General features: G+C 68.4%; 54 protein-coding genes (2 of these 54 only partly in view). 25 read left to right on the top strand and 29 right to left on the bottom strand.

What is annotated here, in order from left to right:
• Positions 1–155: the 5' portion of a hypothetical protein gene (locus AC07Q9_RS16115; RefSeq protein ID WP_495310699.1), read on the bottom strand. It extends 205 nt beyond the left edge of the window; the window shows 155 of its 360 coding nt (coding positions 1–155); its start codon is at positions 153–155; the stop codon falls past the left edge of the window.
• Between the two features lie 108 nt (positions 156–263).
• On the opposite strand from AC07Q9_RS16115, the gene AC07Q9_RS16120 reads away from it, so the two are divergent.
• The 6 genes from AC07Q9_RS16120 (at position 264) to AC07Q9_RS16145 (ending at position 4788) form a co-directional block, all read left to right on the top strand.
• Positions 264–1388, top strand: coding sequence for a sterol desaturase family protein (locus AC07Q9_RS16120; RefSeq protein ID WP_159276074.1), 1125 nt, complete (start codon positions 264–266; stop codon positions 1386–1388).
• Positions 1389–1390: 2 nt separating this feature from the next.
• The gene (locus AC07Q9_RS16125) at positions 1391–2176 is read left to right on the top strand and encodes a YaeF family permuted papain-like enzyme (RefSeq protein WP_495310701.1); all 786 of its coding nucleotides are present in this window, start codon (positions 1391–1393) and stop codon (positions 2174–2176) included.
• Entirely contained in the window at positions 2173–3399 is a 1227-nt protein-coding gene (locus tag AC07Q9_RS16130; RefSeq protein WP_495310702.1) for a BaiN/RdsA family NAD(P)/FAD-dependent oxidoreductase, read from the top strand. The genes AC07Q9_RS16125 and AC07Q9_RS16130 overlap by 4 nt, the downstream gene beginning before the upstream one ends.
• A 110-nt stretch (positions 3400–3509) precedes the next feature.
• On the top strand, positions 3510–3722 hold the full coding sequence (gene rpsU / locus AC07Q9_RS16135; protein ID WP_007833691.1) for a 30S ribosomal protein S21: 213 nt from the start codon (positions 3510–3512) through the stop codon (positions 3720–3722).
• A 111-nt stretch (positions 3723–3833) separates the two neighbouring features.
• Positions 3834–4283 (top strand): GatB/YqeY domain-containing protein, encoded by a 450-nt coding sequence (locus AC07Q9_RS16140; RefSeq protein WP_489058778.1) that lies wholly within the window; start codon positions 3834–3836, stop codon positions 4281–4283.
• 13 nt (positions 4284–4296) lie between these two features.
• Positions 4297–4788, top strand: coding sequence for an NUDIX domain-containing protein (locus AC07Q9_RS16145; protein WP_495310703.1), 492 nt, complete (start codon positions 4297–4299; stop codon positions 4786–4788).
• 12 nt (positions 4789–4800) lie between these two features.
• On the opposite strand, the gene AC07Q9_RS16150 is transcribed toward AC07Q9_RS16145, so the two are convergent.
• Entirely contained in the window at positions 4801–5562 is a 762-nt protein-coding gene (locus tag AC07Q9_RS16150; RefSeq protein ID WP_495310704.1) for a sulfite exporter TauE/SafE family protein, read from the bottom strand.
• 101 nt (positions 5563–5663) lie between these two features.
• Here AC07Q9_RS16150 and AC07Q9_RS16155 point away from each other — a divergent pair, with 101 nt between their 5' ends.
• Positions 5664–6575, top strand: a complete 912-nt coding sequence (locus tag AC07Q9_RS16155) for a LysR family transcriptional regulator (RefSeq protein ID WP_489058780.1) — start codon at positions 5664–5666, stop codon at positions 6573–6575.
• On the opposite strand, the gene AC07Q9_RS16160 is transcribed toward AC07Q9_RS16155, so the two are convergent.
• The 11 genes from AC07Q9_RS16160 to pmbA form a co-directional block, all read right to left on the bottom strand.
• A complete protein-coding gene (locus AC07Q9_RS16160) occupies positions 6562–7560 on the bottom strand; it encodes an SDR family oxidoreductase (RefSeq protein WP_495310705.1) in 999 nt (332 codons plus the stop codon). The genes AC07Q9_RS16155 and AC07Q9_RS16160 overlap by 14 nt on opposite strands.
• Positions 7557–8459 (bottom strand): bile acid:sodium symporter family protein, encoded by a 903-nt coding sequence (locus tag AC07Q9_RS16165; RefSeq protein WP_095949103.1) that lies wholly within the window; start codon positions 8457–8459, stop codon positions 7557–7559. The genes AC07Q9_RS16160 and AC07Q9_RS16165 overlap by 4 nt, the downstream gene beginning before the upstream one ends.
• A gap of 26 nt (positions 8460–8485) precedes the next feature.
• On the bottom strand, positions 8486–9817 hold the full coding sequence (locus AC07Q9_RS16170) for a flavin-containing monooxygenase (RefSeq protein WP_495310706.1): 1332 nt from the start codon (positions 9815–9817) through the stop codon (positions 8486–8488).
• On the bottom strand, positions 9814–10641 hold the full coding sequence (locus AC07Q9_RS16175) for an SDR family oxidoreductase (RefSeq protein ID WP_489058784.1): 828 nt from the start codon (positions 10639–10641) through the stop codon (positions 9814–9816). Before AC07Q9_RS16175 ends, AC07Q9_RS16170 begins: the two co-directional genes overlap by 4 nt.
• Positions 10642–10749: 108 nt before the next feature.
• Positions 10750–11799 (bottom strand): NAD(P)-dependent alcohol dehydrogenase, encoded by a 1050-nt coding sequence (locus AC07Q9_RS16180; protein WP_495310707.1) that lies wholly within the window; start codon positions 11797–11799, stop codon positions 10750–10752.
• A gap of 37 nt (positions 11800–11836) precedes the next feature.
• Positions 11837–12943, bottom strand: a complete 1107-nt coding sequence (locus AC07Q9_RS16185; protein ID WP_495310708.1) for an ABC transporter ATP-binding protein — start codon at positions 12941–12943, stop codon at positions 11837–11839.
• A 35-nt stretch (positions 12944–12978) separates the two neighbouring features.
• Positions 12979–13791, bottom strand: a complete 813-nt coding sequence (locus tag AC07Q9_RS16190) for a carbohydrate ABC transporter permease (protein ID WP_492682893.1) — start codon at positions 13789–13791, stop codon at positions 12979–12981.
• An 11-nt stretch (positions 13792–13802) separates the two neighbouring features.
• Positions 13803–14678, bottom strand: a complete 876-nt coding sequence (locus tag AC07Q9_RS16195; protein ID WP_495310709.1) for a carbohydrate ABC transporter permease — start codon at positions 14676–14678, stop codon at positions 13803–13805.
• Positions 14675–15946 carry an ABC transporter substrate-binding protein gene (locus AC07Q9_RS16200; RefSeq protein ID WP_495310710.1) on the bottom strand — a complete coding sequence of 424 codons (1272 nt, stop codon included), beginning with the start codon at positions 15944–15946 and terminating at the stop codon, positions 14675–14677. The genes AC07Q9_RS16195 and AC07Q9_RS16200 overlap by 4 nt, the downstream gene beginning before the upstream one ends.
• A 174-nt stretch (positions 15947–16120) precedes the next feature.
• On the bottom strand, positions 16121–17065 hold the full coding sequence (locus AC07Q9_RS16205) for a cupin domain-containing protein (RefSeq protein ID WP_489058789.1): 945 nt from the start codon (positions 17063–17065) through the stop codon (positions 16121–16123).
• Between the two features lie 65 nt (positions 17066–17130).
• Positions 17131–18501 carry a metalloprotease PmbA gene (gene pmbA / locus AC07Q9_RS16210; RefSeq protein ID WP_489058790.1) on the bottom strand — a complete coding sequence of 457 codons (1371 nt, stop codon included), beginning with the start codon at positions 18499–18501 and terminating at the stop codon, positions 17131–17133.
• Positions 18502–18599: 98 nt separating this feature from the next.
• Here pmbA and yjgA point away from each other — a divergent pair, with 98 nt between their 5' ends.
• From yjgA to AC07Q9_RS16230, 4 genes are all read left to right on the top strand, one after another.
• Positions 18600–19259: a ribosome biogenesis factor YjgA gene (yjgA, locus tag AC07Q9_RS16215; RefSeq protein WP_062476481.1), complete on the top strand. Its 660-nt coding sequence runs from the start codon at positions 18600–18602 to the stop codon at positions 19257–19259.
• Positions 19260–19388: 129 nt separating this feature from the next.
• Entirely contained in the window at positions 19389–19979 is a 591-nt protein-coding gene (gene mog, locus AC07Q9_RS16220) for a molybdopterin adenylyltransferase (RefSeq protein WP_495310713.1), read from the top strand.
• A gap of 255 nt (positions 19980–20234) precedes the next feature.
• Positions 20235–22502: an Ig-like domain-containing protein gene (locus AC07Q9_RS16225; RefSeq protein ID WP_495310715.1), complete on the top strand. Its 2268-nt coding sequence runs from the start codon at positions 20235–20237 to the stop codon at positions 22500–22502.
• Positions 22456–22902 carry a hypothetical protein gene (locus AC07Q9_RS16230; RefSeq protein WP_495310717.1) on the top strand — a complete coding sequence of 149 codons (447 nt, stop codon included), beginning with the start codon at positions 22456–22458 and terminating at the stop codon, positions 22900–22902. The genes AC07Q9_RS16225 and AC07Q9_RS16230 overlap by 47 nt, the downstream gene beginning before the upstream one ends.
• A 98-nt stretch (positions 22903–23000) precedes the next feature.
• Here the strand turns inward: AC07Q9_RS16230 and AC07Q9_RS16235 are convergent, their stop codons facing one another.
• The 5 genes from AC07Q9_RS16235 to AC07Q9_RS16255 form a co-directional block, all read right to left on the bottom strand.
• A complete protein-coding gene (locus AC07Q9_RS16235) occupies positions 23001–23918 on the bottom strand; it encodes a cation diffusion facilitator family transporter (RefSeq protein WP_495310809.1) in 918 nt (305 codons plus the stop codon).
• Positions 23908–27126, bottom strand: coding sequence for a CusA/CzcA family heavy metal efflux RND transporter (locus AC07Q9_RS16240; protein WP_495310718.1), 3219 nt, complete (start codon positions 27124–27126; stop codon positions 23908–23910). Before AC07Q9_RS16240 ends, AC07Q9_RS16235 begins: the two co-directional genes overlap by 11 nt.
• Positions 27127–27136: 10 nt before the next feature.
• Positions 27137–28519: an efflux RND transporter periplasmic adaptor subunit gene (locus AC07Q9_RS16245; protein WP_495310720.1), complete on the bottom strand. Its 1383-nt coding sequence runs from the start codon at positions 28517–28519 to the stop codon at positions 27137–27139.
• A 26-nt stretch (positions 28520–28545) separates the two neighbouring features.
• Entirely contained in the window at positions 28546–29901 is a 1356-nt protein-coding gene (locus tag AC07Q9_RS16250; RefSeq protein ID WP_495310721.1) for a TolC family protein, read from the bottom strand.
• Between the two features lie 104 nt (positions 29902–30005).
• Positions 30006–30380 (bottom strand): hypothetical protein, encoded by a 375-nt coding sequence (locus AC07Q9_RS16255; RefSeq protein ID WP_159276051.1) that lies wholly within the window; start codon positions 30378–30380, stop codon positions 30006–30008.
• A gap of 162 nt (positions 30381–30542) precedes the next feature.
• On the opposite strand from AC07Q9_RS16255, the gene AC07Q9_RS16260 reads away from it, so the two are divergent.
• Complete coding sequence (locus AC07Q9_RS16260; RefSeq protein WP_489058799.1) at positions 30543–31220, top strand: heavy metal response regulator transcription factor; 678 nt, start codon at positions 30543–30545, stop codon at positions 31218–31220.
• Positions 31217–32545 carry a heavy metal sensor histidine kinase gene (locus AC07Q9_RS16265; RefSeq protein ID WP_495300904.1) on the top strand — a complete coding sequence of 443 codons (1329 nt, stop codon included), beginning with the start codon at positions 31217–31219 and terminating at the stop codon, positions 32543–32545. The genes AC07Q9_RS16260 and AC07Q9_RS16265 overlap by 4 nt, the downstream gene beginning before the upstream one ends.
• Positions 32546–32554: 9 nt before the next feature.
• On the opposite strand, the gene AC07Q9_RS16270 is transcribed toward AC07Q9_RS16265, so the two are convergent.
• Together AC07Q9_RS16270 and AC07Q9_RS16275 are read right to left on the bottom strand one after the other, a co-directional pair.
• Positions 32555–33805: a cation:proton antiporter gene (locus AC07Q9_RS16270; protein WP_489058801.1), complete on the bottom strand. Its 1251-nt coding sequence runs from the start codon at positions 33803–33805 to the stop codon at positions 32555–32557.
• Positions 33806–33904: 99 nt separating this feature from the next.
• On the bottom strand, positions 33905–36229 hold the full coding sequence (locus AC07Q9_RS16275) for a heavy metal translocating P-type ATPase (RefSeq protein WP_495310722.1): 2325 nt from the start codon (positions 36227–36229) through the stop codon (positions 33905–33907).
• 70 nt (positions 36230–36299) lie between these two features.
• Here AC07Q9_RS16275 and cadR point away from each other — a divergent pair, with 70 nt between their 5' ends.
• The 3 genes from cadR to AC07Q9_RS16290 all read left to right on the top strand — a co-directional run bounded on the left by cadR (position 36300) and on the right by AC07Q9_RS16290 (position 39312).
• Positions 36300–36770: a Cd(II)/Pb(II)-responsive transcriptional regulator gene (cadR, locus tag AC07Q9_RS16280; RefSeq protein WP_489058803.1), complete on the top strand. Its 471-nt coding sequence runs from the start codon at positions 36300–36302 to the stop codon at positions 36768–36770.
• Positions 36771–37051: 281 nt separating this feature from the next.
• A complete protein-coding gene (locus AC07Q9_RS16285) occupies positions 37052–38299 on the top strand; it encodes an acyl-CoA dehydrogenase family protein (protein ID WP_495310723.1) in 1248 nt (415 codons plus the stop codon).
• Between the two features lie 134 nt (positions 38300–38433).
• Positions 38434–39312 carry a LuxR C-terminal-related transcriptional regulator gene (locus AC07Q9_RS16290; protein WP_495310724.1) on the top strand — a complete coding sequence of 293 codons (879 nt, stop codon included), beginning with the start codon at positions 38434–38436 and terminating at the stop codon, positions 39310–39312.
• Positions 39313–39373: 61 nt separating this feature from the next.
• On the opposite strand, the gene AC07Q9_RS16295 is transcribed toward AC07Q9_RS16290, so the two are convergent.
• Both AC07Q9_RS16295 and AC07Q9_RS16300 read right to left on the bottom strand, forming a co-directional pair.
• Complete coding sequence (locus tag AC07Q9_RS16295; RefSeq protein ID WP_495310726.1) at positions 39374–39871, bottom strand: RidA family protein; 498 nt, start codon at positions 39869–39871, stop codon at positions 39374–39376.
• A gap of 13 nt (positions 39872–39884) precedes the next feature.
• Positions 39885–40919 carry a quinone oxidoreductase family protein gene (locus AC07Q9_RS16300; RefSeq protein ID WP_495310727.1) on the bottom strand — a complete coding sequence of 345 codons (1035 nt, stop codon included), beginning with the start codon at positions 40917–40919 and terminating at the stop codon, positions 39885–39887.
• Positions 40920–41039: 120 nt separating this feature from the next.
• On the opposite strand from AC07Q9_RS16300, the gene AC07Q9_RS16305 reads away from it, so the two are divergent.
• Entirely contained in the window at positions 41040–41465 is a 426-nt protein-coding gene (locus AC07Q9_RS16305; RefSeq protein WP_495310810.1) for a winged helix-turn-helix transcriptional regulator, read from the top strand.
• A gap of 28 nt (positions 41466–41493) precedes the next feature.
• Here AC07Q9_RS16305 and cysE read toward each other — a convergent pair whose 3' ends face one another.
• Both cysE and AC07Q9_RS16315 read right to left on the bottom strand, forming a co-directional pair.
• Entirely contained in the window at positions 41494–42381 is an 888-nt protein-coding gene (cysE, locus tag AC07Q9_RS16310; protein WP_495310728.1) for a serine O-acetyltransferase, read from the bottom strand.
• Positions 42353–43084, bottom strand: a complete 732-nt coding sequence (locus AC07Q9_RS16315) for an RNA methyltransferase (RefSeq protein WP_095949130.1) — start codon at positions 43082–43084, stop codon at positions 42353–42355. The genes cysE and AC07Q9_RS16315 overlap by 29 nt, the downstream gene beginning before the upstream one ends.
• Before the next feature lie 132 nt (positions 43085–43216).
• Here AC07Q9_RS16315 and AC07Q9_RS16320 point away from each other — a divergent pair, with 132 nt between their 5' ends.
• The 6 genes from AC07Q9_RS16320 to AC07Q9_RS16345 all read left to right on the top strand — a co-directional run bounded on the left by AC07Q9_RS16320 (position 43217) and on the right by AC07Q9_RS16345 (position 49802).
• Entirely contained in the window at positions 43217–44269 is a 1053-nt protein-coding gene (locus AC07Q9_RS16320) for an inositol monophosphatase family protein (RefSeq protein ID WP_495310729.1), read from the top strand.
• Positions 44269–46509 (top strand): FUSC family protein, encoded by a 2241-nt coding sequence (locus tag AC07Q9_RS16325; protein ID WP_495310730.1) that lies wholly within the window; start codon positions 44269–44271, stop codon positions 46507–46509. The genes AC07Q9_RS16320 and AC07Q9_RS16325 overlap by 1 nt, the downstream gene beginning before the upstream one ends.
• Positions 46509–47594 (top strand): mechanosensitive ion channel family protein, encoded by a 1086-nt coding sequence (locus tag AC07Q9_RS16330; protein ID WP_495267605.1) that lies wholly within the window; start codon positions 46509–46511, stop codon positions 47592–47594. The genes AC07Q9_RS16325 and AC07Q9_RS16330 overlap by 1 nt, the downstream gene beginning before the upstream one ends.
• A 200-nt stretch (positions 47595–47794) precedes the next feature.
• Positions 47795–49006 (top strand): DUF6402 family protein, encoded by a 1212-nt coding sequence (locus AC07Q9_RS16335; RefSeq protein ID WP_495310732.1) that lies wholly within the window; start codon positions 47795–47797, stop codon positions 49004–49006.
• Positions 49006–49404 (top strand): hypothetical protein, encoded by a 399-nt coding sequence (locus tag AC07Q9_RS16340; RefSeq protein WP_495310733.1) that lies wholly within the window; start codon positions 49006–49008, stop codon positions 49402–49404. Before AC07Q9_RS16335 ends, AC07Q9_RS16340 begins: the two co-directional genes overlap by 1 nt.
• A gap of 14 nt (positions 49405–49418) precedes the next feature.
• Complete coding sequence (locus tag AC07Q9_RS16345; RefSeq protein WP_495310734.1) at positions 49419–49802, top strand: hypothetical protein; 384 nt, start codon at positions 49419–49421, stop codon at positions 49800–49802.
• 89 nt (positions 49803–49891) lie between these two features.
• Here the strand turns inward: AC07Q9_RS16345 and AC07Q9_RS16350 are convergent, their stop codons facing one another.
• Positions 49892–50278, bottom strand: coding sequence for a hypothetical protein (locus AC07Q9_RS16350; RefSeq protein WP_070063166.1), 387 nt, complete (start codon positions 50276–50278; stop codon positions 49892–49894).
• 382 nt (positions 50279–50660) lie between these two features.
• Here AC07Q9_RS16350 and AC07Q9_RS16355 point away from each other — a divergent pair, with 382 nt between their 5' ends.
• Positions 50661–51917 (top strand): porin, encoded by a 1257-nt coding sequence (locus AC07Q9_RS16355; RefSeq protein ID WP_495310735.1) that lies wholly within the window; start codon positions 50661–50663, stop codon positions 51915–51917.
• 162 nt (positions 51918–52079) lie between these two features.
• Here AC07Q9_RS16355 and AC07Q9_RS16360 read toward each other — a convergent pair whose 3' ends face one another.
• Both AC07Q9_RS16360 and AC07Q9_RS16365 read right to left on the bottom strand, forming a co-directional pair.
• Positions 52080–52793: a carbonic anhydrase family protein gene (locus tag AC07Q9_RS16360; RefSeq protein WP_495310736.1), complete on the bottom strand. Its 714-nt coding sequence runs from the start codon at positions 52791–52793 to the stop codon at positions 52080–52082.
• Positions 52794–52962: 169 nt separating this feature from the next.
• A complete protein-coding gene (locus tag AC07Q9_RS16365; protein ID WP_495310738.1) occupies positions 52963–53469 on the bottom strand; it encodes an Lrp/AsnC family transcriptional regulator in 507 nt (168 codons plus the stop codon).
• Between the two features lie 107 nt (positions 53470–53576).
• Between AC07Q9_RS16365 and AC07Q9_RS16370 the strand changes: the two genes are divergently transcribed.
• Positions 53577–54200, top strand: coding sequence for a LysE/ArgO family amino acid transporter (locus AC07Q9_RS16370; protein WP_495310739.1), 624 nt, complete (start codon positions 53577–53579; stop codon positions 54198–54200).
• A gap of 4 nt (positions 54201–54204) precedes the next feature.
• Here the strand turns inward: AC07Q9_RS16370 and AC07Q9_RS16375 are convergent, their stop codons facing one another.
• Complete coding sequence (locus AC07Q9_RS16375; protein WP_495310812.1) at positions 54205–54513, bottom strand: TfoX/Sxy family protein; 309 nt, start codon at positions 54511–54513, stop codon at positions 54205–54207.
• 83 nt (positions 54514–54596) lie between these two features.
• Positions 54597–55180, bottom strand: partial view of a suppressor of fused domain protein gene (locus AC07Q9_RS16380; RefSeq protein ID WP_489058831.1) — the 3' portion only. 79 nt of this gene lie beyond the right edge of the window; the window shows 584 of its 663 coding nt (coding positions 80–663); its start codon lies beyond the right edge, outside the window; the stop codon is at positions 54597–54599.

Here is a 55180-nt window from a genome sequence, read left to right on the forward strand (position 1 = left end):
AGCACCGGTTGGGCCATGTCCATGCCTTCGCAGGGCTCGCCCGACGCCATCCTCTCGGCCATCGACCCCGGGCTGTCCGAGGCGCCGGGGCAGACATAGCCTGCCAGCGCCAGCTGCGAGAACAGCAGCGACAGGACCACGAACAACGCGGTCATGCAGCGACGGAGGGAGCGGCGGGCCATGAGGAGGCGCAGTGTAGCGCCGCCGCCCGGGCGCCGCCTAAAATCCCGCCCGGCCCAACGAACAAGAAGGAAGAGGCAGGGATGCTCGACAAACTCAACGAATTCACCGAAAGCCACGGCGAGCTGCGCCGCGGGCGCGGGCTGGTCACGGGCACCATCGCCTTCAGCCTCGCCGCCCTGTGCTTCCTGGGCGTGCTGGCCTTCCACTTCCCGCAGTATCTGACGACGCCCGAGCTGCGCAAGAGCTACAACGTCGACGTGATGCGCGTCATCTTGCTCACGGCGCTGGTCATTGCCGGCGGGCTCTCGCTGGTCAACATCATCTTCAACCGCTCGCGCTGGCTCTCGTCGGCCGCGTTCCTGCTGGTGGTGGTGTCGGCGCTGCTGGGCGGGCACAAGGTGCCGGTGCACGACTTCGCGGACCACACGCCGTACATCGGGCTCGATTGGTTCATCCTCGACCTCTTGGGCTCGTCGCTGATCTTCATCTTCATCGAAAAGCTCTTTGCGCTGCGCAAAGATCAACCCGTGTTCCGCGAAGAGTGGCAGACCGACTTTCATCACTTCGTGGTGAACCACATGATCGTGGGCTTCGTGCTGCTGGCCACCAACCTCATGGTGCACAAGCTCTTCGGCTGGGCCGCCAACGACGGCATCCGCGGCTGGGTGAGCAACCTGCCGTTCTGGGCGGGCATTTTGCTGATCATCCTGGTGGCCGACCTCGTGCAGTACTGGACGCACCGCGCGTACCACGAGGTGCCGGTGCTGTGGCGCCTGCACGCCGTGCACCACAGCGTGAAGAGCATGGACTGGATGGCGGGCTCGCGCCAGCACATCCTGGAGCTGCTGATCACGCGCACGCTGGTGCTCGCGCCGATCTACGTGCTGGGCTTCAGCAAGGACGTGATCGATGCCTACATCGTGGTGGTCGGCTTCCAGGCGGTGTTCAACCACTGCAACGTGAGCGTGCGCCTGGGGCCGCTGCGCTACCTGATCGTGACGCCCAACTTCCACCACTGGCACCACAGCCAGGACATCGAGGCGCTCGACAAGAACTACGCGGCGCACTACGCCTTCCTCGACTACCTCTTCGGCACCGCGGTGAAGAGCACCAAGCTCTGGCCCGAGAAGTACGGCGTGCTGGGCGACTACGTGCCCAACGGCTTCTTCAAGCAACTGAAGTTCCCGTTCGTCTGGAAGGGATGACCATGGCCTCCCTTCTTCGCGCTGCGGCGCTCGCCGCGGCGCTGCCGCTCCTGCTCTCGGCCTGCGCCACGCGCATCGAGATGCCTTCCGAAACTTCGGGCCTGCGCCTGCGCGTGCAAAGCTCGGTGATCGCTCCCGGCAACGGCGGCGAGCTGATCGTCGCCGACGTGCTTGAGCCCGGCGACATCCTGCTGACCTCGATCGCCACGGTGAACTCCTTCGGCATCCGCCTGGGCACCTTCTCGCCAGTGAGCCACGCCGTGCTGTACCTGGGCGACGGGCAGATCGCCGAGGCCGTGGGCACCGGCGTGCGCGCCCGGCCGCTGGCCGAGGTGGTCGACGAAGAGCAGATGGTCGTGGCCTTTCGCGTGCCGGGCCTCGAACCGGCCCACATCGAGAAGATGCGCGACTGGGCGAATTCCAAGGTCGGCACCCGCTACAACACGGCCGGCGTGCTGCTGAACGCGCCCTTCGTGCTGAACCGCCGGCTGTGCGAGCTGCCGCTGATTCCTTCGGCCGTCAGCGCGTACTGCATCAGCGGCATGGCGATGGTGCAGCTCGGCGCCAGCCGCAACGACCAGTTCTTCTGCTCGCAGTTCGTGCTGGAGGCCTACCGCCAGGCCGGTGCGCCGATCACCGACGCAGACCCGCGCTGGGTGAGCCCGGCCGACCTGCTCCACATGCGCGAGGGCGACGTGCCCTCGATTGCCGCCACGCAGCCGCTGCGCTACGTGGGCCACCTCAAATACAACCCGCCGCCGGTGCTGGCGGCGGACGGACCCGCTTGAGCTCTCCTTCTTCTTCCCCTCCTTCTTCTTCCTTTGACGTCGTTGTCGTCGGTGCCGGCGCCGCCGGTCTCTTGTGTGCCGCGCTGGCAGGCCAGCGCGGCCTGCGCGTGCTGCTGGTCGACCACAGCGAGAAGGTCGGCGAAAAGATCCGCATCTCGGGCGGCGGCCGCGCCAACTTCACCAACCGCGACCTCGACGTGCGCGCCCCGCAGCGCCATTTCGTGGGCGACAACCCGAATTTCTGCCGCTCGGCGCTGTCGCGCTACGCGCCGCAGCAGTTCATCGACATGGTGCAGCGCCACGGCATCGCGTACCACGAGAAGCACAAGGGCCAGCTGTTCTGCGACGGCTCCTCGCAGCAGATCGTCGACATGCTGCTGGCCGAGTGCGCCGCCGGCAACGTCGAGCGCTGGCAGCCGTGCAAGCTCGGCGACATCGCCTTTGTCGACGGACGCTACCAAATCAGTAGCACGCGCGGTCCGATCGACACGCCCAAGCTCGTGGTGGCGACCGGCGGCTTGTCGATTCCCCAAATTGGTGCAAGCGACTTCGGCTACCGGCTCGCCGAGCAGTTCGGCCTGCGGCTGGTCACGCCGCGTCCGGCGCTGGTGCCGCTGACCTTCGGCGGCGACGCCTGGGCGCCCTACGCCAGCCTGGCCGGGCTGGCGCTGCCGGTGCGCATCGAGACCGGCGGCAAGAAGGACAAGATGGCCTTCCTGGAAGACCTGCTGTTCACCCACCGCGGCCTGTCGGGCCCGGCGGTGCTGCAGATTTCGAGCTACTGGAAGCCCGGCGCCCCGCTGACGCTGGACTTTGCGCCCGGCATGGACGTGGCCGAGTCGCTGACCGACGCCAAACGGCGCTCGAAGAAACGCATCGCCAACGAGCTGGCCGCGCTGGTGCCCTCGCGGCTGGCCGACGCCTGGGTCGGCGAAGACCCGGCCCTGCAGCGCCCGGTCAACGAGGCCACCGACAAGGCGCTGGCGGCACTGTCCGAGCGCATCGCCCGCTGGCAGATCACCCCCAGCGGCACCGAGGGCTACAAGAAGGCCGAGGTGACGGCAGGCGGCGTCGACACCCGCGATTTGTCGTCCCAGACCATGGAATCGAAGCAGCCGGGCCTGTATTTCATCGGCGAAGTGGTCGACGTGACCGGCTGGTTGGGCGGATACAACTTCCAATGGGCGTGGGCGAGCGCACACGCATGTGCAACCGCGCTATAATCGCGGGCTAACTCTGGCCTTCCCTCAACGGCCGCAAAAAGTTTTCAGTTGAGGAACCCCGGTTTGGGGCCTCGATCTCCCCCGGCCAAATCCATTTCAACGATTCATCAATGACCACCATCCGCGTTAAAGAAAACGAGCCCTTCGACGTCGCCCTGCGCCGCTTCAAGCGCACCATCGAAAAGCTCGGCCTGCTGACCGACCTGCGCGCCCGCGAGTTCTACGAGAAGCCGACGGCCGAGCGCAAGCGCAAGAAGGCAGCTGCGGTCAAGCGCCACTACAAGCGCGTGCGCAGCATGCAGCTCCCCAAGAAGCTGTACTAAGCAACGCCCAGGGCAGCTGGCCCCGACGAAAGTCCTCGCCAGCGCCCCGTTGCACCAGCCGCGCCAGGGAAACCTGCCGCGGCTTTTGTTTTTTCCGAAAGGTTGCGAAGAATGACTCTCAAAGAACAAATCACCGAAGACATGAAAACGGCGATGCGCGCCAAGGATTCGGAGCGCCTGGCCACCATCCGCCTGCTGCTCGCCGCCATGAAGCAGAAGGAAGTCGACGAGCGCGTGGAGCTCGACGACGCCATGGTCATCGCCATCGTCGACAAGATGGTCAAGCAGCGCAAGGACTCGATCGCCGCGTTCACCACCGGCGGTCGCATCGACCTGGCCGACAAGGAAGCCGCCGAGATCAAGGTCCTCGAGGTGTACCAGCCCCAGCGCATGAGCGCCGACGAAGTCGCCACCGCGGTGAAGGCCATCGTGGCCGAACTCGGCGCGGCTGGCCCCGGCGACATGGGCAAGGTGATGGGCGTGGTCAAGACGCGCCTGGCTGGCAAGGCCGACATGGGCCAGGTCAGCGCCGCGGTCAAGGCCGCCCTCACGGGCGCCTGAGGCGGCCACCGCCATGAAGAACGGCAGCAGCAGCCCGCTCGGCGCCGCGCCCGTCGCAACGATCCCGAAGGCCTGCGCCTGCCTGGTCGATGCGCAGGGCCGGCTGCTGGTGTTCCGTCATCCCGAAGACGGCAACATGCAGCTGCCCAAGGGCACCATCGAGCCCGGCGAGTCGCCCGAGGCGGCCGTGCGACGCGAGCTGCTCGAAGAGTCGGGCCTGGTGTTCGCCGGCCGGCTCGAATCGCTGGGCACGCTGGAGCGCGAGTGCGAAGCCGGCGTCGAAGGCAACACGCACCGCCATCCGCAGCGCTGGCACATCTTCCTGATGCGCGACCACCGCGCCCTGCCCGAAACCTTCGAGCACATGGCCACGGGCAGCCCCGAAGAAGAAGGCCTGGTGTTCTCGTTCCGCTGGCTCGACGCCGACGCGGCCATCGAGGACTTCGCCCTGCCCTACCGCCAGACCATCGAGCGCGTGCGCGCGGCCCTGCTGGCCGCCAGCTGACCGATCACGGGATCAGGCGGACATGACGGCGCGCAGCGCCATGTACGCCCCCAGCAGCGCCAGCCCGATCAGGAAGCAGCGCCGGAACACGGCCACCGGCAGCCGCTGCCGCAGCCAGGTGCCCAGCACCATGCCGCCGACCGCCGGCACCAGCATCGCCAGCGACCCGCCCAGCACCGCCGCCGGGTAGCTCCCGTTGGCCGCCAGTCCCAGGGCCAGCACCACGGTCGAGGTGGTGAACGAGATGCCCATGGCCTGGATCAGCGCATCGCGCTGGAAACCCAGCGCCTGCAGGTACGGCACGGCCGGCACCGCGAACACGCCGGTCACGGACGTCACCAGTCCCGTCGCGGCACCCACCACGGGCCCCAGCCAGCGCGCCTGTGCGTCGCTCACGTGCAGCTGCCGCCCCGTCAGCCCCCACAGCGCATAGATCACCAGCGCCACGCCGAGCGCCAGCGAAGCCCAGGCCCCGGCCGGTACGCCCAGCCACCACGCCCCGGCGAGCGTGCCCGCCACGACGCCGGCCTGCATGCGGCCGATGCGGCGGAACACCGCGCCGAAGCTCGCGCGCGGTCCGGTCTGCCAGAGGTTGGTGACCAGCGAGGGCACGATCAGCAGCGCCGCCGCCTGTGCGGGCGACATCCACAGCGCGAGCAGCGCCATCGCCACGGTCGGCAGCCCCAGGCCGATCACGCCCTTGATCAGGCCGGCCAGCAGGAAGACCGCGGCCGCCGCCGCCCACAGGCCCATTGCATCGTTGGAGATCGTCATCGCCGCGGAGTCTGCCGACGGGCGCATCGGCTGGAAATGCGGCTTTCGCGCAGCCAGCCTCAGGCGCAGGCTGAGGCTGGCGTGCTACCTTGCGGCCCATCATGCGATTCGACCTGACCGACCTGCGGCTCTTTCTCCACGTCGTCGAAGCCGGCAGCCTCACGGCCGGCGCCGGCCGCTCGCACATGACGCTGGCCTCGGCCAGCCAGCGCGTGCGCGGCATGGAAGACGCGCTCGGCACGCCGCTGCTCACGCGCCACGCGCAGGGCGTGCGCCCCACCGAGGCCGGGCGCACGTTGCTGCACCATGCGCGCGTCGTGCTGCAGCAGATGGAGCGGCTGCGCGGCGAACTCGGCGAGTACGGCCAGGGCCTCAAGGGCCACGTGCGCTTCATGTGCGGCACCTCGGCGCTCACCGAGCACCTGCCCGAGGTGCTGAGCCGCTTCCTGGCCGAGCATCCGCGCATCTCGGTCGACCTTGAGGAACGCGCCAGCCCCGACACCGTGGAGGCCCTGCGCAGCGGCCTGTGCGACATCGGCATCGTCTCCGACGCCATCGACAGCGACGGCCTCGAATGCCACCCCTTCCGCCGCGACGACCTCGTGCTGGTGATGCCACGCGGCCACGCGCTGGCCAGCCGGCGCCGCGTGCACCTGGCCGAGGTGGTCGACAGCGAGTTCGTCGGCCTGCCCGCCGACAGCGCGCTGCAGCAGCTGATCACCGGCCATGCACGCGCGCTCGCCAGGCACCTGGCCTACCGCGTGCGCGTGCGCAACTTCGAGGCCGTGTGCCGCATGGTCGAGTACGGCATCGGCGTGGGCATCGTGCCGCAGACCGCGGCCGAGCGCTGCGCCCGCTCGATGAAGATCGCGCGCGCCTCGCTGGCCGACCCGTGGGCCGAACGCACGCTCATGGCCTGCGTGCGCTCGTCGCAAGACCTGCCGCTCAATGCGCGGCGCATGCTCGACTACCTCATCGCGCCACCACCGCCGGCGGACGCTACGCGCAAGTGACCGGCCTTCCCTGCCGCGCACGCGCCGCAACGAAAGCCTCGAAGGCTTCGCGACTGGTCTTGCGCGGCACGTAGCCGAACTGGGTCTTCAGCGCGGTGTTCAGCAGCACCGGCCGGTAGCGCAGGAAGTCGAGCTGCTCGGGCCCGTAGCGGCTCACGCCCAGCGCCGAACCTGCGGCCAGCGCCGCCTGCAGCACGCCGGCCGGCCAGGCGATGGCGCGCTTGCCCAGGCGCGCGGCGATCTCGTGGATGGTGAGCGCGCCGTCGCCCGCGAGGTTGTAGCAGCCGGGCGGCGCGCCACCGAGCGCATGGGCGATGGCGCCGGTCACGTCCTCGTCCCACACGAACACGAAGGGGCTGTCGCTGCCGCGGATGGCGATCAGCCGCTTCTTCTCGAACAGCGCCGTGATCTGGTTGTCGACGCGCTCGCCGAGGATGGTGCCGATGCGCAGCACCGTCTGCGCCAGCGCGGGATGTTGCCTGCGGCAGTCGGCCAGCATCTCTTCCACCTGCCGCTTGTGGTCAGCGTAGGCGAACACCGGGTTGCCACGCAGCGGCTGCGACTCGGTGATCCAGGCCGGGTTGTCCGCGTGGTAGCCGTAGGCCGCGCCACTCGACGACACCACGATGTGCCCCACGCCGCGCGCCACGCAGGCGTCGAGCACGTTGCGCGTGCCACCCACGTCGACCGAATGCTCGAAGGCGCGGTTCGAGTCCTTGCCGGGCGTGACGATGGACGCGAGGTGCACCACCGTGTCGATCACGTGTTCGGCCAGCACGTCGGCGATGCCGTCGTCGCGCACGTCCCGCTGCAGGTAGACCACGCCGGGCAGCCGACGCTCGGCGGGCACTTCGCGCACGTCGAGTGCCACCAGCGTTTCGAAGCTGCCTTGCCCGGCCAATGCGGCGAGCACGCTGCGCCCCAGGAAACCGTCACCGCCGGTGATCAACACGCGTCGCGCGGACGCCTTCCAGACCTCGCTCATGGCGTCGCAGGCTTGCGCCCCCACCAGCTCGCCAGCGCCAGGCCCGCGATGATGTCCCAGAAGCCCCACACGCCGGCCACCACGGCCATGCCGCCGAGCCCGCCGAAGAAGCTGAAGATCAGCACCAGCCCGAGCCCCGCGTTGCGGATGCCCACCTCGATGGCCACCGCGCGCCGGTCGTAGTCGCCCAGCCCCGAGAGCCGCGCGCACAGGTAGCCGGTGCCGAAGGCCAGCGCGTCGTGGATCACCACGGCCATCAGCACCAGCCCCACGTAATCGAGGAAGTAGCGCCAGTTGCCCGCGATGGCGCCGACGATGAAGGCGATCAGCGCCAGGAAGCTCAGGATGCGCGCCGGCTTCTTGATGCGCGCCGTGAGCCCCGGCAGCTTGTGCGCGCAGGCCACGCCCAGCACGAAGGGAATGCCGATGATCATCACGATGTGGCCCAGCATGTCGAAGGGGTCGAGCGCGATGGTCTTGAGCAGCACCGAAGCCGTGGGATGCAGGCCGCCCCAGAACGCGAAGTTCAGCGGCATCACCACGATCGACAGCGCGTTCGAGATGGCCGTCATCGACACCGACAACGCCACGTTGCCGCCCGCGCGGTGCGTGAGGATCTGCGAGATGTTGCCCGGCGGGCAGCAGGCCACGAGGATCATCCCCAGCGCGATGCTCGGGCCCGGCTGCAGGATCAGCGTGAGCACGAAGGTCACGGCCGGCAGCACCACGAACTGCGCACCGATGCCCACCGCCATCGCGCCGGGCATGCGCGCCACGCGCCTGAAGTCGTCGATGCGCGTGTCCAGCGCAATGCCGAACATCAGGAAGCCCAGCACCACGTTGAGCAGCACCAGCGAGGCCGGGTTGAAGTGCAGGCGGATCTCGTCGACAGGCAGCATGCGCGGAACCCCTTGTAGAAAGACGATCAGTCGGCCAGTGCGGCAGCGGCCTGGCGCACGGCCGCGCGGTAGGTGTCCTTGTGCACGTAGTAGGCCATGCGCTCCAGCTGCAGGTACTTGAAGCCACCCGACAGATCGGGCGGCGGCCCCTGCACTGCTGTACGCAGGGCGGCAGCCTTGGGCGAGCCTGCCGCGTGCGCGCGGAAATAGCGCGCCAGCAGCTCGGCCTGCTCGTAGCGCCCCTGCCAGCCGATGCCGCTCGCCTCGATCATGCCGAGCACGCCCAGCGTCTCGAAGCGCGGCGAAAAGATGTTCAGGTACAGGCGCGGCGCCATGCCCTGCCAGTTGAGCAGCTCGCGGTCGATGAACGGGTAGTGCAGCGCGTAGCCCGTGGCCGTGAGGATCAGGTCGTAGTCGCGCGCGCTGCCGTCCTTGAAATGCACGGTGTGCCCCGCCAGCCGCGCGATGTCGGCGCGCACGCCGATGTCGCCGTGACCCACGTGGTGCAGCACCAGCGAGTTCACCACCGGGTGCGACTCGTACATCTTGTAGTCGGGCTTCGGAAATCCGAAGCGCACCGGGTCGCCGGTGAACCACTGCAGCACGGTGGCATCGACCTTCTGCTTGAGCCACGGCGGCAGCGGACGCTTGCCGCCCAGCGTGTCGGCCGGCTTGCCGAACACGTACTTGGGCACGAAGTAATAGCCGCGCCGCACCGAGATGTCGACGCTTTGCGCGTAGTGCACGGCATCCACTGCGATGTCGCAGCCCGAGTTGCCGGCGCCGACGATCAGCACGCGCTTGTCCTTGAAGAGCTCGGCGTGCTTGTAGCTGCTGGTGTGCAGCAGCTCGCCGTCGAAGTGGCCTTCGAACTGCGGATGCTTGGGCTCCGACAGCGTGCCGTTGGCGATCACCACGCCCTTGTACTCATCGGTTTCCACGGTGCCGTCGGGCGCCTCCACGCTCACGCGCCAGCGCGTGTCGGGTGCGTCGCTCACCGGCTCCACGCGCAGCACGCGGGTGCCGAAGCGGAAGTGCGCGCGCAGGCCGAAGCGGTCGGCGAAGTCGCTGAAGTAGCGACGCAGCTCGCGGTGGCTCGGGTAGTCGGCCACGGTGTCGGCCATCGGGAATTCGGCGAACTCGGTCGTGCGCTTGCTCGAGATCAGGTGCGCCGAGTGGTAGACCGTGGAGCGCGGGTTGTCGATGTCCCAGAGGCCGCCCACGTCGCTGTGCGCCTCGAAGCCCTGGAACGGAACGCCGAGCTTCTGCAGATTGCGGGCGCCCGCCAGGCCCGAGGGCCCGGCGCCGATGAGGGCGATCTGTTCGTGTGTCGGAACGGCAGTGGCGGAAGGCGTCATCGGCGGGGAGGTTCTTTCTGGGAATTCAGGCCGGGAATGGCGGTGGCACCCGCCTCGCCCACGCGCGGCTTGCGCGGCTGGCCGCGCAGCAGGCGGTCGTGCAGCGGCGCGGGCAACAGGTCGAGCGCTTTCGACAGCCAGCCGATGCGCCGCGGCAGCACGATCTTTTCGCGCCGGGCCGCCAGGCCCGTCAGCAGCTGGCGCGCCGCCGCATCGGCCTCGAGCAGCCCCGGCATCGCGAAGCGGTTGCCGGCCGTGAGCGCGGTGCGGATGTAGCCCGGGCTCACCGTGTGCACCGTGAGCCCCGTGCCGCGCAGCTCGGCGCGCAGGCTTTCGAGGTAACGGATCAGGCCGCCCTTGCTCGCGCAGTAGGCGCCGTTGCCCGGCATGCCGTGCCAGCCCGCGATGCTGGCCACGCCGACGAGCGCGCCGCGTCCCGCTGCGCGCATCGGCTGCACGAAGGGCTGGAAGGTGGTGGCCGCGCCGAGCAGGTTGATCTCGAGCATGCGGCGGAACACGGCCAGGTCGTCGGCCTCGGCGGTGTCGTAGCCGCCGGCCACGCCCGCGTTGGCGATCACGAGGTCGGGTGGGCCGAAGCGCTGCATCCAGTCGGCCGCCATCGCCTGCATGGCGGGGCCGTCGGACACGTCGGGCGTGTAGGCCTTGCAGCGCCCTTCGGCTGGGGCCGCGAGCGCCGCGAGGCGTGCGGTGTCGAGCCCCACCAGCGCCACGCGCGCACCGCTATCGATCAGCGCACGCGCCAGCGCCTGCCCGAGGCCGCCGCAGGCACCGGTGAGAACGACATTGCGAAACGGCAAGAGCATGGGCGAGGAAGCGCGCAGGGCGGCGAGTGGCAAAGCGCAGCCACTGTAGCCGCGCCCTGCCACTGCATTCCCCAGCGTTTCCCCTTGTCCCGCGCCCTTGCGGGGCGTTCAGGCGGCTTCGGCGGCGGGAAATTCGATCTGGATCTTCACATCCGTGACGCGCCCGGCCGCGGCCTCCTCGAACGCGGCAATACCGTCCTCGAACGCGAAGGTGCGCGAGATGAAGGGCTTCACATCGACCTGCCCCGATGCGATGAGTGCCAGCGCGCGCGGAAAGATGTTGGCGTAGCGGAACACCGACTCGATGCGCGCCTCCTTCGCCTGGATCGCGACGATGTCGAAAGCCACCTTCGCGGCGGGTATGCCCACCAGCACGAGGCAGCCGCCGGGGCACAGCAGGTCGAACACGTTGTCGAAGGCGCGCGCGCTGCCGCTGGCTTCGAAGACCACGTTCGCGCCCCAGCCGTCGGTGAGTGCCTGCACGGTGTCGGCCAGGTTCGTGCTGCGCACGTCGACTGTCGTCACCGCCGGGTTGTGGGCGAACAGCGCCAGCTTCTCGGGCACGAGGTCGGCCAGGATCACGCGCGCCGCGCCGCCCGCGAGCGCGGCCAGCGCCGTCATCGCGCCGATGGTGCCGGCGCCGATGACCACCGCCACATCGCCCGGCTTCAGCGCCGCCTTCTTCGCGGCCTGCAGGCCGATGGCCAGCGGCTCGACGATGGCGCCTTCGCCGAAGCTCACGTTGTCGGGCAGGCGGAAGGTGAAGGCCGCCGGGTGCACCACGAAAGGCGTGAGGCAGCCGTGGATCGGCGGCGTGGCCCAGAAGCGCACGGCAGGGTCGAGGTTGTAGAAGCCTTCGCGCACGGCGCGCGAGTCCATGTCGGGAATGCCGGGCTCCATGCAGACGCGGTCGCCGGGCTTCAGGTGGGTGACTTCGGCGCCCACCTCGGCCACCACGCCCGAGGCCTCGTGGCCGAGGATCATCGGCGCATCGACGACGTACGGGCCGATGCCGCCGTGCTGGTAGTAGTGAACATCGCTGCCGCACACACCGACGGTGTGCATGCGGATCTTCACGTCGCGCGGGCCGACGTGCAGCGGCAGCTCGACATCGCGCAGCGTGATCTCGTGCGCCTTTTCCAGAACCAGTGCTTTCATTGCATCTTTCTCAGAGGGTTGAAACGGGGCCACACACTCAGTGCAGCGCGGCATCCGGACGCAGCAGCGAAGCGCCCGTCGCGACATCGAACAGGTGCACCTGCTGCGCATCGGCCACGAAGCGCAGCGGCTCGCCGAGCCGGGGGCCTGCCGCGGACGGCAGGAGCACGGCGATCTCTTGGTCGCCCTGCCCCACGCTCACCAGCACTTCGTTGCCGAGGTACTCGATGAGCTGGACCTCGCCGGCAAAGCCTTCGCCGCTCGCCCTGGCGGTGTCGAGGTGCAGGTGCGCCGAGCGCACGCCCAGCGTCACGCGCTCGCGGCCTTCGAGCGCGAAGCGGCGCGCATCGACGCGCACCGAGCCGCCGCCTCCGCGCAGCTCGCACTGCCCGCCGTCCAGGGCATGCACCGCCATCTCCATCAGGTTCATCGGCGGTGTGCCGATGAAGCCGGCCACGAAGGCCGAGCGCGGGCGCTCGAAGATTTCCTGCGGCGTGCCGACCTGCTCGATACGCCCGTCGCGCAGCAGCACGATCCGGTCGGCCAGCGTCATGGCCTCGTGCTGGTCGTGCGTGACGTACACCGTGGTGGTTTTCAGCGTCTGGTGCAGCTTCGCGATCTCGATGCGCATGTGGTTGCGCAGCTTGGCATCGAGGTTCGACAACGGCTCGTCGAACAGGAACACCTTCGGCGTCTTGATCATGGCGCGCGCAATCGCCACGCGCTGCTGCTGGCCGCCCGACAGCTCGGTGGGCTTGCGCTGCAGGTAGCGCTCCAGGCCCAGCGTGTCCGAGACCTCCTTGATCCGGCTGTCGATCTCGGCCTTGGGCACCTTGAGGCGCTTGAGCCCGAACGCGATGTTGTCGCGCACCGTCATGTGCGGATACAGCGCGTAGTTCTGGAACACCATCGCGATGCCGCGCTCCTGCGGCGGCAGGTCGTTCACGCGCTGGCCGCCGATGTGCAGGTCGCCGCCGCTGATGTCTTCCAGGCCCGCGAGCATGCGCAGGATGGTCGACTTGCCGCAGCCCGAGGGGCCGAGGAACACGACGAACTCGTTGTCGGCCACGTCGAGATCGAAGGCGTGGACGACCTGCGTTTCCCCGTAGCGCTTGATGAGGTGGTGACAGCGGATGGCAGACATTTTGGGTTCTGGAGAAAGAGAAGCAGCGGCGCGGCTCATTCAGCCTCCCGCTTACGCTTGAACGCGGCATTGAGAAAACCGCTGAGCACGCCCACCATGAGCAATGGCGGCAGCGACAGCAGGATGACCGAGGCATTCAGGATGCCCCAGGGCACGTCGCGCCCGAGCTGGCTGAGCTCCGACGCCACGATGGGCAGCGTCTTGGCCTCGGAGGTGGTGAGCATCAGCGCGATGAGGAACTCGTTCCACACCAGCACGAAGCCAAAGGCGATGGCGCCCACCAGCGAGCGCGCGGCAATCGGCAGCGCGATGCGAAAGAAGATCGCGTAGGGTCCGTAGCCGTCGACGCGGCCGGCCTCTTCCACTTCCTTCGGCACCGCCTTGAAGGCCGGAATGGCGAGCCAGATCACGGTCGAGAGCGTGAGCAGCGTGTAGGTGGCGATGAGCGCCACGCGCGAGTCGTACAGCTCCAGTTGCAGCCAGATCACCATGAGCGGAATGGCCACCGCCACCGGCGGCAGGAAGCGCATCGACAGCACGAAGAACTGGATGTCGTTGCCCCAGCGCAGCGGGTAGCGCGCCAACGCATAGGCGGCCGGCAGGCCCAGCACCGCGCCGATGATCACCGCCGCGCCCGCCACCACGATCGAGTTGACCAGCCCCGCGGCCACGGCCTCGCGGTTCAGCACGTACAGGTAGTTGTCGAGCGTGGGCGTGAAGAAGAACTTCGGCACGGCCGAGACGATGTCGACCCGGTTCTTGAACGAGTTGAGAAAGGTCCACAGCACGGGCACGAGGGCCGAGAGCCCGGCCGCGACGAGTGCCAGCCGCGCCAGCAGCGTTCCGATGGCAAGCTTCTTCATGACGGTTTGGTCCATTTCCAGATGTAGGTGAACGCGACCGTGGAGGCGACCATCATCAGCACCGCCATGCTCGACGCGTACGAGATGCGGCCCGACTCGATGAAGCCCTGCGAGAAGGCATACATGTCGAGCGTCTCGGTCGAGATGCCGGGGCCGCCGCGCGTCATCACGTAGATGAGGTCGAAGGCGCGCAGCGACTCCACCATCTTCACGAAGGCCAGGCTGATGAGCGGCGCCTTCAGCATCGGCAGCGCCACGTAGGCATACACCTCCCAGGTCTTCGCGTGGTCCAGCCGCGCGGCCTCGAAGGGCTGCGGCGGCAGGGTTTCGAGCAGCTTCAGCACGATGACGCCGAAGAACAGCCCCCACTGCCACACGTCGACGAAGGCCACCGTGAGCAGCGCCAGCACCGGGTCGGCGAACAGGTCCAGCGGCTCGCCGGTGATCGCCTTGTACGGCCACGTGATGAGGCCGAACAGCGGATGGAAGGCGAACTTCCAGACGAAGGCGGCCGACACGCGCGGCAGCAGCACCGGCACGATGAACAGCATCGACAGCACCTGGCGCCAGCGCGGCGTGGCGCAGCGGTGCATCAGCGTGCCCATGAGCACGGCCAGGGCCATGGTGGCGCTGACGGTCAGCACCTCCCACACCAGCGACACGCGCACCGAGTTCAGAAAGCGCCGGTCGGAGAACAGCTGCACGTAGTTGCTGAACCAGACCCAGGCCGTGTCGGTCTGGCCCAGTTCACGGTCCTGCAGCGAGATGGCGATGGCGAACACCGTCGGCACCAGCGCCAGGACCGCCAATACGAGCAGCCCCGGCCCGATGAACACGGCCGGCAGCCGTGTTTTGTGGGAACGCTTGCTCACTTCTTGCGACGCGCGATCAGCTGCTTGGCGTAGGCGTCGAGTTCGTCGAGCCCGGCCTGGATGTCGGTGCGCGAGCCGGTGATCAGCTCTTCCAGAATGATCCCCCAGCGGTCGCCCAGGTCAGGCCAGGCCGGGTCTTGCCAGAAGTTCACCGCCGTGACCTTGCCCGTGTCGGCCAGCGCCTTGCCGAGGTCGGCGCCGTAGCGCTTGGCAAACGCCGGGCTGCTCAGCACGCTGGTGCGGTTGAGTTCGCCGAACTGGCCTTCCGCCAGCCGGCGCTGCTCGTTCTCCTTGGACGTGGCCCACGCGATGAAGAGGCCCGCGCACTTCTTCGCCTCTTCGGTCTTGTTGGCGCGCGCACCGATGGCCAGGCCGTGGCCGTAGCCGCCGCCGGTGAGCGGCGTGGGCGGCACGGCGTAGGCGATCTTGCCGACCACGGTCGACATCTTGGGGTCGAGCGCGTTGCCCGCCAGCGGCGTCGACTCGACCAGGATCGCGACCTTGCCGGCCAGGAAGGCGCCGGTGGATTCGTCCCATCCGCCCGTCTTGGTTCCGGGCGCGGAGTACTTGAAGAGATCGAGGTAGGTCTGGGTCGCCTTCACGGCGGCGGGCGAGTTGAAGACCGGCTTGTCGCCGTCGAACCACTGGCCGCCGTAGCCGCGGAAGAACGGCATCCAGCGCCACACGTTGGCACCCGAGCCGCGCTGGCCGCGCAGCGCCACGCCGTAGACGCCGTTGGCCGGGTCGTTGAGCTTCTTCACGGCCGCCACGAACTCGTCGAGCGTGGCCGGCGGCTTGATGCCCGCCTTCTCCAGCAGGTCCTTGCGGTAGACCATGAGGTCGCCGCCGCCGGTGAGGGGCGCGAACCAGGTCTGGCCGGCGAAGGTCGCAACCTTCTGGCGGCCGGCGTCGAAGTCGGCGTAGTCGTAGCTGGCCGGGTAGTACGGCGTGAGCGGCACGATCCACTTCGACTGCACGAACTGCGCCACGTTGGCCTCGTCGACGTAGTACACGTGGTACTTGCCGACCGTGGACGCATCGGCGCGCGACTTGGCGCGGCGGTCGTTCTCGTTGAGGTTGTCCACGTTGAACGAGGCACCGCTCAGGCGCTTGAACTCGTCCTTGGATTTCTCGAGCAGCGTCAGGCCTTCACGGGGCTGCGACAGGACGCGCACGTCCTCCTTGCAGACCTGCGCCAGCGCGGCGGGCGCCAGCGTGGCCAGCGCGAGCGCGAGGCCGGCCAGACGGTGGGGATGCGGAATCGACATTTGTGTCTCCTTTGTTGTTCGTGCAAGTTGCCGGCGAAATGCCGGCAGAAGCAACGAAACAAAGGTTAGGCGGCCGATCCGAAAGGCCTCCTACACGCCCACCGGGCATCTGATACTTTGCTGCCAAGCCGTCTCGGGGTTTAGCCCAAGAGGCAAGCGCGTATCAGCCAGAGATCAGGCAGCGAGTGGCGTGTGCTGCACGCTGCGCAGGCCGAAACGCTCCTGCGCCTGCTGCCGGTAGGCCGAGGGCGTCATGCCCTTGAGCTGCAGGAAGCGGCGGTTGAAGTTCGCGAGGTTCGAGAAACCGACCTCATAGCAGATGTCGCTCACCAGCCGGTCGGACACCTGCAGCATCTCGCAGGCCTTGGTGATGCGCAGCCGCGTGACGAAGTCGGTGAAGGTGCTGCCCATGTGCTTGTGGAAGTAGCGCGAGAAGCTGCTTTCGGCCATGTTGGCGATGGCCGACACGGCGGGCAGCGACAGCTCTTCGGACAGGTGCGCATGCAGGTGGTCAAGCACGCGACGCATGCGGGTGTTGGCCGTCGGGTCCTCGTCGGTCGGGTCGGCATTGCTCGAGATCTGGCGCCAGTCGCTCCAGTTGGCGAGCTCGTGCAGCAGGCCGATGAACTCCGACAGCCGCGCCATGCCCTCCTGCTTCTGCACCCGCGCGAAGCGCTCGCGCACGAGGTCGCCGATGCCGAAGAACTCGATGCCCAGCTTCGCGCGGTCGAGCATCGGCAGCACCGTCTCCAGTTCGGGGAACAGGTCCACGCCCTTGCGCAGGGGTTCGTCGCGGAACTGGATCACCATGCTGCGGTCGGCCACGCCTTCGGGCGGCACGTCGTGAGAGATCCAGGTGTGGGGCAGCCGCGCGCCCACCAGGGCGACATAGCCGGGCTCGAAGCGGCCGATGTGGTTGCCGACGAAGGCGTCGCCGCTGGTGCGGTTGATGCACTGCAGCTCGTACTCGTCGTGGTAATGCCAGCAGTCGAAGGGCCAGGGCACGCCGTGCTGCAGGCAGCGCACCGAACTGCTGCCCGCCGGCTCGAAGCCCAGGCGCGGGTCGCGCAGCAGTTCGTGTTCGAGGGCCGGCTTGCGTACGGCGCTGTGTTTGCTCATGTCCTGTCCCCTGTTCTTGAATGGAGGGGTCGTCGAGCCAGCGCCGTTGCGAGCGACAGGGCCTGTCAGGCGCCTGCCACCTTCATGCGATTGACCAGGATCGACCCCGTGGTTTTTGCGCCGAAAGTGTAAGCATCTGCGCCAATCGCCTCAATTCCCATCAGCATGTCGCGCAAATTGCCCGCGATCGTGATCTCCTGCACGGGGAAGGCGATGCGGCCCTTTTCGACCCAGAAACCGCTCGCGCCGCGCGAATAGTCGCCGGTCACGTAGTTCACGCCCTGTCCCATCAGTTCGATGACGAACAGGCCCGTGCCGAGCTTGGCCAGCATGGCGTCGAGGTCGTCGCCGTGCTTCGTGAGGCGCGAACTCAACGTCAGGTTGTGCGAGCCGCCGGCGTTGCCGGTGGTCTTCATGCCCAGCTTGCGCGCCGAGTAGGTCGAGAGAAAGTAGCCTTCGAGGCGGCCGGCATCGACCACCTTGCGTGCGCGGGTGATCACGCCTTCGTCGTCGAAGGGCGAGCTGCCCTTGCCGCGCATCACGTGCGGGTCTTCGGCGATGTCGACGTGCTTGGGCAGCACGGGCTTGCCCAGCGAATCGAGCAGGAAGGTGCTCTTGCGGTACAGCGCCCCGCCGCTCACGGCCTGCACCAGTCCGCCCAAGAGGCCCACGGCCAATGGCGACTCGAACAGCACCGGGCATTCGGTGGTCTTGATCTTGCGCGACTTCAGGCGGCTCAGCGCGCGCTCGGCGGCGTAGCGGCCCACGGCCTGCGGGCTGGCGAGTTCGTCGGCCGAGCGCATCGAGCTGTACCAGGCGTCGCGCTGCATGCCGTCGCCCTTGCCGGCGATGGGCGCCACCGACATCGAGTGCCGCGAGCTGGCATAGCCGCCGCGAAAGCCGTGCGTGTGGGCGCTGAAGAAGTGGCTCTGCTGCGCCGAGACGCCGGCGCCTTCGCTGTTGGTGATGCGCTTGTCGGTCGACAGCGCGGCCGCCTCGCACTCCAGCGCCATGGCCGCAGCCTGCTCGCTGGTCACGTCCCAGGGGTGGAACAGGTCGAGCTCGGGGTGGTCCTTGGAAATGTCGGCCTCGTCGGGCAGGCCGCTCACCGGGTCTTCGGCCGTGAAGCGGGCGATGTCGTAGGCGGCTGCGGCGGTCTGCTGGATGGCCGCCTCGGAGAAGTCGGAGGTGCTGGCGTTGCCGCGGCGGTGGCCCACGTAGACCGTGATGCCCAGCGACTTGTCGCGGTTGCGCTCGACGTTCTCGAGTTCGCCCTTGCGCACCGAGACGCTCAGGCCGCAGCCCTCGGAGGCCTCGGCGCCGGCGTCGGTGGCCCCGAGCTTTTTGGCGTGCGCCAGGGCCGAATCGACCAGGTTTTCGAAGAAGGAGCGGCTGTAGGCGAAGCCGGAATCGGCGCGCGAGGAGGATGTCGTCATGTGGTGGCTATGATACTTGCGCCCCCTGTTTCACGTTTTCCCTTCCGCGCCCCCTGTGCGCGTTGCAGCGCCGCACGGCGCAGCCCAGAATCCACCCCATGTCCCGCAAACCCAAAAAAGGCTATTTCGTCCGTGGCCACTTCGTTGCCGAAGGCAGCGAACTCGACCTGGAGCTCAAGCGCGAGCTCAAGGGCGGCACCGACGAAGCCAGCCGCACCGAACTCAAGCGCGAGAGCGCCGAACTGCAGAAACTGGGCGAAGAATTGCTCACCCTGCGTGCCGGCCTGTTCGACGCCCTCCCGCTGAGCGAGAAACTGGTCGATGCCATCGCCGAGGCGAAACGCATCACCAATTTCGAGGGCAAGCGCCGCCAGATGCAGTTCATCGGCAAGCTCATGCGCGCCCTCGACCCCGAGGTGCTCGAGGCCGTGAAGCAGGCGCTGACCGAGCAGAACACCGTGCCGGCCGCCGAAGCCGCCGCGCTGCACGAGGCCGAACGCTGGCGCGAACGCCTGATCGCCGACGACGACGCCCTCGGCGGCTGGATCGAAACCCACCCCGCCACCGACTCCCAGCAGCTGCGCGCCCTCGTGCGCCAGGCCCGCAAGGACCTGAAGTCCGGCCCCGCCGGCGAAGCACCGCGCCAGGGCAAGGCCTACCGCGAGATCTTCCAGCTCGTGCGCGCGCAGCTGGCGGTGCATGGCGGCGACGACCACGCCGAAGCGGCTGCGGCGCAGGACCGCGAAGAAGACGCATGAGCCCGCGGCCCCTGTCTTTCTCCCCCCCTCCCGGGGGAGGGTTGGGGTGGGGGCCAGCGGCGTATCCATCGGGCGCTCTGCCCGCCCCCATCCCCACCTTCCCCCAGAGGGGGAAGGCGCAAGAAAACCATGAGCGCACCTGACACTGTTCGCATCGGCATCGTCTCCATCAGCGACCGCGCCTCCAGCGGCACCTACGAGGACAAGGGCCTGCCCGCGCTCAAGGAGTGGCTGGGCCGGGCGCTGAAAAACCCGCTTGAGTTCGAAGCCCGCCTGATCCCCGACGAGACTGCGCGCATCAGCGCCACGCTCATCGAGCTGGTCGATGCCGGCTGCTCGCTGGTGCTCACCACCGGCGGCACCGGCCCCGCGCTGCGTGACGTCACGCCCGAGGCCACGCTGGCCGTGGCCCACAAGGAAATGCCCGGCTTCGGCGAACAGATGCGCCAGATCAGCCTGCGCTTCGTGCCGACCGCCATCCTCTCGCGGCAGGTGGCGGTCATCCGCGACCAGAGCCTCATCATCAACCTGCCGGGCCAGCCCAAGTCGATCGCCGAGACGCTCGAAGGGCTGAAGGACGCCGACGGCACACAGCGCGTGCCCGGCATCTTCGCCGCCGTGCCCTACTGCATCGACCTGATCGGCGGGCCGTACCTCGAGACCGACGACACGGTCTGCAAGGCGTTCCGGCCGAAGTCGGCCGTTCGCGCCGCACGCTGAGGCGCAGGCCCCACGGGCCTGCCTGCCGCCGGTTCTCGCGCGGCGGCATTCACCACCGAAGACACATCTTGCTTCGCCGATGCGCGAGGGGCGCGCTCGCGTGCGCATCGCGCGCCCCGGCTTTTATCGGACCCGTCCGATGGTTCCGCTCCCCTGTTCTTCCTAGAGTTCCTGACGCCCGGGCCGCCGGATCGAGCAGCGTGAATTCGCCGCCCGATCCGATCTTTCTTCCCCTTTTCAGAGCATAGGAACTGCATGGCATCCAACAAGGCAAACGTCTTCATCGACCACAGCCCGAGCATCGATCAGACAGCAGGCGCACGGCCCTTCGCGCCACCGCCGCCCACCATGGACAGCGTCATCGACGACGCAGGCGACCTCATGGGCACCCTCGCCTCCGGCGGCGTCACCGACGACCGCCAACCCGAGTTCCAGGGCCGGGGCACGCCAGGCGACACCATCCTCATCAGGGACCACGGCGTCGAGATCGGCGAGACCGTCGTGGATGAAGACGGCCAATGGACCTTCACACCGTCCACCGACATGAGCGAAGGCCATCACGCCATCACCATCGTGGCGCGCGACCCCGCCGGCGACGAGAGCGAACCTTCAGGCCCGTTCCATTTCGAGATCGACGTCACGCCGCCCGACGCGAGCAAGCTGTCCATCACCGGCGTCCTCGATACCGTGGGCGGCATCACCGGCAACGTGGCCACCGGCAAGACCACCGATGACGCACGCCCGCTGCTCACCGGCACGAGCACCGGCCAACCCGGCCACACCGTCACGGTGATGGTCCGGGACAGCACCGGCACCCATGCGCTGGGCGAAGCAGTGGTCGGCGACAACGGCCAGTGGTCGCTGCAGGTCATATCGCCGCTGGCCGCGGGCCTGAACACCTTCACGCTCGTGGAGAAGGACGTGGCGGGCAACGAGACGGCGCCGACGGGGCGCTACCAGGTGACCGTCGACACCAGCAAGCCGGCGCCCCCGGTGATCGAGCACGTCTACGACGACGTGGGCATGCCCCACATGCTGGCCCCGGGCGAGGTCACCAACGACGCCCGGCCGACCCTGCACGGCACGGCCCAGCCCGGCCATACCGTGACGTTCCACGATGGCACCACCGTCCTGGGCACCACCCAGACCCGCGCCGACGGCACCTGGGAGTTCACCCCCAAGGACAACCTGAGCGAGGGTGCGCACCACATCACCGCCACGGCCACCGGCCCGGTGGGCCAGACCGGCGACGCGAGCAACGGCTGGCACTTCGAGGTCGACACCGTGGCGCCCACGCAGACCAGCACCGTCTCGGGCATCGGCAAGGACAGCGGCATGAACGCCGACGACCACGCCACCAACGACGGCAGCGCGGGGCGCCTGATGACGGGCCGCCTGAGCGCATCACTGGCGGCCGGCGAGACCTTGCAGGTGTCCACCGACGGTGGCCAGACCTGGAAGACCGCCTTCGTGAGCGGCACGCAATGGAGCGCCCAGGACGACCACAGCCATGCGGGCGACTGGACCGTGCAGACGCGCGTGGTGGACCTGGCCGGCAACGTGGGACCGGTGAGCTCGCAGGCGGTGACCCTGGACACCGCCACGCCCCACGCGCCCACTGCGGTCGCACTGGGCAACGGGCAAGTGACCGTGAGCTTCGACAAGGCCGCGGTGTCGCCGGGCGACCGGATTCACCTGCTCAACGGCAACCAGAACGTGGACTACCTGTTGACGGCGGCAGACATGGCGGCAGGCCAGGCCACCATTGCGGTGGGCGACGTTTCGCTGAACCTGGCCGCGGCGGTGGTCAGCGCAACGGGCCATCATTCGCTCTACATGGTGATCCGGTCGGACACCGACCGGGAAGACTTCGATGCCGGTGAGACCGTCGAACTTGCACCGGGACAAACAGCCGATGCCGGCGCGCTGCTCCTGACAAGAAAAGACGCGGCGGCCGACGCTGCTTCTTCGAACAACGGCGTTTTCGACAGCGCATCGCCCGACCACGGGCAACTACTACAACACGCTGACCCTGTCACTGGCCGAGGTGCTGAACAACGGCGGCGTCGACCTGTTCTACAAGGGCGACAAGAGCCGCGTGCAGATGATGGTCAAGGGCAATGCCGACGACACCCTGAACCTGAGCGACCTGCTCGCCGGCGGCATCGACCAGGGCGACTGGGTGAAGAAGGTCGGCTTGGTCACGCTGGGCGGCATCGTGTACGACGGCTACCAGCACTCGTCGCTCGGCGCCGAGCTGCTGGTGCAGCAGGGCGTGGTCGTCAAGGTCACCAATTCGACGCTGGTCGGTGCGATCGGCACGTTCGAAGCGCCGTCGGATGCCGTGGTGGGCGCCCTCCCCGACGACGAGGTGCTGAGCCACTCGACCCAGGGCTACACCCACGGCGACGACACGATCATCGCCAAGCTCGGTTTCGCGGATCGCCTGAGCGGCGGCGCCGGCAACGACACCTTCATGAACGTCGGCACGGGAGACATGGTCCATGGCGGCTCGGGCGATGACACGATCCGCATCAACAGCGGCGACTTCGCGCGCGTTGAAGGCGGCTTGGGCATCGACACCCTCGTGATGGACGGCAAGGCGATGCACATCGACCTGACGGCCTTCGGCCTGAAGATCCAAGGCATCGAGAAATTCGACCTGGGCGCAGGCGGTAACACGCTGGCCCTGCACGCCAGCGACGTGCTCGCTGGCGGCATGCGCGACATGGTGACGGCCGACGGCAAGGTGCAGATGCTGGTGAACGGCGCCAATGGTGACGTGAACCTGCTCGGCGGCAACGACAGCTGGACCTTGGGCAATGCAGCCACCGTCGGCGGCGTGACGTACAGCGTCTACACCAACCTCGCCGGCACCGCCGAGCTGCTGGTCGAGGACAAGGTCCACGTGACCATCCTCTAAGCCTGCAGACAGGCCACGCGGCGCCCCATCGGCGCCGCCCCCGACGCGACAGTTGCCCCGTGCGACTGTCGCGTTTTTTTGTTGTGCCCGCCCTGGCGTCAGCCCGCCGTCACCGCAGGCCCGAACCCATGTCCCTCCCCCGCCTGCTCGCAAGGCACCCGCTCCACCTGCACGGTCGAGTGATGGATGTCGAATTTCTCGGCCAGCAGGCCGCGCAGCTGCAGCATCAGCGGTGCCAGGTCGACCACGTCGGGCGTGCACACCACGTGCACGCTCAGGCTCACCTTGCCGCTGGAGAGCGCCCACACATGCAGGTCGTGCAGGCCGGCCACGCCCGGCTGGGCCTGCAGCGCGCGCTCGACCTCGGGCAGGTCGATCTCGTCGGGCACGCCTTCGAGCAGCACGTTGAGGCTCTCGCGCAAGAGGCGCCAGGTGCGCGGCAGCACCCACAGGCCGATGGCGACGGCGATCACCGAGTCGACCCAGGCCCAGCCTGTGAAACGGATGACGAGCGCGCCCACGATCACGCCGACGGAGCCGAGCATGTCGGCCCACACTTCCAGGTAGGCGCCCTTCACGTTGAGGCTCTCGTCCTTGCCGCTGGCCAGCAGGCGCATGCCGATGAGGTTGACCACCAGGCCGCCGATGGCCACGAGCAGCATCATGGTCGACTGGATCTCGGCCGGCTGCGAGATGCGCCGGTACGCCTCGTAGAGCACGTAGATCGCCACGAAGAACAGCAGCACCGCATTGACCACGGCCGCCAGGATCTCGAAGCGGTAGTAGCCGAAGGTGCGGCGCTTGTCCGCCGGCCGTTTGCCCAGCCAGATGGCGGCCAGCGAGATGGCCAGCGCCACGGTGTCGGTGGCCATGTGGGCCGCGTCGGACAGCAGCGCCAGGCTGCCCGACACCAGCCCGCCGATCACCTCGGCGACGAGGTAGGTCGAGGTCAGCGCCAGCGCCCAGCGCAGCGCCTTCTCGTTACCACCTACCGCGTGTGAATGCTCATGGGCCATGGGAACCTCGCAGTGCGGGATCAAGGGGCGCGCCATGACTCAGCTCTGCATCAGCCACTTCGGCCTCGTCCTCATCGCGCCGGTGCGCGATGCGGTACAGCAGCGGCAACACCAGCAGCGTCAGCGCGGTCGACGACAGGATACCGCCGATGACCACGGTGGCCAGCGGGCGCTGCACTTCGGCGCCCGTGCCGGTGGCGATGGCCATGGGCACGAAGCCCAGCGAGGCGACCAGCGCGGTCATGAGCACGGGGCGCAGCCGCGTGAGCGCGCCTTCGCGGATGGCCGCGTCCAGCGGCAGGCCGCCTTCGCGCAGGTTGCGGATGAACGAGATCATCACCAGCCCGTTGAGCACGGCCACGCCCGACAGCGCAATGAAGCCCACGGCCGCCGAGATCGACAGCGGAATGCCGCGCATCCACAGCGCGACGATGCCGCCCGTGAGCGCAAACGGAATGCCGGTGAACACCAGCAGCCCGTCCTTCAGGTTGCCGAACATGGCGAACAGCAGCGTGAACACCAGCAGCAGCGACACGGGCACCACCACCTGCAGGCGTTGCGTGGCCGAGGCCAGGTTCTCGTACTGGCCGCCCCACACGGTCCAGTAGCCCGGCGGAATGCGCACCGCGCGCATGGCCTCTTCGGCCTCGGCCACGAAGGAGCCGAGGTCGCGCCCGCGCACGTTGGCACTCACCACGATGCGGCGCTTGCCGTCTTCGCGGCTGACCTGGTTGGGGCCGGGCGCCAGGTCGAGCGTGGCCACCTCGCCCAGCGGGATGAAGCTGGTGCGCAGGCCTTCGCCGCCCGCGCCTCCCACGCCCTTCGGCAGCGCGATCGGCAGCCGGCGGATGGCGTCCAGGTCGGTGCGCAAGGTCTCGGGCAGGCGCACGAGGATGTCGAAGCGGCGGTCGCCGTCGAACAGCGTGCCGGCCTCGCGCCCGCCCACGGCGGTCGAGATGGCGTCCTGCACGTCGCCCACGTTCAGGCCGTAGCGCGCGGTCTTCTGGCGGTCGATGTTCACGGTGAGCATCGGCAGGCCGGTGGTCTGCTCCACCTTCACCTCGGCGGCGCCGGGCACCTTGCCCAGCGCGTTCGACACCTGCGCGGCGGTCTGGTTGAGCACGTCCATGTCGTCGCCGAAGATCTTCACGGCCACGTCGCTGCGCACGCCCGAGATCAGCTCGTTGAAGCGCAGCTGGATCGGTTGCGAGAACTCGTAGTTGTTGCCCGGCAGCTTCTCGACCTCTTCCTGCACGGCGGCCAGCAGCTCGGGCCGCGTGCGCTTCGGCTTGGGCCATTCGCTCTCGGGCTTGAGCATGATGTAGCCGTCGGAGATGTTCGGCGGCATCGGGTCGGACGCGATCTCGGCCGTGCCGGTGCGCGCAAACACGCGCTCGATCTCGGGGAACTTGTCTTTCAGCGTGCGCTCGAGCTGCTTTTGCATCTCGACCGACTGCGTGAGGCTGGTGCCCGGAATGCGCAGCGCCTGGATGGCGAAGTCGCCCTCGCTCAGGCTGGGCACGAACTCGGTGCCCAGGCGCGTGGCCAGCAGGCCCGACAGCACCACCGCCACCACGGCCGTGGTGATGACCAGCGGCTTGGCATTCATCGCGCGCGACAGCAGCGGCGCGTAGCCGCGCTTGGCCCACAGCATGAGGCGGTTTTCCTTCTCGCCGACCTTGTTGCCGATGAACAGCGCCACGGCGGCCGGGATGAAGGTGATCGACAAAATCATCGCGCCCAGCAGCGCAATCACCACGGTGAAGGCCATCGGGTGGAACAGCTTGCCCTCGACGCCGGTGAGCGCAAAGATCGGCAGGTACACGATCATGATGATGAGCTGGCCGAACAGCAGCGGCCGGCGCGCCTCCTGCGAGGCCGCGAACACTTCATGGAAACGCTCGCTGCGCGTGAGCGCCCTGCCGTGTTTCTCCTGCGCATGCGCCAGGCGCCGCACGCAGTTCTCCACGATCACCACGGCGCCGTCGATGATGATGCCGAAGTCGAGCGCGCCCAGGCTCATGAGGTTGGCGCTGACCTTCTGGTTCACCATGCCGGTGAAGGTGAAGAGCATCGACAGCGGGATCACCGTCGCGGTGATGATGGCCGCGCGGATGTTGCCCAAAAACAGGAACAGGATCGCCACCACCAGCACCGCGCCCTCGAAGAGGTTCTTCTTCACGGTGGCGATGGCCTTGTCGACCAGCACGGTGCGGTCGTACACCGTCACAGCTTTCACGCCCGCGGGCAGCGTGCGGTTGATCTCCTGCATCTTCTTGTCGACCGCCTGCGAGACGGTACGGCTGTTCTCGCCGATGAGCATGAACACGGTGCCCAGCACCACCTCGCGGCCGTTGTCGGTGGCGGCACCGGTGCGCAGCTCCTGGCCGATGCCGACCTCGGCCACGTCGGACACGCGCAGCGGAATGCCGCCGGCGTTGCCCAGAATCACGTTGCCGATGTCTTCCACCGACTTCACCTGCCCGGGCGCGCGAATGAGGTACTGCTCGCCGCGCTTCTCGATGTAGCCCGCGCCCACGTTGGCGTTGTTGCGCTCCAGCGCGGTGACCAGGTCGGTCATCGTGAGGCCGTGCGCCAGCAACTTGGCGGGGTCGGGCGCGATCTGGAACTCCTTGGCGTAGCCGCCGATGGAGTTGATTTCGGTCACGCCGGGCACGTTGCGCAGCTGCGGCTTGATGATCCAGTCTTGAATCTCTCGCAGGTCGGTCGGCGTGTAGGGCTTGCCATCGGCCTTCTTGGCGCCCTCTTCGGTCTCGACGGTCCACAGGTAGATCTCGCCCAGGCCGGTCGAAATGGGGCCGATCACCGGCGACACGCCGGGCGGCATGCTCTCGCGCGCCGACTGGATGCGCTCGTTGACGAGCTGGCGCGCAAAGTAGATGTCGGTGCCGTCCTTGAAGATCACCGTGACCTGCGACAGGCCGTAGCGCGACAGCGAGCGCGTCTGCTGCAGGCCCGGCAGGCCGGCCATGACGGTCTCGATGGGGTACGTGACGCGCTGCTCGGCTTCGAGCGGCGAGTAGCCGGGCGCGGACGTGTTGATCTGCACCTGCACGTTGGTGATGTCGGGCACGGCGTCGATGGGCAGCTTCTGGTAGCTGAAGACGCCGAGCGCCGCCATGCCGAGCACGGCCAGCAGGATCAGCCAACGCTGCTCGATGGAGAAGCGGATGATGCGTTCGAACATGCGGTCGTCCTCAGTGGGTGTGCGTGGCCGAGCTCTTGCCCTGCTGCGACTTCACGACGAAGCTGCCACTGGCCGCATAGGCCGCGCCGGGCTTCAGGCCGCCCACGATCTCGATGCGCTGGCCGTCGCTGCGGCCGGTCTTCACGTGCTGCGGCACAAAGCCGCCCGGCACGCGCAGGAACACGGTGGGTTGGTCGTCCACGGTCTGCACGGCTTCGGCCGACACGGTGACAGGCGCATCGGCCTCCGATGCCACCAGCTCCACGTTCACGAACAGGCCCGGGCGCCAGGTGCGCTGCGGGTTGGTGAGCGTGACGCGCGCGGTGGCGGTGCGCGTCTGCGCGCCCAGCAGCGAGCCCACGTACGACACGGTGCCGCGCGCGGCCTGCTCGAAGGAACCGGCGCGGATGGTCACGGCCTCGCCGACGCGCACGAGATTCAGGCTGCTGGCGGGCACGCTGATCTCGGCCCACACGGTCGACAGATCGGAAATGGTGAACACATTGACCGCCTCGCCCACCGACTCGCCCAGCGAGATGTGCTTCTCGACGACCATGCCGTCGAAGGGTGCGCGCAGCTCGTAGCGGCCCAGCGCCGACGAGCCGGGCGTGGCGCCCAGCGCCAGCAACTTCTGGTTGGCGTTGGCCACGGCGATCTGCGCCTCCTGCATGGCCTGCTCGGCCTGCAGGAAGTCTTGCTGCGGCGAGATCTTTTCTTCCCACAGCTTCTTCTCGCGGTCGTGCGTGGTGCGCGCCAGTGCCAGCCGGCGCTGCGCGGTCTGCAGCTCGCTGCGCTGCTCCGAGAGCGCGGGGCTGGAGATCACGGCCAGCACCTGGCCGCGCTTGACTTCCTGGCCCAGGTTGGCCGACACGCTGTCGACCACGCCCGCCACGCGCGGCACCACGTGGGCCGTGCGGTCTTCGTTGAACTTGATCTCGCCGGGCAGCTGCAGCGACGTCTTGATGCGCGCCGGGCCGACGCTGTCGATCGCGATGCCGGCGGCCTTGACCTGCTCGTCGGTGAAGGGGATCTTTTCTTCGTCTTCCTTGTGGGCGTTGGCGGTGGCCTTCTGGGGTTCTGCCGATGCGGGCGTTTCCTTGCCCGCGTCCTTGCCGGCATCCTTGCCCTCTTCCGCGTGGTGCTCCTTGTCGCCATGGCCTTCGTCGTGCGAATGGCCGTGGTCGTCTTCCTTGCCCTTGGCGTGGCTCTTGTCTTCCTCGTGGTGCTCGCCGTCGGCATGGCCGGCGGACTCCGAGTGCCCGCCCGCCTCGGGCTTGGACGGCGCGGTGCGCAGGATGAGCGCGCCGGTGATGAGGCCGGCGAGCAGGACGGCGGCAATGGCGATCCACTGCTTGCGGCCGGCGGACGTGGTGCGGTTGTGTGGTGTGGTCATGGTCGGAATCGGTTCGGTGTTCTTCTTCAGCGCGCGACTGGCGTGAGGTTCGGCGTCACGTTCGAGGCGATGTCGTCGCCCTCGGTGCCCAGCAGGCGGTCGAGCTCGCCGGCCGCGCGGTGCGCCTCGGCCAGCGCGACGAGGTACTGGTTGCGCACCTGGAACAGCGTGCGCTGCGCGTCGAGCGCTTCGAGAAAGCTGAACTTGCCGAGCTCGAAGCCCTTGGTGGCGGCGCGGTAGGCGGTCTCGGCGCCGGGCAGTGCGTCGCGCTGCAGCGTCTCGGCCGTGGCGCGCGCGGAGCGCAGGCGCTCGCTGGCCTGGGCCACGTCGGCGCCCAGTTGCAGCTCGGCGGCGGCGAGCTCGTCGCGCGCCTTGTCTTCGCGGCTCAGTGCTTCGGCGATGTTGCCGCGGTTGGTGTCGAAGATCGGCAGTGGCACCGACAGGCCCACCACCACCTGGTTGCGCCGGCTGCTGCTCACGGCCTCGCCGCCCTCGCCTTCGGACGCGGGCACGCGCTTGACGCCGAGCGACACGGTCACGTCGGGAATGCGCTTGGCCTGCTCCAGGTCGCTGAGCGCGCGGCGGCGCTCGACCTCGAGCCGGGCCTGGCGCAGCACGGGCGCATCGGGCAGGCGGCGCGCCACCTCGGGCGCGGCGGCCTGGGTGGGCAGCTGGTCGACCGCGCCGTCCACCTGCGTGAAGCGCGGTGCCGGGTTGCCCCACAGCGCGGCCAGCAGCTGGCGCGACGCGCGCAGCGTGCCTTCGGCCTGCAGCAGTTCGACGCGGATGCCGGCCTCGGCCACGCGCGCCTTGGTTTCTTCGAGCGGCGACACCTTGCCGGCCGCCACGCGGTTGGCCGCGGCGCGGGTGGCGATCTGCGCGAGCCCCACCGAGTCTTGCGCCAGGCGCAGGCGCTCCTGCGCGGTCAGCACGTCGAAGAAAGCGGTGACGGCCGCGGCGCGCAGTTCGGCGCGCCGCGCCGACAGCGCCGACGCCGCCTGGTCGCGCGCACGCTCGGCCGCCGTGACGCGCGCGGCGCGCTTGCCGCCCAGCTCGAGGGGCTGGCTCAGCTGCAGCGTGGTCGTGCGGTTGTTGCGGCGCAGGTCTTCCAGCTGCGTGTCCAGCGTGGGGTTGGGCCAGGCGCCGGCCTGCACCACGGCGCCGTCGGCGGCGGCCTGCTCATGGCGTGCGGCCGACAGGCCCGGGTTGGCCTGCAGCGCCAGCGCCACGGCGGTGCGCAGGGTCAGCGGGCCTTCGGGCTCCAGCGTGCGGGCGGGTGCCGACAGGGACGACGAGGGACCGGCCGCCTGCGGGGTCTGCTGTGAAAAGGCCGGGGGTACCGCCAAGGCCAACACGGCCAGCGGCACGAAAAGCGTGCGCATCGAATTCTCCTGGGTTGCGAAACAACGGACGGACGAATTCGGCGAAAAGCGCTCAGCGGATCGGTGGGATCAGAAAAAAGAAAAGGTGCTGTGCTCTCGCCGAATCAGGCGGCGAGCAACCAGTCGGGGCGCACCGGCACTTCGGCGATGTGCGAAGCGAAGCGTTCGGTGGAAGCGGCGCGCAGCGGCTGCGAAGCCACGGGTGCCTGGGCCGGCAGCGCGGCGGCGGTGTCCGCATGCTGGGCCTGCCCGAAGTGGGCAACGATGCAATGGCCGACCGCCGCATTGGGCTGGCGGGTGCTGTCCTTCTTGGCGCCGTCGCCCGCGTGGGTGCGGTCGGTGCCACGCGGCTCGTCCTCGTGGTGGCCCCAGTGGCCGCTTCCCTTGTCGCCTTCGTGCAGGCAATAGGCTGCCGACACCGCCCAGCTGTACTGGAAAGGCAGGAGAAACAGCAGGAAAATGAGGAGCCAGCGGCGCATTGTTGACAAAAGTATATCGACGGGGCGTGACGCGCCGACCGAGAAAGGCCCTGCAAACCGAGGGCCCGGCCCACTGTATGACAGCGTGTCGGCGCTTTGTCCTTCAATAGGATTACTAAATCGTAACCAGCCTATCGAGAGGCCTTGGGTACGATCCGTACCATGCGAATTCTTGTCATCGAAGATGAGCCCAAACTGGGCGACTACCTCAAAAAAGGGCTGGAGGAGAACGGCTACGTCGTCGACATCGCCCGCGATGGCATCGAAGGCCGCTACCTCGCCACCGAGGGCGAGTACGCGCTGGTGCTGCTCGATGTGATGCTGCCCGGCATCGACGGCTTCGCCGTGCTGCAGGCCATTCGGCGCACGAAGAACGTGCCCGTGCTGGTGCTCACCGCGCGCGACAAGGTCGAAGACCGCGTGCAGGGCCTGCAGCAAGGCGCCGACGACTACCTGGTGAAGCCCTTCTCCTTCTCGGAGCTGCTGGCGCGCGTGCAGGCGCTGCTGCGACGCGGCAAGACGCAGGAGCCCACGGTGCTGCGCCTGGCCGACCTGGAACTCGACCTCGTCAGCCGCAAGTGCATGCGCAACCGCACACGGCTGGACCTCACGGCCAAGGAGTTCACGCTGCTGGTGGTTCTGCTGCGCCGGCGCGGGCAGATCCTGTCGCGCTCCACGCTCGCCGAGCAGGTGTGGGACATGAACTTCGACAGCGACACCAACGTGGTCGAGGTGGCCATCCGCCGCCTGCGCAGCAAGATCGACGACCCCTTCGATGTGAAGCTGCTGCACACCGTGCGCGGCATGGGCTACGTACTCGAGGACCGCTCCTGGGCATGAGCCCGAAGCCGCATTCGATCCAGAGCCGGCTCTCGTTCTGGTTTGCCGCGCAGACGCTGTTCGGCCTGAGCATCATCTGCCTGGCGATCTACTTCGTCACGGCCTGGAGCTTCGGCGCCAAGCAGCGCGACGCGCTCGACCAGAAGACGGTGCTCGTCGAGCACCTGCTCAAGGAGGCCGAGAAAGGCGGCGACCTCGTCTTTCTGCGCCACAAGCTCGACGACTTCTTCTCGATGCAGGACGACGTGACCCTGTCGATCGCGAACGCGGGCCACGAGCTCTTCCAATCGACACCCCCGCCGCAGGGCCGCTGGCTGCGGCGCGCCATCGTCGTGCCCTGGCAGAACGGCGACTTCCACACCAACCTGTCGGTGCAAGTCGGCGTGAACATCGCACAAGACACCCGGCTGCTCGAAAGGCTGGCCTGGACGCTGCTGGGCGCGGTGGTGCTCGGCACGGCGCTGGTGTCGCTCACCGGTACATGGCTCGTGCGACGCGGGCTGCGACCGCTGAAGGCGCTGGCCGAGCGCACCGCGGCCATCACGCCCGACCACGTCCACCAGTCCATCGACCCCGGCGCCTTCGCGGAAGAACTGCGCCCCTGGATCACGCAGTTCAACGCGCTGCTGGCGCGGGTGCAGCGCGCCTATGTGCAGCTGGAGTCGTTCAACGCCGACGTGGCGCACGAGTTGCGCACGCCGCTGGCCAACCTGTTGGGTTCCACCGAGGTGGCATTGACGCGCCCGCGCAGCAACGAGGAGCTGCAAAGCGTGCTGGCCTCCAACCTTGAAGAGATGGGACGGCTGTCGGGCATCGTGACCGACATGCTGTTTCTTTCGAAGGCCGACCGAGGCACCTCGGCGCGCTCGAAGGCGCCCGTGAATCTGGCGGACCAGGCGCGCGACGTGATCGACTTCTACGACGCCATGCTCGACGAGGCCGGCCTGCGCGCCGAAGTGCACGGCGAGGCCGTGGCGGAGGCGGACGCGGGGCTGATCCGGCGCGCCCTCTTCAACCTGCTGGGCAACGCGATCCGCTTTGCCGAGCCGGCCTCGACCGTGCGCATCGAGATTGCGGCGGGCCCCGGCGGAGAACACAACACCATCGCCGTGGTCAACCGCGGCGCGCCGATCGATCCCGAGGCATTGCCGCGCCTGTTCGAGCGCTTCTACCGCGCAGCCCAGGCGCGCGAAAGCTCCACGCGCCACCACGGGCTGGGCCTGTCGATCGTCGAAGCGATCGCGCGCATGCACGGCGGCGAGGTGTTCGCGTCGAGCCAGAACGGCGAGACGCGCATCGGCTTCAGCGTGCGCCGCAACGGCTGAAGTGCGGGCTCAGGACTCGGCGTGCGCCGTCTCGGCGGACCGGGCCTTGCGGCCGATGCACAGCGTCATCAGCGGCCCGGTCATCGCGGTGGTGGCCAGCGCCATCACCAGCAGCATGGTGAACAGCTCGGGGCCGATCAGGCCGACATCGAGGCCGATCTTCATGACGATGAGTTCCATGAGCCCGCGCGCGTTCATCAGCGAGCCGGTGGCCAGGCTGTCGCGCCAGCTGTAGCCGGCGATGCGCGCGCCCGCCGCGCCGCCCGCGATCTTGCCCACGGTGGCCACGCCCACGATCAGCAGCATCGCGCCCAGGCTCGCGCCCGAGAACGCGTTGGCCGTGGTGCCCAGCCCCGCGAGCGCGAAGAACAGCGGCATCAGCACGACGATGGAAATGGGCTCGATGCGCTCGCTCAGCGAGCGCAGCAGGCGGTCGTCGCGCGGCAGGCAGGCACCGAACAGGAAGGCGCCGAACACCGCGTGCAGGTGCAGCCATTCGGTCAGCAGTGCGCACAGCAAGAGGCCGATCATGAGCGAGGCCATCAGCGTGGTCGACGGCTCGCCGTCGGGCGCCTTCACGCGCAGCAGCCACGCAAAGGCCGGCTTCAGGCCGAAGAACAGGAAGGCCAGCAGCACCACCACGCCGACCGAAGTCTTGAGCAGGCCGGCATAGCCCTCGCCTGCGCCGATGGTCGCGACCACGAAAGCCAGCAGGATCCACGCGAACACGTCGACCACCGCCGCCGCGCTCAGCGAGAGCTGGCCGAAGGGCGTGCGCGTCATGCCGCGGTCTTTCAGGATGCGCGCCATCACCGGAAACGCCGTGATCGACAGCGCCGCCGCCATGAACAGCGCAAAGGGCCAGAAGCCCACGCCGGCCGGTGCGAGCGTGGGATGCAGCATCGGCGAGATCGCGATGCCCAGCACCACCGGCACCGCCACGCTCAGCACGCCCACCGCCCCGGCCGCCTTGAGCTGCGCACGCATGTTGCGCGTGGCGCGCAGCTCCAGCCCGACCACGAACATGAACAACACGAGCCCCACCGTCGCCAGCGACGACAGCCCCTGCAGCGACTCCTTGGCGAACAGCTGCACATGCAGCGACGGAAAGAGCAGCCCCATGACCGCCGGCCCGAGCATCAACCCCGCCGCCATCTCGCCCACCACGCTCGGCTGCCCCACATGGCGCAGCACCCAGCCGCACAGGCGTGCGGTGGTGAGGATGACGACGAGTTGCAGCAGGAGGGTGGTGACGGACATGGGCGGGGTCGCGGTGAAAGCGGGAACAACGGCCGATGTTAGTGCCATCGCCGCCGGTGCCGCACGCGCCCCCCGGGGGCTCTCAAGCCCCGCCCGAACTCACTCCTTGGGCATGCGCATCAGCCGCAACCCGTTCGCCACCACCAGCAGGCTCGCCCCCATGTCGGCAAACACCGCCATCCACATGGTCGCGCTGCCGAACACCGCGAGCACGAAGAACACGCCCTTGATGCCGAGTGCGAGGGTGATGTTCTGCCACAGCACCGCGTGCGAGCGGCGCGACAGGCGGATGGTCTCGGGGATGCGGCGCAGGTCGTCGTTCATGATGACCACGTCGGCCGCTTCCATCGCGGTGTCGGTGCCGGCGCCGCCCATGGCGAAGCCGATGTCGGCCTTGGCCAGTGCCGGGGCGTCGTTGATGCCGTCGCCGGTCATCGCGACGGCGCCGTAGCGTTGCTGCATCGCCTGGATGGCATCGAGCTTTTCTTCGGGCAGCAGGTTGCCGCGCACGTCGTCGATGCCGGCGTGCGCGCCGATGGTCTTCGCGGTGGCGGTGTTGTCGCCGGTGAGCATCACGGGCGTCACGCCCAGCGCGCGCAACTCGGCCACGGCGGCTTGCGACGAGGGCTTGATGGTGTCGGCCACTGCGAACAGCGCCAGCACCGACTTTTCAGATGCCAGCAGCGTCACGGTGCGGCCGGCTTCCTCGTGCCGCTTGAGTTCGGCTTCGAGTTCCGGCGAGCACAGGCCGCGCTCTTCGATCAGCCGGTGGTTGCCCAGCACGTAGCTCTGGCCCGCGTGCGTGGCCTGCACGCCGCGGCCGGGCAGCGCGGTGAAGTCACCGACTTCTTCGACCGCCCCACCCAGGCCTTGGGCGATGGCCTTCGACACCGGGTGGTCGGAACGGCCCGCGATGTTGGCGGCCAGCGCGTACACCGCGCCTTCATCGCCCGCAGCCTTGTCGATCAGCACCGACTCGACCAGCTTGGGCTTGCCTTCGGTGATGGTGCCGGTCTTGTCGAGCGCCACGGCCTTGAGCTTGCGCGCCTCTTCGAGGTAGGTGCCGCCCTTGATCAGGATGCCGCGCCGCGCGGCCGAGGCCAGCGCGCTCACGACCGTCACGGGCGTGGAGATGACCAGCGCGCACGGGCAGGCGATGACCAGCAGCACCAGCGCCTTGTAGATGGCCTGCACCCAGGTCCAGTCCAGCAGCCACGGCGTGAGCACCGCGATGCCCAGCGCCAGCACGAAGACGGTGGGCGTGTAGATGGCGGCGAACTTGTCGACGAAGCGCTGCGTGGGGGCGCGCGAACCCTGCGCCTCTTCGACCGCGTGGATGATGCGCGCGAGCGTGGTGTTGGCGGCCACGGCCGTCACGCGGAACACCAGCGCGCCGGTCTGGTTGATGGTGCCGGCAAACACCGCATCGCCCGCGGCCTTGTCGACCGGGATGCTCTCGCCCGTGACCGGCGCCTGGTCGATGGCGCTGGTGCCTTCGAGCACCACGCCGTCCAGCGGCACGCGCTCGCCGGGGCGGATGCGGGCCACGGCATCGAGTGCCACCGCGTCGGCGCGCACGGTCTGCCAGCTGCCGTCGGGCTGCCGCACCTCGGCCTGTTCGGGCGCGAGCGCGAGCAGGCTCTGGATGGCGTTGCGCGCGCGGTCGACGGCGCGGGCTTCGATGAGCTCGGCGATGGCGTACAGCGCCATCACCATCGCCGCCTCGGGCCACTGGCCGATGATGAAGGCACCCGTGACGGCGACGGCCATCAGCGCATTGATGTTGAGGCGCCCGCGCACCAGCGCGGCGAAGCCCTTCTTGTAAGTGTCCAGGCCGGCCAGCGCGATGGCCGCGAGCGCGAGCCCCATCTCGGCGGCCATGAAGCCCACGCCGTCGAGCGCGAGGAAGGACACGGTCTCGGCCGCGATGGCCAGCACCAGCGCGGCCACGAGGCGCGCCAGGCCGGTCGACATGCCGGCGAAGCGCGCGGGCTCCATCTTCTGTGCACCCGTGGTGGTCACCGGCTCGGGCTTGAAGCCAGCCTGGCGGATGGCGTCGAGCGCGGCGGGCAGCGCGCCGTCTTCGGTGGTGAGGGCCAGCGTGCGTTCGCCCAAACGGAAGCGCAGGCCCTTCACGCCCGCGACGGGCTCCAGGGCGCGGCGGATCTCGGACTCTTCCACCGCGCAGTCCATGGTGGGGATGCGAAACAGGACCGCGCCCTTCGGCAGGTCGGCCGGCTCGGCCGATGCCGGCGTACTGCCGCACACCGCGCTGCCGCAGCAGGCCGTTGCCGGCGCGGCGGGGGCGTGATCGTGCGAATGGTCGTGCCCATGGTCATGTCCATGGCTGTGTCCGTGGTCATGGTCGTGGTCATGCGGCGCTGCACGCGGCACCGGCTGATTCAGGGTGGTCTGATTCGTCATGCCTTCATTGGAAACCCTGAAGCAGGTGTAGAGTCAACCGTTGATTGCCACTTCCTTGAGATGCCGCATCATGAAAATCGGTGACCTGGCCAAGGCCACGAACACGCCGGTCGAAACCATCCGGTACTACGAGCGCGAGCAGCTGCTGCCCGCGCCCGCGCGCACCGACGGCAACTACCGCATCTACGACGACGAGCACACGCAGCGCCTGGGCTTCATCCGCCGCTGCCGCTCGCTGGACATGACGCTCGACGAGATCCGCAGCCTGCTGAAATTCCGCGATGCGCCGCAGGAGGACTGCGGCGAGGTGAACCAGCTGCTGGACGACCACATCGGCCACGTGGCCTCGCGCATCGCCGAGCTGAAGACGCTCGAAAAGCAGCTGAAGGCGCTGCGCCTGCAGTGCGGCGGCCCCGAATCGGCGAGCGCCTGCGGCATCCTGCAGGAGCTGGACACCGCCGCACTCTCGCCCGAGACCTTCGGCCAGCACGCGGGGCACGTGCACGGCACGCTGCACGGCGCCTCCGCCAAGCGCTCCTGACGTCGGGCCCGGCGCCACGCTGGGCGATGCGGGGGCGTGCTTCGCCGCCGTTGATCGAACTTCAATGGTTCGTGTGAGGGCTGTGTGGCCGGGCTCCGCGCGAATGCACACGCGTGTCCGCACTGACACGCATCTCCTCAGACAGGGCCTGACGCGCCCGCCGGCATCGCGAATGTTCGCGAAGGCGGTGCGGCCGACCCCGGCAGACAATTCCGCCGACCCGGCGCATCCGCCCTGCGACCCTGGGGCCGCGAGCCGGACAGACCTACAACGGAGACACCATGCCGATCGACTTCACCCTCACCCCCGCGCAGCGCGAGTTGCAACTGTCGGCTCGCCGTTTCGCGCGCAGCGTACTGACCGAAGTCGCTCCGGCCACGCGCCACCTGCCCACGCCGCTGGCGCGCTTCGTCGCCACGCGTCCGTTCTACGAGAAGCTGGTGAAGGCCGGGTTCCTGCGGCGCATCATCCCGATGCCGTTCGGCGGCGAAGGCACGGGCATGCTGGACATGGCCGTGGTGGCCGAAGAGTTCTATCGCGTCGATCCCAACGTGTCGCTCACGATGTTCGCCACGCTGCTGGGCCTGCTGCCCGTGACGATCGGCGGTTCGCCCGAGCAGCAGAAGGCCTTTCTCGGGCCATTCCTGGAAGGCTCCGGTGCGCCATTGGCCGCCCTGTGCAACAGCGAGCCCGGCGGCAGCGCCAACTTCGATAGTGCAGCCCCTGGCGAAGGCACGCGCACGCGCGCCCGGCTCGAGGGCGGGCAGTGGGTCATCGACGGCACCAAGCAGTGGATTTCGAGCGCAACCGGATGGGACGAGCAAGGCGCCGACCTGCTGTGCGTGGTGTGCCGCACCGACCCCGACGCGCCGCCCGACAGCGGGCTGTCGGTGCTGGTCGTGCCGCGGCCCGAGGGCGGCATCGTGGTGGAGCGCTACCACGATTCGATGGGCCATCGCGCGCACCTCACGCCCCGCTTTCGCCTCGAGGGCGTGCGCACCGCGCAGGCCAACGTGCTGGGCCCGGTGGGCAGCGGCAAGGGCCTGGTGGCCGCCAGCTTCTCGGCGACGGCGGCGCTGGTCGGCGTGTTCGGCACGGCCCTGATGCAGGGGGCCTTCGATTTCTCCTTGCACTTTGCCAAGACCCAATGCCGCAGCGGCGCCCTGCCGATCATCGAGCACCAGGCCGTCGGGTATGCGCTGGCCGATGCCAAGACCGCCATCGAAGCCTCGCGCTACCTCAACTGGCGCGCGTGCCACGCGCTGGACACGCAATCGCCCGCGGCACTGGAGCTGGCGCTGCAGGCCAAGATCTACGGCTCCGAGACCGCGGTGCGCGTGATCACCGACCTGATGCGCGTGGTGGGCATCGACAGCTACGACCACGACCTGCCGCTGGCCGGCATGCTGCAAGACGCCCTGGTGCTCCCGCTGTTCGACGGCGGCAACATGGGCGTGCGCCGGCGCCAGCTGCACGAGCTGCTGCGCTCGCCGGACTACGACCCGCTGACGGCCAGCGGTGCGGCGTGACGGTCGCAGGGCCGACGCTCGCCTGAACGGCGGCAGCGTCGCGGGTCCACTCCGGCGTGCCATCGGACGCAGGCCCCTTCCGTCCGGGGACGCCCGGCCGTAGCATTCGACCTCCGCACTGCAGCCCGGCCCCCATGCTCGAAGACCACGACATCCTTGTGCTTCAACGCCAGCTCCGGCGGCGCCTGTTCGAAGGCGAGCGCGCGATCACCTGGCGACCGGGCCGCGAGCTGGCCGCGCAGCTGCTGCTGTACCTGGACGACCCGCAGGCCTGCTGGCGCATCTCGGTGCAATGGCTGCGCGACACGCTCGACGCCGACCGCGTCGACGCCGGCTTCGGCGGCTATGTCGACGCCAGCGGCCGCCTGCATGACTACGTGGTCGCGGCCGAGGTGCAGCGCCCGTCGCAACCACTGCCTGCGGTGATCGGCCTGCGCTTCAGCGCCGCCAACCCGGGCATCCGCGCCGTCTGGAGCGGCAGCGGCATCGCCCCCATCATCGACGTGTCGCAGGAGCGCAGCTTCACGCAGGAGTTGCGCGCCACGCTGCTGCAGGCCGGCACGGCCTCGAAGCTGGCGGTTCCCGTGCACGACGAAGACCGGCCGGTGGGCATGATCTGCGCCGACTGGCACCACAGGGCCCCGCGCTGGAAGCACGCCGTGTGCGACGAGTTGCCGGGCCTGGCCCGCACCGCGCTGGGCCCGCTGCTGAGCGCCGCCCATCGGTTCGCGCAGGCGCAGAGCGAGCGGGCGGGCGCCATGGACAACACGGCGAACCTCGCGGCGCTGACGCCGGCGGAGCTGAAGGTGGCGAAGCTGAAGGTGGCGAAGCTGGCGGCCGGCGGCCTGAGCTACAAGGAAATCGCGCGCCAGCTGGACCGATCGCTCTCCACGATCGACCACCAGCTGCGCAGCATCCGCGAGAAGCTCGGCACGCGCTCGACGGCGCGCCTGGTGCACATGCTCAGCGAACTGAACACGTCGGCGACGGGCCGCTCGGCACCGCTTCAATGAGTGAGGCGTGGGGGGATGAGCACCGCCGAACACCGGGGCGGCGTCAGCGGTGTCGGCAACCTCAGCGACGTGAGGGTTCCACTTCAAGGGTCAGGGTCACGGCCACCGGCAGGTTGCCCGGCAGGTTGCGCACCCCGCACACCGACCGCGCATGGCCCGCGCGCGTGTCGAACAGGCTGGCCAGCAATTCGGAGGCGCCGTCGAGCACCTGCGGGTGCTGGGTGAACGACTGCACGCAGGCGACATGGCCTTCGAGCCGCACGATCTGCCGCACCCGTTGAAAACCGCCCAGGTGCAGGCGCACCTGGGCCAGCGCATTGAGCACCGCCAGCCGGGCCGCCTGGCGGCCTTCTTCCAGCGTCAGCTCGGCGCCGAGCAGCCCGCGCGGCAGCGGATGCCCCGCGACCACGGGCCCCTGCATGGAGACATGCAGCAGGCCCGCCGCCTCGATCACTGCGCGGTAGGCACCCAGCGGCGATGGCGGTTCGGGCAGGACAAGGCCCAGGGCCTGCAGCCGCTGCAGCACCTCGTCGTCCCCGGTCGCACGCGAAGCGTCCATGGCGCGCCCCGCTTCAGCTCGCCCACGGCTGCAGCACGATGCTGCCCCGCGCCTCGTTGGCCGCGATGCGCCGGTGCGCTTCGCCAGCCTGAGAAAGCGGCAGCACGCTGTCGATCTGCGGACGAATCTGGCCCAGCCGAATCGCGTCGAGCCAGGCGGCGAAGTCTTCGATGTCGCCCACCAGCGTGCCGCGCAGTTGCTGCTGGGCGAAGAAGAAACTGCGGATGTCGAAGTGCACGTCGGTGCCCGCCATGAACCCCATCGCCACCACGATGCCCATGGGCTTCACGGCCGCGAGGGTCTTCGACAGCACATCGCCGCCGAGGTTGTCGATTGCGACATCGACCCCCTGCCCGCCGCTCCAGGCGCGCACGGGCTCGACGAAGTCCTGCGTGCCGGTGTCGATCGCCAACTCGGCGCCCAGGCGCAGGGCCAGTTCGGCGGAGGCTGCGTTCTGCACCGTGGTGACGACGCGCGCACCCAGCGCGCGGGCGACCTGGATGCTCATCATGCCGGTGCTCGACGCGCCGGCATGCACCAGCACCCGGTCGCCGGCCTTGACCTCGCCGACGACCTGCACCGCGCGGATCGCGATCAGCAGCGAGACCGGCAGCGCGGCCATCTGCTCGGCGGGCAGGCCGGTGGTGTCGCGCAGCAGCCAGTGCTCGGGCACGACGATGTACTGGGCATAGGTGCCCGGCATGTGAATGCCGGGAATCGCATAGCTGGCCGCCGCCGTGACCGGGCGGGTGTTCCACTGCGCCGGGTCGGTCGGGTAGCCGGGCATGGCGATCACGCGCTCGCCCACCGCGAAGCGCGAAGCGCCGGCGCCCAGTGCGGCGACCTCACCCACCGCATCCGAACCCAGGATGTGCGGGAACGGCAAGGCCGGGGCGATCTGGCCCAGACGCACATAGTGATCCAGTCGGTTGACGCCGACGGCCAGCACCTTGACCAGGACTTCGCCCGGTCCCGGCACCGGCGTGGCGACCTCTTCGAGTTGGATCTGATCGGGGTCGCCGAAGGATCGGATGACGGCTGCTTTCATGAAAATCTGCTCCTGTCGTGTGGCGGGCACCATGCCTCGCAACGAAACAGGAATGGTAGATTTCACATCACCAATGCGGAAGTAGTGACGTAAAAGTGCGATAGGGATAAAAAAGTGACCATGAAGAACCGGATGAACCGTGCGGGCCGTGTCCCGCGCGTCGCGGCGCCGCCCGGCGACACGTCGTTCGTCCTGCGCGAGGACTGTGCGCAGCGGCGCATCCACTACGTCCTGAACGGCAAGTGGACCTCGATGGTGCTGTACGCCCTCAGCCACGGCGCGATGCGCACCGGGCAGCTGGAGCGCGCCCTGCCGGGCATCTCCAAGAAGATGCTGACCCTGACCCTGCGCGAGGCGGAGGCGGGCGGCCTGGTCCACCGCGAGGTGTTCCAGGTGGTGCCGCCGCGCGTGGAGTACGCGTTGACGCCGCTGGGCGAGGTCTTCGTCGAGCCCTTGCGCGCGCTCTATGGCTGGGCGCTGGACCACGGCGATGCGCTGGACCAGCTGGAAGACAACCTGCGGCGAGACAGGGCCTCGCCCGCCTGAACGGCAGCAGCGCCCCTGCGCCCCTCTTCTACTTGCCGATCAGCTGCGTGAGCTTGTCGGCCTCGAACGACTCGCCGCGCGCCGCGTCGCCCGGCACGCAGTCCTTGGTGCCCGGCTGCGCCGACAGCTTCTCGATGGCCTGCCACAACAGCGCGATCTGGTGCTCCTGGCTCGAGGCGTTGTCGATCAGGCCGCGCATGGCCTGGCTCAGCGGGTCGTCGTCCTGCGTGATGCCGTAGGCCGAGAACTTCTGCGGCGCGGCCACGTCGGCGCTCTCGCCCTCCTTCGACGGGATGATGCGCGCCGGAATGCCCACCGCGGTCGCCCCGGCCGGCACCGGCTTGATGACCACCGCGTTGGAGCCGATCTTGGCGCCGTCGCCGACGACGAAGCCGCCCAGCACCTTGGCGCCCGCGCTGACCACCACGTTCTTGCCCAGCGTCGGGTGGCGCTTGGTGCCCTTGTAGAGCGAGGTGCCGCCCAGCGTCACGCCCTGGTAGATGGTGCAGCCGTCGCCGATCTCGGCGGTTTCGCCCACCACCACGCCCATGGCGTGGTCGAAGAACACGCGCTCGCCGATCTTGGCGGCCGGGTGGATCTCGATGCCCGTGAACGCGCGCGCGCAGTGCGCGATGAAGCGGGCCGGCCACTTGAAACCGTGGGTCCAACAGGCGTGCGCCCAGCGGTGCAGCACCACGGCATGGAAGCCGGGGTAGACCGTGATCACTTCCCAGGCGCTGCGGGCGGCCGGGTCGCGTTCGAGGATGCACCGGATGTCGGCGCGCAGTCGAGAGAACATCGCTGCCTTTGTTGTCGTTATATCGATAGGGGCCGGGCAGTCTAAAGCCGGGCGTCTTCGCTTACGCGCGATGGGGTTTTGTGACGGTTCAGCTGCCGCGCGGGCCGCGCGTGGCATCGCTCATGGCCTTGGCGATGCCGCGCAGGATGTGGATTTCCTCGGGCGTGGGCTGCGCGCGGTTGAACAGCTGCTGCAGCCGCGGCATGAGCTTCTTGGGCGCCGCCGGGTCGAGAAAGCCGATGTCCACCAGCGAGCGTTCCCAGTGGTCGAGCATGCCGGCCACGGCCTGCGCGTCGGCCGCCTGCACCGGCGCGATGGCCTCGCGCACGCCGTAGCCGCCCAGCGCCAGGCGCCATTCGTAGGCCACCACCTGGATCGCCGCGCCCAGGTTCAGCGAGCCGAACTTCGGATCGGTCGGGATGCTCAGGGCCACGTTGCAGCGGTAGACGTCCTCGTTGCGCATGCCGAAGCGCTCGGAGCCGAACAGGAAGGCCACGTGCTGGTCGCCCTGCTTGCCCAGCGGTTCCAGGTGCTCGCGCGGCGTGCGCGTGGGCGGGCCGAAGTCGCGCGGGATCATGGCCGTGGCGCACAGGTGGGTCACGCCGTCGAGGGCTTCATCGAGCGTTTCGACGATGCGGGCGTTGTTCAGCACGTCCAGGGCGCCGCTGGCGCGCTGGATGGTTTCCTCGCGCCGCAGCACGTTGGCCCAGCGCGGCGCGACCAGCACCAGGTCGTCGAAACCCATGGTCTTCATGGCGCGGGCGGCGGCGCCCACATTGCCGGCGTGGCTGGTCTGGATGAGGATGAAACGGGTGCGCATGACGGGTGGGGAAGACACAAACGGGCTGAGCCGGTAAAATGCCCGATTCTCGCCGCCCGCATCGCCGGACCGCAGGGTCGCCCAGATTGCATTCTTGGGGACCTCTCCCACCCGTTCTTCTCACAATCCAGAATGTCGTCCCCCAACCTGCATCCCATGCTCAATGTGGCCGTCAAGGCCGCACGCGCCGCCGGCGCCATCATCAATCGCGCTGCCCTCGACGTCGAGGCCGTGCGCATCTCCCAGAAGCAGGTCAATGACTTCGTCACCGAAGTCGATCACGCCAGCGAGAAGGTCATCATCGAGACCTTGCTGGGCGCGTACCCGGGGCACGGCATCCTGGCCGAAGAATCGGGCACCGAATACGGAGCCAAAGACTCCGAGTTCGTCTGGATCATCGATCCGCTCGACGGCACCACCAACTTCATCCACGGCTTCCCGGTCTACTGCGTGTCCATCGCGCTGTCGGTGCGCGGCAAGATCGAGCAGGCGGTGGTGTACGACCCCTCGCGCAACGACCTGTTCACGGCCACCAAGGGCCGCGGCGCCTACATGAACGAGCGCCGCATCCGCGTGTCCAAGCGCGTGAAGCTCAGCGAGTGCCTCATTTCCACCGGCTTCCCGTTCCGCACCGGCGACAACTTCAAGCAGTACCTGGCCATCATGGCGGACATGATGCCCCGCATGGCCGGCCTGCGCCGCCCCGGCGCCGCCGCGCTCGACCTGGCCTACGTGGCCGCCGGCTTCACCGACGGCTTCTTCGAAACCGGCCTGAACCCCTGGGACGTGGCCGCCGGCTCGCTGCTGGTGACCGAGGCCGGTGGCCTCATCGGCAACTTCACGGGCGAACCCGACTTCCTCGACCAGCGCGAATGCCTGGCCGGCGCCCCGCGCGTGTACGGCCAGCTGGTGCCGTTGCTCGCCAAGTACTCCAAGTTCGCCAACGTGGACGACAAGCTGCGCGCCAGCGACCGCGTGCGCGCCGTGTCGGCCTCGACCCGCTCGACGCCCGACGACGCCTCGGTCGACCTGTACGCCCGCAGCACCGTGACCGACCAGACGGCCGCCCCGCTCGACGGCAGCGTTGAAGCCCCTGCGGCTGCACCCGCCGCGCCGGCCGCCCCGCGCAAGCTCACCCGCATCAAGCGCGAGGCGCCCGCCGAGGGCGACGCCTCCGCCAAGTGATGACGGGGCCGGGTGCCGCCGCGCGGGTTCGTGCGGCGTTGCGCATTGCGCTGAGCCACTACGTCGCGAGCGGGCTCACCGTCGCGCTCGGCCTGCTCGTGATCTCGGGCGGGGTGCACCTGTGGCTGGGCACCCTGGCCGCCTCGGCCGCCGCCACCGGCGTGATCGTCACGGCGCCGCCCGACCTGCCCGGCCCGCGCCGCGGCAAGTTCCTGCAGATGCTGCCGGCGCCGCTCATCGGGCTGCCGCTGTTCTTCGCGGTGCAGATGCTGCACGGCGCACCGATCCGCCTCGGGCTGCTGCTGGTGCCCGCCACCTTCATGGCCTTCGTGGCCATGGCCTGGGGCAAGCGCGGCATTCCCATCGCCATCGCGGTGATGTTCTCGATGATCTTCTCCATGGCCACGCCAGCCCCCGCCGGGCTGTCCGACGCCATCGCACGCACCACCGAGTTCGGCCTGGGCGCCGGCCTGTACGTGGTGTGGGCCACGCTGGCCAACCTGCTGCTCAACGGGCGCTTTCGCACCCAGTCGATCGCCGACGTGCTGTTTTCGCTGGCCGCGCTCATGCGCACCGAGGCCAGCCAGTTCACGCCGCAGGACGAAACCCGCGACATCCGCGACACCCCTGCCTCGCTGCTGGGCCAGCTGCTGCGTGAGCAGGCCGCGCTGGCCGACCAGCTGCAGGCCACGCGCGACATCGTGCTCGAGTCGCCGCGCACGCCGCGCCGCCAGCGGCTGGCCGGCATGCTCATCATCGTGCTCGAGATGCGCGACCAGCTGCTCGCCAGCGAACTCGACCTGGACGTCCTGCGCGCCCATCCGTCGCACGCGCAGGCACTGGTCGAGATGCGCCGCATCCTCGAAGAGCTGGCCGACGAAACGACGGCGCTGGCCGATGCGCTGCTCATGCGCCGCCACCCCGCCGCCGTGGCCGACCGCCGCCCGCGACTGGCCGCGATCCACGTGACGGCGGACGACGAAGACACGCACGGCCAGATGGGCCCGTCGGCCGCCATGCTCGCGCGCGGGCTGGCCAGCCGCATCGGCCACATCAACGACGAGGTGCTGCGCCTGGCGGCCATGGCGCGCGGCGACGCCGAGCCCAACCTGGCCGTGGTGCGCGCCAACTGGCAGCTCTTCGTGAGCCCGACCGACTGGTCGCTGCGCCCCTTCCTCGCGCTGTGGCGCTGGGACGCGCCGCCGCTGCGCCACGCCATTCGCGCCGCGCTGGCCATCGCGGCCGGCTACGGCATCGCCGTGTCGATGCCCTGGGGATCGCACGACTACTGGATATTGCTGACCATCGTGGTCGTGCTGCGCGGCAGCCTCTCGCAGACGCTGGAGCGGCGCAACAGCCGGGTCGCCGGCACGCTGCTGGGCTGCGTGCTCGCGGTGGGCCTGTTGTCGGCGCACCCGTCGGCGCTGATGCTGCTCGTGACCGTGACCATCGCGCAGGCCATTGCCCACAGCTTCGCGGTGCGGCGCTACCTCGTCACCGCCGTGGCCGCCACCGTGCTGGGCCTGCTGCAGGCCCACATGCTGAACACCGGCACCGCGCCCATCTTTGCGCTGTTCGAGCGCATCGCCGACACGCTCATCGGCGCCGCGCTGGCCTGGGGCTTCTGCTACGTGCTGCCCTCGTGGGAGCGCACGCAGATTCCCGCGCTGGTGGCGCGCGTGCTCACCGCGCAGGCGCGCCATGCGCGGCTCGCGCTCGGCCTGGGCCAGCTGCAGGCCATCCAAAGCAGCCCCGAACTCGAATGGCGGCTCGCGCGCCGCGAGGCCTACGACAGCCTCTCGGCGCTCGTGCAGGCCACGCAGCGTTCGCTCTCCGAACCGCGCGCCGTGCAGCCGCCGCTCGAACCGCTGGAGCATCTGCAGGCCCACAGCTACCAGCTGCTCGCGCAGCTCAGCGCCGTGAAGTCGATGCTCGTGCTGCGGCGCGACCGCCTCACGCCGGGCGACATCGAAGGCCCGCTCGTGCGCACCGCGCAACGCATCGAGGCCGCCCTGGGAACCATTCCGATCGCAGGGCCCTCTCACCCCGAGAGCACGGGGGCCACCACCGTCGGCGGCCCCATTCCACTGCCTGACCCGTTCGACAACGACATCAGCCCCTGGCTGGTGCGCCGGCTCGACCTCGCCACGGCGCTCGCCACGCAGCTGCGCGACGACGCAGCGCGCATTCTTCAACCACTGAACGACACCACCCCAGAAGCAAAGACCACCCCCGCCTGATGACCCAAGAGCTCCTCGCACACCCCTGGTTCGGCACCTGGATTGCCGCCCTGATCGCCGCGCCCCTCGCCCTTCTCGCCCACCGCATCGGAGGCATGGTCCTCAGGCGGATCACCCGCCCGGCGCCCGCCGTGCATGCGATGGTGCTCAACTGCACCGCCCCCGCGCGGCTGGTGCTGCCGCTGGCGGCGCTCATGATGGTGTGGCAGGCGGCGCCGGACGACCTGCGCTTCATCGGCAGCGTGCGGCATCTCACGGGGCTGCTGCTCATCGCGGCCAGCACCTGGTTCGTGCTCAAGGCCATCAGCGGCTTTGCCGACGGCGTGCTCGCGCAGCACCCTTCGGACATCTCCGACAACCTGCAGGCGCGCCGCGTGCTCACGCAGACCCGCGTGCTCGCGCGCACCGCCATGTCGGTCGTCGTCGTGGCCGGCGGCGCCATGATGCTCATGACCTTCCCCGGCGCGCGCCAGGTCGGCGCCAGCCTGCTGGCCTCGGCCGGCGTGATCGGCATCGTGGCGGGTCTGGCGGCCAAGCCCGTCTTCAGCAACCTCATCGCCGGCCTGCAGATCGCGCTGTCGCAACCGATCCGCATCGACGACGTGCTCGTGGTCGAGGGCGAATGGGGCCGCGTCGAGGAAATCACCGGCACCTTCGTGGTCGTGCGCATCTGGGACGACCGGCGCCTGATCTTGCCGCTCACCTACTTCATCGAGAAGCCGTTCCAGAACTGGACCCGCCACTCGGCCGAACTGCTCGGCTCGGTCTTCTTCTACCTGGACTACGGCACCCCGCTGGCGCCGCTGCGCGCCGAGGTCGAGCGCCTCGTGAAGGCCGCGCCCGAATGGGACGGCCGCTTCTTCAACCTGCGCGTGACCGACGCCACCGAACGCACCATGCAGGTCCGCGTGCTCTGCACCGCCGCCACCTCCGGCCTGGCCTTCGACCTGCGCTGCTACGTGCGCGAAGGCGTCATCGACTTCATGCAGCGCGAGTACCCGCAGTTCCTGCCGAAGATGCGCTTCGAGGGCAACGATCCGGCGATGGGGCAGCCGGCGGTGATGCAGGGCGCGACGGCGGGCTGAGAGGCCAAGCGGCCGGGAATACCTCGCTGAGGGTGGGCAACGGCAAACATCGCGCCGCGCCCTCAAAGTCGATCGGATTCCACGAAAAGGACTTTTCTCCGCGAGCCGGAAAGCGCCGAAAGAGGCGCCATGCATTGACCATCCCTGTCTGCCGAAACGACGCACATCAGCGCTCGAAGGCAGCAGGGAGGATCCAGACAATGCCATCGCTCGCAGGCGAGAAGATCGACTTTCGCAAGTCGAACAATTTCATGCGCTCCTGGTCGCCGCAGACCGGCGAGATCTGTCGCGAGGACATCGCGCTTTCCACGAGCCGGGCGCCCCCACCCGTGCGGGGCCGGCCTGCAGCAGCCCCGTCAGTGCGGAAATCGGTGGAGGTGCCTGCACGGAGGACCGCCAAGCAAGACCCCTACGTCAACACGGTGCGCGGAGCGATCCACGCCGCCGAGGCAGTGTCGAATGCCGTGGGCAGCGTGCGGCACTGGCTGAACTCACCGCCTGCGCCCCCGCCTCCTCCAAAAGAAAAACCGAAGCCTGTCCAGACCGTCCCGCCGTTCGACATCCAGGACATCCCCGGCGCGATGCGCAAGATCGGCGCGCCGGTCGGCGCCGACTTGATGGACAAGTGGTTTGCGGGGGCGTTGAACTATCCGCCCACGCCGGCTGAGGAACAAAACGGCATCAACCAGAACGGCGTGCCCTATCCGCCGGGCATGTTCGACACGACCTCCGTCAAGATCGACTGGGTGCTGAAATTTGCCAGGGCCCAAAAGGGACTGGCCCACCTGATGTCCCAACTTGAGACCCCGAGGGCGCGGGATGCGATGGCGAAGAAGCTGCGGCCGTACCGCAATCGGCTGGACATTCGGCCTTGGCTGGAATGCAAGAGCGACATCGTGAGGTTTCACAAGGATTTCCAGTTTCAACAGTCGCCTGTCGAGGGCACTCTCAGTCAGAAATTGACGCAGTTCATCACGCAGTCCCTTTTCAACGCGGGCCTTCCGGATGACCTGACATGCGCCTTGGGCTCCTTCAACCTCTACGCGGCGGTCTCACAGGCCTGGTTCGATCACAAGAACAAGTCGGCCGTCGTGACCCACATCTCCGTCTACGTGAAGGACAACTTCACATTCACGGATGAGGCGGGCCATGCCTCGCAATACCTTGGCCACTGGAGTCGCAGCCATGTGGCGATCGTCCCGGCCCATCAGACTGCGGCGATGGTGAACATCGGGTGGCTCGACTATCCAGTCGCGCAAGGCGACGTGCATGCCAAGGACGCCGTGCTGTACCCGGTCAAGAACTCGGACTTTCGCGCGTGGCAACGCAAACACAACCAGGGCGGCGACTTCATCATCTACACCGACATGGTCACGCTAAAACTCGACACGCCGATCACGGTGGCTTTGTGATGCCCGACTTCCACGCCATGTGCCGACGAGGCGCCCGCATCCTTCGATGGACGCTCTTGATCGCCATCCTTCTCCTTGGTATCAAGTACTGTTTCGAGGCAAGGGCCCGTGTCCGCGCCGACACCAATCCCGACGGGTGGTGGAGCAGTGTTTCAGATGTCCAGGACGGGGCCTACACGGCCAGGCGCGCCTTCGTCAGCAACGACACGATTCTTCTGCGGCTCTATCGCACAGGCGATCCGACGTTGCTCGCTGAGCGCAGCTACCAGAAGCATGGTGTCGAGATCCTTTGGACAGAACACGAGTTGATCTACGACACCGCAGACGACTCCTACCTGGGCGGCGGAATCAAGCTTCCGCCCACCCGCCTCGACCGCTTTTTGGCAAGACTGCCTTGAGAGACGCTCGCGTCATGCTCCGCCGAAGCGCTCACATCCTTCGATGGACGCTTTGCATCGCCATCCTTCTCTTTGGCATCAAGTACTGCTTCGAGGTGAAGGCCCGCGTCCGTGCCGACAACCATCCCGACAGGTGGTGGAGCGAGGTGTCGCCAATTCAGAACGGGGCCTACACGGCGAGGCTCGCCTTCGTCAGCCGTGACACGATCCTGCTGAGGCTCTATCGCACGGGTAGTCCCACGCTGCTCGCGGAGCGCACCTACAAGGAGCACGGCGTTGCGCTTCGTTGGACGGACGACGGGTGGTTGATCTACGACACCTCCGACACTTCCTATGACGAAGGCTCCATCCATCTCCCGCCCACACGCCTCGACAACTTGCGGGCCAAGCTGCCCTGAGGCCGGAAAGTTTTCTGCGCCGAGGTTGACCGCATCCACCAAGGCAGCGGCGCTGGCCGTCTACAGACCAACGCCGCCTTTCTTCTCCCCTACCGCGCAGGCGCCGCCGCCGGCAGCACCATCGGCGCCCCCAGCCGCGAGGCGCGCTCCCAGCCCGGTTGCGACTGCGCGCGCTCCAGCTCGGCCACCACCTCCGCGCGCGTGCGGGGCTGCGTGGCCTTCACGGGGATCGGGGCGCCCCAGCGCAGCACGCCGGCCCACTCGGGGCTCTGCTGCGCGGCGCGCAGTTCGGCCACCACCTGGGCGTCGGTCTTGCCCGGGCCGGCGTTTTCGGGGTGCTCCTTGATGCCGGCTTCGGTCGCCGCGAAATGCGCCGGCCCCTCGACGTGCTGCTGGCTGGTTTGTGCGCCAGCCACCAGCGGGAGCGCTGCGGCGGCCATCGCCGCCAGTGCAAAGGCCATCTTCCTGTTCGTCATGTGTCATCTCCTTCGTTGAACGCCGAAGAGGACCACCCGCTTCGGCGATGGCGGTTTTGCTTCGCCATGCCGACACGCTAGAAATTCGGACCGTCGCAGCGCGAACGGTTCAATTACAAAAACGACAGGATGAAGACCAATTCATCAATTCCCTACAAGGGGCAAGCGGAGCTTTCCAATTCGTAACCCGGCTGCACGGAAAACGTAATTGAAAAAGGTGGTTTCGGTCTTTTCCTGTCGCAATCGATCGATATGATTTGCCCAGACGCATGAACCATGCGGAAGGCAGAAGAAATCAATTGAACGTATTTCCGCATGCCGAACCGGAGCTCCAACGCGGTGCGTGGGAGCGATGAATTTCATATTCAATTCAAGGGCAACAATGAAAAGACAATTCCTCACCGCCGCCGCACTGTTCGGGGTCGGGTTCGCCAATGCGCAGTCTTCCGTCACGCTGTTCGGCGTGGTGGACACGGGCATCAGCAATTACTCGTCCAAATCGCAGGACATGAACGGCGCCACGCTGTTCAACCCGTTCTACGTGAACCAGGGCACGCGCACCGCGAGCCAGACCGCGCTGAGCTCGGGCGGCTATTCCACGAGCCGGCTGGGCTTTCGCGGTACCGAGGACCTGGGCGGCGGGCTCGCGGCCAGCTTCTGGCTCGAGGCGCCGATCAGCCCCGACGACGGCAAGACCGGCATCACCACCTTCCAGCGCCGTTCCACGGTCAGCCTGTCGGGCGGTTTCGGTGAACTGCGCCTGGGCCGCGACTACGTGCCGACGGCCTGGAACGACATCGTGTTCGACCCCTTCGGCATCGTCGGCGTGGGCCGCAGCCTGATCTTCACCGCCGCCAACACGAACGCCGGCGGTGGCTCGGGCGGCTTCGGCGGCGACCTCAATTACAACCGCGCCAGCAATTCGATCGGTTATTTCCTGCCAAAAAATCTCGGCGGCTTTTATGGCCAATTCATGTACGCGCTGCATGAAAACACCAAATACGACCCCAGCACGGCGACGCCGCCCGGCGTCAATGCGGCGGGCGTACTCAATTCGGGCAATTCGGCTGCATCGCGCGCAGGCCGCTACCTGGGCGGGCGTGTCGGTTATGCCAATGGTCCATTCGACGTGGCCGTGTCGTATGGCAACAGCACGGCGGCCGACAATTTCTATGCGGGCACCACCGACAACGTCAAGACCTTCAATCTCGGCAGCTCCTACGATTTCGGCGTGGTCAAGCTGTTCGGTGAATTGTCGCGAATCAAGAAAACGCGCGATTACGCCGTCACGCCCCTGGCCGGCGGCGCGCCGGACGTCGACCTCACGGGCTACCTGATCGGCGTGACCGCGCCGGTCGGCCCGGGCCTGATCCGCGCCTCGTACTCCCAGGTCAAGTACGACCTCAACACCGTCAACCTGCCGTTCACGCCGTCGGTCGCCGACCCCAAGGCCAACAAGCTGGCCATCGGCTACGTCCACAACCTGTCCAAGCGCACCGCCCTGTACGCCACCGTTGCACGCATCAGCAACAAGAACGGCGCGGCGCTCACGGTCGGCGGCCCTGCCTTCGTAAACACCGGGGTGTTCGTGCCCAAGACCTCGACGGGCTACGACGTCGGGCTGCGCCACTCGTTCTGATCAGGGAAGACTGTCACGCGCAGGCAAAGAAGGAAGCAAGTGAGTGAATGACCGCGGGCGGCCCTGCGCCCGCGGATGTTCCGTTTCTCCAGGAGCCCGTCAGGCGGGTCCATTCGGTCCGCCCTGGTGCGGACCTCTTTTTTGGCGGGCCCGGTAGATGACTCAGTGCGCTGCCGGGTAGCGAATCAGCGGGCGCCCGTTGAGCGCTTGCAGCGCGCGGTTGTTGTGGCTGTAGTGCCCGCGAAACCCGGCGATCTGGGCGGACGACAAGGTCACCGGCACCTGCAGCACGTACCACTCGACGTTCTCCGTCAGCGGCGGCGTGGTCAGCGAACCCAGGTAGTGAAAGTAGCCCATGCGCGCGGGCAGCAGCGCCGCAATGTCCGTCATCGGGACCTCGCCGTCGTGCTCCTTGCCCAGCGCCGCGAGCAGCTTGCCGGCCAGCGGATTGGCCGCGCCTTCGCGGTACATCACGGCGATCACGGCCAGACGGCCGTCGGTGGCACGCAGGACGAAGTGGCCTTCGAGCGGAAAGTGCGCGCCGTCCACGGTGTGCTCGCTTTCGGCGTGAAAGTGGAACTGCGCCAGCTTGAAGTGACGGCCGCGGATCATGGCTTCCGGCCCGCGGGCCTCCACCTCCACGGCATGGCCGTTGTCGACCACCTCGAGCCTGGCGCGCGTGCGGCTCAGGCGCAGGCCCTGCGGTTCGCTCGCATCGCCGGGCCGGGCTTGCTGCGGGACGATGTCGATCGGCGATTGCGCACTGTCGTGCACGGCCTTCCAGCTTTCCTGGTGGTCGTAGTCCAGAGGCTGTGCGTGAAGGGTGAAGGCCGCAAGCGATGCCGCGGCCAGCAGAGAGCGAAGAACAAGAGACATGGTGGTGATGGTTCAGAGTTGGAGTTGGTTTTTCATCCCGAAGACCCGCCTCACGGCGAGCGCTCGCACCATATCCCGCAGCCAGCCCCCCAACCGACAGCAATTGTCAACTGCCCCTGAAAACCGTCAGTTTCGAGCGCGTGCCGGTCACACACGTTCGCAGCGGGTGTCATTCGTTGTTCAACGAGCCGCGTGCCTTCGATGTACTCCGTGCGGCGCGGGCCACGTCCACACCCGCCGGCGCCGCCACCGCGCGCGCCGCGATCGGCACCGACATCACGATCGAGGTGCGCGTCTCGCCCAGGTGGTTGATGCTGCTCACGAAGGCTTCGAGGTGCTCGATGTCGCGCGCGACCACCTTCAACACGTACGAGTCCTGCCCCGTGACGTGAAAGCACTCGAGCACTTCGCGCCGGCTGCCGAGCAGCTTCAGCAGCCGGGCCTTGTCGGGTTGCGCGGTGGTGATGCCGACCAGCGCCGTCACGGTGTAGCCCGCCTTGCGCGGCGGCACCACGGCGCGGTAGCCCTCGATGACGCCGGCTTCTTCGAGGCGCTTCACGCGCTCGGAGGTGGAAGGCACCGACAGCGCCACCTGCCGCGCCAGTGCCGTGAGCGAGGTGCGCGCGTCCTGCTGCAGCACGTCGAGGATCTGCCAGTTCTTGGCGTCGAGTTCCATGGATTTCAGGCCCGATTGAGAATTTCGCTTCCGATTTCAGGCAAGGCATGCCGCACGCCTGAATTTCGCCATTCTCGCCATGCAGGCCTCGCCGAACAATCGACGGCATGGACTTCGCTCTCTTTCTCAAGGCCCTCGTCATCGGGCTCTCGATCGCCGCACCGGTCGGTCCCATCGGCCTGCTGTGCATCCAGCGCACGCTCGCGCACGGCCGCACGATCGGCTTCCTCAGCGGCCTGGGCGCCGCATTGGCCGACGCCTGCTATGGCGCCATCGGCGCCTTCGGCGTGTCGGCCGTGGTGTCGACGATGGTCGCGGCGCGCGTGCCGCTGGCGCTCGGCGGCGCGGCGTTTCTCGCGTGGATGGGTGTGCAGTTGCTGCGCGCACCGGCGGCCACGCAGGCTCGGGCTGCGGAAGACGCGGCCACGCCGGTGAAGGCGCTGCTGTCGGTGTTCGCGCTCACGCTGGCCAACCCGATGACGATCCTGTCGTTCGTCGCGGTGTTCGCTTCGCTCGGCAGCGGCCACGTGAGCAGCGGCAGCGGTGCGGCGCTCACGATGGTGATGGGCGTGTTCCTCGGCTCGGCGCTGTGGTGGCTGGGGCTGTCGAGCATCGTGTCGATGGTGCGGCACAAGCTCGGCGCGCGCGTGCTGCAGGGCATCAACAAGCTGTCGGGCGCGCTGCTGCTGGGCTTTGCGGTGTTTCAGCTGTCGACGCTGTTGTCGCGCTGAGGAATCAACCAGCCGGCTTGCGGCGCGCGGGCTTGCGTGCCCCCAGCGCGCTCGCCAGCGCCTTCGTCGCCCAGTCGCGCAAGGCGTGCGGGTCTTCGAGCGCGTCGACCGGCGCCTCGTAGTAGCTCGCGACCTTCACGGTCGAGGCGCTGGTCGCGTACGAAAACGGCACCGCGCCCAGGCGCTCGAATTCCGGCCGGGTGGTGTCGTCCACGCGCAGGTACAGCGTGCCCTTCATCACGAAGGCGAACTGCACGCCGGCCTGCACGAGGCCGAAGCCGCCGAAGAAGCGCTTGACCTCGATGGGGCCCATCGCGCCGAGCGACTCGGCCAGCTCGAGCGCTCGCCCGTGCGAACGCTCGGCACCGCCGGCGGCGGTCGCACCTTTGGCGCGGCTCAAACGACCGCCTTGCGTCGCGCGTCGGTCACGGGCGCACCGCCATGCACTTCGAGCAAACGCAGCAGCGCCTCGGAGCTGTGGGCCTTGGCCCAGTCGCGTTCGGAATCGTTGATGCCGACGAGGTGCAGGAAGTCGAAGCGGCCCGAATCGAGCTGCGCCGTCGCGGGGTAATGCTTCGGCTCCATCAGCACCACATGGCGCAGGGCCACGGTGCCCTTCTCGCGGATCGCTTCGCCGACGGGAACGCGGTCGCCGTAGTCGAAGGGCTGCTTGTCTTCGCCGAAGTGCGAGTGCGCGAGCAGCACGTTGTAGGCGAGCAGGCGGCGCAGGAGCTTGATGGCCCATTGGTCCTGCGGCTGCGACGGCACCTCGATGACCAGCTCGGAGCCGATCCACGAATAGTCCTCGGGGTCATAGTCGGCCGGCTCGGTTTCCCAGGGCGTGGAGCCGCCCGAGGTCACGTACAGCCAGGTGTTGCGCACGGGCGTGGGCGCGAACTCGAACACGCCCAGATGCAGCCAGCGCGGATCGACGTCTTCGGCGCCCAGCGCCTTGAACTCGTCGAAGTCCAGCACGTAGA

Source organism: Variovorax sp. GW821-FHT09A10, from assembly GCF_059418385.1.

Excerpts from the sequence above, each read along its gene's own strand:
- AC07Q9_RS16375 (WP_495310812.1), bottom strand. The coding sequence starts at position 54,513 with ATGGGCCCCATCGAGGTCAAGCGCTTCTTCGGCGGCTTCGGCCTCGTG.
- AC07Q9_RS16345 (WP_495310734.1), top strand. The coding sequence starts at position 49,419 with ATGCTCCGCCGAAGCGCTCACATCCTTCGATGGACGCTTTGCATCGCC.
- AC07Q9_RS16140 (WP_489058778.1), top strand. The coding sequence starts at position 3,834 with ATGACTCTCAAAGAACAAATCACCGAAGACATGAAAACGGCGATGCGC.
- AC07Q9_RS16245 (WP_495310720.1), bottom strand. The coding sequence starts at position 28,519 with ATGACCACACCACACAACCGCACCACGTCCGCCGGCCGCAAGCAGTGG.
- AC07Q9_RS16165 (WP_095949103.1), bottom strand. The coding sequence starts at position 8,459 with ATGCTGCCTGTCGACGAGATCCGCCTGCACTTCAACCCGGCCTCGCTG.
- AC07Q9_RS16325 (WP_495310730.1), top strand. The coding sequence starts at position 44,269 with ATGACGGGGCCGGGTGCCGCCGCGCGGGTTCGTGCGGCGTTGCGCATT.
- AC07Q9_RS16265 (WP_495300904.1), top strand. The coding sequence starts at position 31,217 with ATGAGCCCGAAGCCGCATTCGATCCAGAGCCGGCTCTCGTTCTGGTTT.
- pmbA (WP_489058790.1), bottom strand. The coding sequence starts at position 18,501 with ATGACGACATCCTCCTCGCGCGCCGATTCCGGCTTCGCCTACAGCCGC.
- AC07Q9_RS16250 (WP_495310721.1), bottom strand. The coding sequence starts at position 29,901 with ATGCGCACGCTTTTCGTGCCGCTGGCCGTGTTGGCCTTGGCGGTACCC.
- AC07Q9_RS16275 (WP_495310722.1), bottom strand. The coding sequence starts at position 36,229 with ATGACGAATCAGACCACCCTGAATCAGCCGGTGCCGCGTGCAGCGCCG.
- AC07Q9_RS16260 (WP_489058799.1), top strand. The coding sequence starts at position 30,543 with ATGCGAATTCTTGTCATCGAAGATGAGCCCAAACTGGGCGACTACCTC.
- AC07Q9_RS16285 (WP_495310723.1), top strand. The coding sequence starts at position 37,052 with ATGCCGATCGACTTCACCCTCACCCCCGCGCAGCGCGAGTTGCAACTG.
- AC07Q9_RS16290 (WP_495310724.1), top strand. The coding sequence starts at position 38,434 with ATGCTCGAAGACCACGACATCCTTGTGCTTCAACGCCAGCTCCGGCGG.
- AC07Q9_RS16200 (WP_495310710.1), bottom strand. The coding sequence starts at position 15,946 with ATGTCGATTCCGCATCCCCACCGTCTGGCCGGCCTCGCGCTCGCGCTG.
- AC07Q9_RS16170 (WP_495310706.1), bottom strand. The coding sequence starts at position 9,817 with ATGACGCCTTCCGCCACTGCCGTTCCGACACACGAACAGATCGCCCTC.
- AC07Q9_RS16225 (WP_495310715.1), top strand. The coding sequence starts at position 20,235 with ATGGCATCCAACAAGGCAAACGTCTTCATCGACCACAGCCCGAGCATC.
- AC07Q9_RS16305 (WP_495310810.1), top strand. The coding sequence starts at position 41,040 with ATGAAGAACCGGATGAACCGTGCGGGCCGTGTCCCGCGCGTCGCGGCG.
- AC07Q9_RS16160 (WP_495310705.1), bottom strand. The coding sequence starts at position 7,560 with ATGAGCGAGGTCTGGAAGGCGTCCGCGCGACGCGTGTTGATCACCGGC.
- AC07Q9_RS16355 (WP_495310735.1), top strand. The coding sequence starts at position 50,661 with ATGAAAAGACAATTCCTCACCGCCGCCGCACTGTTCGGGGTCGGGTTC.
- cadR (WP_489058803.1), top strand. The coding sequence starts at position 36,300 with ATGAAAATCGGTGACCTGGCCAAGGCCACGAACACGCCGGTCGAAACC.
- AC07Q9_RS16180 (WP_495310707.1), bottom strand. The coding sequence starts at position 11,799 with ATGAAAGCACTGGTTCTGGAAAAGGCGCACGAGATCACGCTGCGCGAT.
- yjgA (WP_062476481.1), top strand. The coding sequence starts at position 18,600 with ATGTCCCGCAAACCCAAAAAAGGCTATTTCGTCCGTGGCCACTTCGTT.
- AC07Q9_RS16235 (WP_495310809.1), bottom strand. The coding sequence starts at position 23,918 with ATGGCCCATGAGCATTCACACGCGGTAGGTGGTAACGAGAAGGCGCTG.
- AC07Q9_RS16230 (WP_495310717.1), top strand. The coding sequence starts at position 22,456 with ATGAACGTCGGCACGGGAGACATGGTCCATGGCGGCTCGGGCGATGAC.
- AC07Q9_RS16125 (WP_495310701.1), top strand. The coding sequence starts at position 1,391 with ATGGCCTCCCTTCTTCGCGCTGCGGCGCTCGCCGCGGCGCTGCCGCTC.
- AC07Q9_RS16255 (WP_159276051.1), bottom strand. The coding sequence starts at position 30,380 with ATGCGCCGCTGGCTCCTCATTTTCCTGCTGTTTCTCCTGCCTTTCCAG.
- AC07Q9_RS16155 (WP_489058780.1), top strand. The coding sequence starts at position 5,664 with ATGCGATTCGACCTGACCGACCTGCGGCTCTTTCTCCACGTCGTCGAA.
- AC07Q9_RS16205 (WP_489058789.1), bottom strand. The coding sequence starts at position 17,065 with ATGAGCAAACACAGCGCCGTACGCAAGCCGGCCCTCGAACACGAACTG.
- AC07Q9_RS16150 (WP_495310704.1), bottom strand. The coding sequence starts at position 5,562 with ATGACGATCTCCAACGATGCAATGGGCCTGTGGGCGGCGGCGGCCGCG.
- AC07Q9_RS16175 (WP_489058784.1), bottom strand. The coding sequence starts at position 10,641 with ATGCTCTTGCCGTTTCGCAATGTCGTTCTCACCGGTGCCTGCGGCGGC.
- AC07Q9_RS16340 (WP_495310733.1), top strand. The coding sequence starts at position 49,006 with ATGCCCGACTTCCACGCCATGTGCCGACGAGGCGCCCGCATCCTTCGA.
- AC07Q9_RS16300 (WP_495310727.1), bottom strand. The coding sequence starts at position 40,919 with ATGAAAGCAGCCGTCATCCGATCCTTCGGCGACCCCGATCAGATCCAA.
- AC07Q9_RS16320 (WP_495310729.1), top strand. The coding sequence starts at position 43,217 with ATGTCGTCCCCCAACCTGCATCCCATGCTCAATGTGGCCGTCAAGGCC.
- mog (WP_495310713.1), top strand. The coding sequence starts at position 19,389 with ATGAGCGCACCTGACACTGTTCGCATCGGCATCGTCTCCATCAGCGAC.
- AC07Q9_RS16360 (WP_495310736.1), bottom strand. The coding sequence starts at position 52,793 with ATGTCTCTTGTTCTTCGCTCTCTGCTGGCCGCGGCATCGCTTGCGGCC.
- AC07Q9_RS16185 (WP_495310708.1), bottom strand. The coding sequence starts at position 12,943 with ATGTCTGCCATCCGCTGTCACCACCTCATCAAGCGCTACGGGGAAACG.
- AC07Q9_RS16335 (WP_495310732.1), top strand. The coding sequence starts at position 47,795 with ATGCCATCGCTCGCAGGCGAGAAGATCGACTTTCGCAAGTCGAACAAT.
- AC07Q9_RS16120 (WP_159276074.1), top strand. The coding sequence starts at position 264 with ATGCTCGACAAACTCAACGAATTCACCGAAAGCCACGGCGAGCTGCGC.
- rpsU (WP_007833691.1), top strand. The coding sequence starts at position 3,510 with ATGACCACCATCCGCGTTAAAGAAAACGAGCCCTTCGACGTCGCCCTG.
- AC07Q9_RS16315 (WP_095949130.1), bottom strand. The coding sequence starts at position 43,084 with ATGCGCACCCGTTTCATCCTCATCCAGACCAGCCACGCCGGCAATGTG.
- AC07Q9_RS16145 (WP_495310703.1), top strand. The coding sequence starts at position 4,297 with ATGAAGAACGGCAGCAGCAGCCCGCTCGGCGCCGCGCCCGTCGCAACG.
- AC07Q9_RS16330 (WP_495267605.1), top strand. The coding sequence starts at position 46,509 with ATGACCCAAGAGCTCCTCGCACACCCCTGGTTCGGCACCTGGATTGCC.
- AC07Q9_RS16370 (WP_495310739.1), top strand. The coding sequence starts at position 53,577 with ATGGACTTCGCTCTCTTTCTCAAGGCCCTCGTCATCGGGCTCTCGATC.
- AC07Q9_RS16365 (WP_495310738.1), bottom strand. The coding sequence starts at position 53,469 with ATGGAACTCGACGCCAAGAACTGGCAGATCCTCGACGTGCTGCAGCAG.
- AC07Q9_RS16240 (WP_495310718.1), bottom strand. The coding sequence starts at position 27,126 with ATGTTCGAACGCATCATCCGCTTCTCCATCGAGCAGCGTTGGCTGATC.
- AC07Q9_RS16295 (WP_495310726.1), bottom strand. The coding sequence starts at position 39,871 with ATGGACGCTTCGCGTGCGACCGGGGACGACGAGGTGCTGCAGCGGCTG.
- AC07Q9_RS16270 (WP_489058801.1), bottom strand. The coding sequence starts at position 33,805 with ATGTCCGTCACCACCCTCCTGCTGCAACTCGTCGTCATCCTCACCACC.
- AC07Q9_RS16350 (WP_070063166.1), bottom strand. The coding sequence starts at position 50,278 with ATGACGAACAGGAAGATGGCCTTTGCACTGGCGGCGATGGCCGCCGCA.
- cysE (WP_495310728.1), bottom strand. The coding sequence starts at position 42,381 with ATGCCACGCGCGGCCCGCGCGGCAGCTGAACCGTCACAAAACCCCATC.